Source organism: Promicromonospora iranensis, from assembly GCF_028994805.1.
GTDB classification, from domain to species: domain Bacteria; phylum Actinomycetota; class Actinomycetes; order Actinomycetales; family Cellulomonadaceae; genus Promicromonospora; species Promicromonospora iranensis.
Genome location: NZ_JAJQQP010000005.1, coordinates 111717 through 167579, shown reverse-complemented (window position 1 = coordinate 167579; position 55863 = coordinate 111717). Strand labels below are relative to the sequence as shown.

Below are 55863 nucleotides of genomic sequence, written 5' to 3'. Positions count from 1 at the left end.
CCGCCCCTGGCGGGTGCTCGTCACCTCAGCCCTCGTTCTGCTCGCGTCGTTCGCGGTCGCCGCCACCACCGTCAGCTCGCTGTCGCTCAACCGCTACGAGGCCCCGGGCTCCGAGTCCGCCGCCGCACGCGCCGCCCTGGCCGAGCGGTTCGGCACGGGCAGCCCCAACGTCGCCCTCCTGGTCTCGCCCGCCACCGGCACGGTCGACGACGACGCCGTGGCCGGCCTGGGCCAGGAACTCACCGACGCGGTGGCTCGCTTCCCCGGCGTCGGGGACGCCTGGTCGTACTGGAGCCCCGCCGCACCCGACACCCTTGCCGGCCAGGACCGGCGGCAGGCACTGGTCCTGGCCTGGGCGCCCGGTGATGCCGACCACGTGCGCGGCGAGGTGCTGCCCGCCCTGGAGACGGATGTCGTCGAGCGGTTCGACGGTGCCGAGGTGGCGGTCACGCTCGGGGGCGGCGACGAGATCTTCCGGATCGTCGCCGGCCAGGCCCGCACGGACTTCCTGCGGGCCGAGCTGATCGTGGTCCCCCTCGTCCTGGCGCTCCTGTGGCTGGTCTACCGGCGGTTCGTTCCCGCCCTGGCCACCCTCGCCGTCGGCCTGTTCGCGGCGGCCGGCAGCCTCGCGCTGATCCGCCTGGTGGTGACGTTCACGGAGGTCTCGACGTTCGCGGCCAACGTCTCGCTCGTGATGGGTATCGGCCTCGGTGTCGACTACAGCCTGTTCATGATCTACCGCTATCGCGAGGAGGTCGCAGCGGGCCATGGCACCACCGAGGCCGTGCGCCGGACCGTGGCCGGCGCCGGGCGCACCGTTCTGTTCAGCGGCCTGACCGTCGCCGCCGCGCTGGCCGTCCTGTTCGTCTTCCCGTTCCCGTTCCTGTCCTCCTTCGCCTACGCGGGGATAGCCGTGGTGCTCTGCGCGGTGCTGGGCGCGACGGTGGCGCTCCCCGCGATCCTCCACCTGGCCGGCCCCCGGATGCTGCGCCCGGCCCGTGCGGACCGCATCGAGGACGGCTTCTGGTACCGCGTGTCTGCCACGGTGATGCGCCGGCCGATCGTGACAGGAGGTGCAGGCCTCCTGGTGCTGCTCCTCCTCGGCGCTCCCACACTCGGGCTGACCTTCGGCTCACCCGATGACCGCGTCCTCAACGACAGCGGCCAGCCGGTACGCGCGATGTACGACACGATCCGCGCCGACTTCGCCGCGGAGGACGCCGACGCGCTCTTCGTCGTCGCGCCGGATGCGTCGGGTGCGGGCACTGGCAGCGCAGAGGCTGGCAGCCCAGAGTCCGGCACAAGGGCTGCGGCCGTCCCGGACCGGGCCCTTCACGACTACGCCGCGTCTCTGTCGCAGATCCCGGGTGTCGCTCGCGTCGACTCCGCCGCCGGTGCGTTCGCAGCCGGTGAGCGGATCGGCCCGGCGGGACCGTTCGGCGCGGACCGGTTCGGCTCCGGCGCCGCGACCCGGCTGTCCGTCCTGCCGACGAGCGATCGCCTCGCGAACGATCCCGTCGGCCTGGTCCGAGACGTTCGCGGTGCCGACGCACCGTTCGAGGTCCTGGTCGGCGGATACCCGGCGGAGCTCGCCGACTACCGCGACGGCATCGTCGACCGCCTGCCGCTCGTAGGCCTGCTCATCCTCGCCGTGACGTTCGTCGTCCTGTTCGTGATGACCGGGAGCGTGGTCGCACCGCTGACGGCGATGGTGCTCAACCTGCTCTCGCTCTCGGTCATGTTCGGCGTGGTGGTGTGGGGCTTCCAGGACGGGGCCCTGGCAGGGCTGCTCGGCTTCACGCCGACCGGTGTCGTGGAACCGAGCATCCTGCTGCTGATGTTCTGCATCGCCTACGGCCTGAGCATGGACTACGAGGTGTTCCTGCTGGCCCGCGTACAGGAGGAGTACGCCCGCACCGGCGACGTGGTGGGTTCGGTGCCGACGGGTATCGCCCGCTCGGCCCCCTTGGTCACCGCCGCAGCGCTCATCCTGGCCGCGTCGTTCGCGGTGTACGCGTCGAGCGAGGTGTCGTTCATGCAGCAGCTCGGCATCGGTATGGCACTCGCCGTGGCGGTCGACGCGACGCTGATCCGAGGGGTGCTCGTACCCGCCGCCCTGCGCCTCACCGGACGGGCGAGCTGGTGGGCTCCCGGCCCGTTGGGCGCCCTGCACGACCGGTTCGGGCCGCGCGAGCACCCCGTCACCCCCGCGGCCGGCCATTCACCTCCGCTGACACAGCCCGCCTCTGAACAGCCCACCGCTGAACACCTCACCTCTGAAAGGACTCTTCGATGACGCTCCTCCGCACAGCCCGCATCGTCGCCGCGATCCAGGCCACGGTGATGACCGTGTACTTCCTGGTGACCAACGCGGTCCGCGCCGACAACCCGTTCTTCGTACCCGACCTGCTCCTGACCGTGCTCCTGGTGGTCGCGGCCTCCCTCCCGGCGCGCTGGGCGGTACCCGCGCTCGTGTTCGCCTTCGGCCTGGCCGCCGGCGTATGGACCGTGTCGCTGTCGCACTACGCCGTCCGGGGCGAGCTCGTCGACGGACTGGACCACCTGCCTCTGATCGGTGCGTGCGTGGTCCAGTCCCTCTTCCTCATCCGCCACCTCGGCCGCGGCCCGGCCGACCCGGCCGGCGCGCCTGATCGCCCCGAGGAAGCCCTCATCACCACGGCGCTGACGCCAGACGAGTCCACGACCGCATGACACTCCCCGCGGGCGAGCCGCTCGCGCAGCGCCTGGTCGTCACGAGCTTCGGAGCCGGCGCGGCCATGCACCTCGTGCCCGGCACCGTGCCCCGCCCTGAGCCAGGACACGTGGTGGTCGAGATGCATGCCGCCGGGCTGGCCCGCGCCGACCTGCTGCAGCGGTCCGGACGGCCCCCGACCGCCGTTCGTGCCGGGACGGGACGTGGTCGGTGCGGTGGTCGCGGTGGGACCAGGGGTCCCGGTGAGCTGGTCCGGCCGACGCGTCGCGGCCCATCTCTCCGGTGGCGGGCACGCGACGCACGTCACGGTCCCCGAGTCGCGGCTCGTCGCCCTGCCCGACACCGTGTCAGCCGCCCGAGCGGTCTGCCTCCCGCTCAACTACCTCGCGGCGCACCAGCTGCTGCGCGCCGCTCGGGTCACGGCGGACAACGCCGTGTTCGTCGACGGCGCCTCGGGCGGCATCGGCACGGCGCTGCTGGACCTGTTGAACGACCGGGGCGCCGTCGCGATCGGCTCGTGCTCCCCGCCGAAGTACGACACCGTCGAACGCTACGGTGGCATCCCGGTGGACCGGCATGCCACCGACCTGGCCGGCCGGGTACGCGAGCGGGCCGAGCAGGTGGCACCGCAGGGCCTGCACGCCGCGTTCTCCGGGGGCGGCCTGCGCTCGCTGCGGGTTGGTCGTGCGGTCCTCGCCCCCGGCGGGCTGCTCGCGGCCTATGGCGGCGACGTCGGGCCGGTGCGCCACCCGCCACCAGCACGCGCCCGGCTGCTGCCGCGCCTGGCCGTCCTCGCCGCGTGGGGTACCACCCGCCGAACGAGAACGACCACGTACAGTGCGCAGCGGTCGGTCCGGCGCCACCCCGCGACTGCCCGCGACGACCTCGCTCACCTGCTCGAGCTGCTGGCGCGGGGCCGCATCGACCCCCTGGTCGCGACCGAACTGCCCCTGGGCCAGGCCGAGGAGGCGTATCGCCTGCTGGAGTCGGGAACCGCGGTCGGCAAGGTCGTGCTCGTGCCATGACCGAACGGACACGTCAAGGAACGGACGCCCCGGCGAACGGGCACCTGAGCAGACGCGGATTCCGGCCCTCGGAGGGCGGCGCGCGGTCGCCCGCGACCGCCTCAGGGCGTCCGCAGCTCCACGGCCGGTGCCGCCGGGGTGCCGTCGTGCAGCAGGCGCGCCTGCACCGCACCGGACTCCGCCAGCGCGCGCCAGTGCTCGCCGAGCCACTGCTCGGCGTCGTACTGCGCGGTGAAGACGGGCGTGACGGGCTCGTTCAGGCGACGCCCCTCGGCGTCGCCCAGGGCCCACTCCCACTGCGGACGGATCACTCGTACCTCCCACTGGCTGTCGAGCCGGCCGAGCGGGTCAGTGCGCGGTTGATCCGCGACGCCCACAGCGGCCCCTCGTAGACGAATGACGTGTAACCCTGGGTCAGGTCGGCTCCGGCGCGCAGGTAGGCGCGGACGTCGTCCGCTCTGGTGATACCGCCCACGCCGATGATGACAGGGCCCGTGCCGAGCCGTTCGCGCAGCCGGGCGACGACCTCGATACCCCGGCCCAGCAGCGGCGGGCCGGACAGCCCGCCGGGACCGCGGTCGTGGCCGATGGTCGTGTTGACGGCGACCACACCGTCGAGACCCAGCTCGAGCACGAGGTCGGCGACCGCGTCGATGTCGTCGTCCGCGAGGTCAGGGGCGATCTTCACGAGCAGCGGGATGCGCCGCCCACCGGCTGCCGTGCCAGTGGCCTCGTCGGCAGCCGCGCGCACGGCCTGCAGGATGGGGCGCAGCGACTCCGTCGCCTGCAGGTCGCGGAGGCCGGGTGTGTTCGGGGAGGACACGTTGACCACGAGGTAGTCCGCCCAGGGAGCCAGCAGCCGGGCCGACGTCGCGTAGTCCGCGGCGGCCTCCTCGGGCGGCGTCACCTTCGTCTTGCCGATGTTGGCGCCGACCACGATCGCGCGGCCCGCGGCGGTGCTCCGCAGCGCTCGCAGCCGGTCCGCGGCAGCCGCGGCGCCCTCGTTGTTGAAGCCCATCCGGTTGCGCACCCCGCGCACGTCCAGCTCGCGCCACATGCGCGGCTTCTCGTTGCCGGGCTGCGCATGGGCGGTGACCGTGCCGACCTCGATGAACCCGAAGCCGAGCATCGTCAGGCCACGGACGGCTCGCGCGTTCTTGTCGAACCCGCCAGCCAGGCCGAACGGCGCGGGTACCACACGACCGAAGAGACGCACGCTCCCTGGTCCCCCGGCACGCTGCCCGAGGTAGGGAGCCACGGCGCCCTGCACGACGTCGCGCAGCACCGGGACCCTGCCCACGCGCTCGATCAGCGAGAACGCGAGCTCATGCGCACGTTCCGGGTCCATGCGACGGAAGGCGACGTTGAACAACGACGAGTACGGCCAGCTCATGCAGTCCTCTCCTCGGACGTGCTGTGCGACGTCCGCCACAGCCACCACAACCCCACGAAAGGCAGGACAAGGGGCACGTAACCGTAGCCCTGGCCAAACCCGGACCAGACGGTCGACTCGCCGAACGCCTGCGCGTCGGCGAGCGACAACGCTCCGACGGTCACGACGCCGACGGCCTCGATCCCAACCGTGATCCACGCGGTCAGGCGCCAGGCAGGGGTGCCGATCGCCAGCGCGAACGTCGCCAGGACATAGACGACGGCGGCGAGGGTCGACAGCGTGTACGCCACCGGCGCCTCATCGAACTTCACGACCAGCTCATAGGACGAGCGGCCGAGGGCGGCGAACGCCAGGATCCCGTAGACGGTCACCAGGACCCGGCCGAAGCCTCGCCCTGTCCGCCGTCCGGCCGTCCGCTGCTCCATCATGCTCCCGTCCAGATCTGCCACATGCGCCACTCGAGGAACGCCACCGTCAGCGACGCGACGAGCAGCACCACCGAGCTCCACTTCGTGCGCTCGGCGAACGCCCACGCGGCAGCGATCGGCAGGATCACCAGGGTCGTGGCGTAGTAGCCCCAGAACAGCAGCGGATCGGCCGCACCGGCGCCGGTGGCGCCCTGCACGATGGCGACGACGCCCTGTACCAGGACGAAGGCCTCGACCACGGCGCCGCCCCACAGCTGGTTCAGGATGACCGCACGGTCACGAGCCACGAACCAGCCGGCCCACCCGGCCAGGACCACGCACAGCGCGACCACGAGGAGCAGGAGGGCAAGGATCACGTCCCGCAGACTACCGGTCAGCACCTGAGTGGCGGCAATCGGACCGTGCGTGACCTGCGCCTCCATCGCGGCCCCCGGGCCGCGTGGACGGCCCGGCAGACCCACGCCGGGACCGCCCGACGACCGCGCGTCAGGGGCGCGGGATACGATCGGCCTCGTGACCGACGTGACCCTCTCCAGCAAAAATCCCACCGCCGTCAAGGCCGAAGCGCTCGTGGTGGCGACCGCCCAGACGTCGGACGGCGTAGCCGTCGTGTCCGACCAGCTCCCCACGGATCTGCTGACGGAGCTCGAGTCGCTCGCGCCCCAGCTCGGGGTGACCGGTGCGCGCGACGAGGTCCGCAAGATCCCGGCCGGACCCAAGCTCGCCGCCGATGTCCTGATCCTGACCGGTCTCGGCGAACGCGCCGAGAACGGCACCTTCGCCACCGAGACCCTGCGTCGCGCCGCCGGCGCGGCGACCCGCGAGCTGGCGGGCCTCAAGTCCGCCGCGATCGCGCTGCCCGCGTCCGACGACGACGAGATCACCGCCGTCACCGAGGGCGCGCTGCTGGGTGCCTATGCCTTCAACCGCTACCGCACCTCGGGCAAGGACGCCGCCGGCAAGGACGGGGCGAGCAAGGACGGGGCGAAGGCCGCCAAGAACGGCAAGGACCCGGTTGCGACCATCGAGATCCTGACGCCGCTGCACAAGAACCCCAAGGCGAAGGTCGCCGCCGAGCGCGCCGCGATCGTCGCGGCGGCCGTCCACGCTGCCCGCGACCTGGTCAACACCGCGCCGAACGAGCTGTACCCCGCCACGTTCGCCGACGCGGCCAAGGCCGCCGCCAAGGACGTGCGGCACGTCAAGGTGACCGTCCTGGACGACAAGCAGCTCGCGTCCGGCGGCTACGGCGGGCTCACGGCCGTCGGCCAGGGCTCGTCGCGCGGACCGCGGCTCGTCAAGGTCGCCTACACGCCGGCCAAGCCGAACGGCAAGGTCGCGCTGGTCGGCAAGGGCATCACCTTCGACACCGGCGGCATCTCGATCAAGCCCGCCGCGGGCATGGAGGCCATGAAGTCCGACATGGCCGGCGCCGCCGCCGTCCTGTCCACGGTCGTCGCCGCCGCGAAGCTGAACCTGCCGCTCGCCGTCACCGGCTACCTCTGCCTCGCCGAGAACATGCCGGGCGGCAACGCCCAGCGTCCCGCCGACGTCATCACCATCTACGGCGGCAAGACCGTCGAGGTGCTGAACACCGACGCCGAGGGCCGCATCGTCATGGCCGACGGCCTGGTGTCCGCGGTCGAGGACGGCCACGACGTCGTGCTCGACATCGCGACCCTCACCGGCGCCCAGATGGTCGCTCTCGGCAACCGCACGTCCGCCGTCATGGGCACGGACGAGGTGCGCGACGAGGTCAAGGCCGCCGCCGACGCCACGGGCGAGCTGTTCTGGCCGATGCCCCTCCCGGAGGAGCTCATGTCGAACATCAAGTCCAAGGTGGCCGACGTCGCGAACTCGGGCCCGCGCTGGGGCGGCATGCTCAACGCCGGCCTGTTCCTGCGGACCTTCGTGGGCGACCACCCGTGGGCCCACCTGGACATCGCCGGCCCCGCCTTCAACGACGGCGGGGCGCACGGCTACACGCCCGGAGGCGGCACCGGTGTGGGTGTCCGCACCCTGCTGGGCTTCCTCGAGGGCCGCGCCACCGCGACCCCGGCGAAGTAGTCGCCAGACGACTACTTCGCCACAGGACTACTTCGCCTTGCGCTGAGCGCTGTTCCAGTCCCGCATCCGCTGGGGGTAGCCGGTGAACCGGACGTTGTACACCGGCACCCCCAGCTGGTTCGCGATGTCGAAGGCGGTGCGCTCGTCCGGCACCCGGCGGCGCGTCCACTCCCCCGTGGTCGCCACGAGCAGGATGGTGCTGGGGATGTCCGTGGTCGGCGGCTCCACGTAGGCCTCGACGCCGACCCGCGACCCGATGAACTCGTTGAGGTGCGCCAGGGTCTGACGCCGTGCGTCGTTGCCGCTCGGGCGTGGTCCGCTGCCGGACGACGAGGAGCGTCGCTGGAAGAAACGCGCGAGCGAGCTACGGGACTGGCGGGGCATGCACCGAGCGTACTAGCGAGACCCGCGCCGTCCTAGGCATCTCCACGCCATTCCAGGAAACCCACAGGTCCTGTTCACTCCTGCGCACAAGGCCATCGCCGGCCCGGCACCGGCTCCTCCGGCCCGGCGCGAGGCGGATACCCTCCCTTCACAGCCCGGGTTGCCCGTCAATGTCGCCACGGTCACACCCGGCGAGCCGGGTTCACAATTGGGGCCACGCCCGCTGAAGTGTCAAGATGGCATGCGGTGCTCACAATGTGTCCGCTGTCCGACCCGCGGTGCCAACACCCTGTCAACGAGGAGCCAGCACGTGCCTACGCATGACAATCCGGCCACGTTCGACGTCGTCGTGCTCGGCGGGGGCAGCGGCGGTTACGCCACCGCGCTCCGGGCGGCACAGCTGGGTCTGAGTGTGGCTCTCGTCGAGGAGGCCAAGCTCGGCGGCACCTGCCTCCACGTGGGCTGCGTGCCCACCAAGGCCCTCCTCCACGCCGCAGAGGTGGCCGACGCCGCCACGCACGGCGCGCAGTTCGGCGTCCGCTCGACGCTGGACGGCATCGACATGCCCGGCGTGCTCGCCTACAAGGACTCCGTGGTCGCCGGTCTGTACAAGGGTCTGCAGGGGCTGATCGCCTCCAGGAAGATCACCGTCGCCGAGGGGCACGGCACGCTCGTGAGCCCTGGCGTCGTCGAGGTCACCTCCTCGGACGGCACGACGACGCAGTACACCGGCACCCACGTGGTGCTCGCCACCGGTTCGTACGCCCGCAGCCTGCCGGGCCTGGAGCTCGGCGGCCGGGTCATCACGTCCGACGACGCGCTCCAGCTGGACACCGTGCCGAAGTCGGTAGTGGTGCTCGGTGGCGGCGTGATCGGCGTCGAGTTCGCGAGCGTCTGGAAGTCGTTCGGCGCCGACGTGCAGATCGTCGAGGCGCTGCCCCACCTCGTGCCGAACGAGGACGTCGCGCTCTCCAAGGCGCTGGAGCGGGCGTTCCGCAAGCGCGGCATCAAGTTCTCCCTGGGCGAGCGCTTCGCCCAGGTCAAGCAGTCGGAGGACGGCGTACAGGTCGAGCTCGAGTCGGGCACGACGTTCGACGCGGAGCTCCTGCTCGTCGCCGTCGGCCGTGGGCCGCGCACCGCCGACCTCGGCTACGAGGCCGCCGGCGTCCGCCTCGACCGCGGCTTCGTCCAGGCCGACGAGCTCCTCCGCACCGGTGTCGCCACTCCCGCGGGTGGCCAGGTCTGGGCTGTCGGCGACATCGTGCCCGGCCTCCAGCTGGCCCACCGCGGGTTCGCGCAGGGCATCTTCGTGGCCGAGCAGATCGCCGGCCTCGCGCCCGTGACGATCGACGAGACCACGATCCCGCGTGTCACCTACTGCGAGCCCGAGGTGGCGTCCGTCGGCGTCACCGAGGCGCGGGCCGCCGAGCTGTACGGCCCGGACCAGGTCGAGACCATCGAGTACAACCTCGCGGGCAACGGCAAGAGCAAGATCCTGGGTACCCAGGGCTTCGCGAAGCTCGTGCGCCGCAAGGACGGACCCGTGGTCGGCATGCACCTGATCGGCTCGCGTGTGGGCGAGCTGATCGGCGAGGGCCAGCTCATCGTCGGCTGGGAGGCGTTCCCCGAGGACGTCGCCTCGCTCGTCCACGCACATCCCACCCAGAACGAGGCACTCGGAGAGGCACACATGGCACTGGCCGGCAAGCCTCTGCACGCCCACAACTGACCAATAACGACAAAGGAGACCCCACAGGTCATGTCTGAGAACGTGCAGCTGCCGGCCCTCGGCGAATCCGTTACCGAGGGCACTGTCACCCGCTGGCTCAAGGCTGTCGGCGACGAGGTCGCCGTCGACGAGCCGCTGCTCGAGGTGTCGACCGACAAGGTCGACACCGAGATCCCGTCGCCCGTCGCCGGCGTCCTCGAGCAGATCCTCGTCCAGGAGGACGACACCGTCGAGGTCGGTGCCACTCTCGCCGTCATCGGCGACGGCTCCGGTTCCGGCGCCGCGCCCGCCGCCCCCGAGGCCGAGCAGGCCGCCGCCGAGTCCCCCGAGCCGGCGCCGGAGGCCGAGCCCACGGAGGACACCGAGGCCGCCCCTGCCGAGGCGCCCGCCGCCGAGTCTCCCGCTCCCGCGCCCGCCGCCGAGTCCCCGGCTCCGGCCGAGTCCCCGGCTCCGTCCGGTGACAGCACCGAGGTCCCGCTCCCCGCACTGGGCGAGTCGGTCACCGAGGGCACCGTGACGCGCTGGCTCAAGGAGGTCGGTGACGACGTCGCCGTCGACGAGCCGCTGCTCGAGGTGTCGACCGACAAGGTCGACACCGAGATCCCGTCGCCCGTCGCCGGCACCCTCCAGAAGATCCTGGTCCAGGAGGACGAGACGGCCGAGGTGGGAGCCGTCCTGGCGCTCGTCGGTTCGGGTGCTGCGACTCCGGCCGACGAGGCACCGGCTCCCGTCCCGGACCCGGCCGCGGACTCCCCCGAGCCCACCAAGGCTGCCGCCCCGGCTCCCGAGGCGCCGGCAGAGCCGGAGCCCACTCCGGCCCCGGCCGCCGAGGCACCCGCAGCTCCGGCTCAGGCTGCTCCGGCACCTGCCGCACCGGAGGCGCCTGCCGCACCGGAGGCTCCCGCCGCGCCCGCTCCCGCCGACGCTCCGGCGGCGGCATCGGGCGGTCGCACCATCGGGTCGTACCTGACGCCGCTCGTGCGCAAGCTCGCCGCGGAGAAGGGTGTCGACGTCAACGAGGTGCAGGGCACCGGCGTCGGTGGCCGCATCCGCAAGGAGGACGTGCTCGCGGCCGCCGAGGCCAAGGCCTCGGCAGGCTCGACCTCCGGCGGGAACGCGGAAGCAGCGCCCGCTGCGGCCAAGGCGCCGTCCGCTCCGGCAAAGCTCGAGGTGTCGCCGCTGCGGGGCACCACCGAGAAGATGTCGCGCCTGCGCAAGATCGTCGCCCAGCGCATGCTCGAGGCGGTGCAGTCGCAGGCCCAGCTGACCACGGTCATGGAGGTCGACGTCACCCGCGTCGCGCAGCTCCGCGCCAAGGCCAAGGAGTCGTTCGCCGCGCGCGAGGGCGCCAAGCTGACGTTCCTGCCGTTCTTCACGCAGGCCGCCGTCGAGGCGCTCAAGGCCTACCCGAAGATCAACGCGACGATCGACACCGAGAAGGGTGAGATCACCTACCACGGCTCGGAGAACGTCGGCATCGCTGTCGACACCGAGCGCGGCCTCGTGGTCCCGGTCATCAAGAACGCCGGTGACCTGAACCTGGCCGGCATCGCACGGCAGATCCAGGACCTGGGTGCCCGCACCCGGGCGAACAAGGTGACGCCGGACGAGCTGTCGGGCGGCACGTTCAACATCACCAACACGGGTTCGGGCGGGTCGCTCATCGACACCCCGATCGTCCCGCTGGGCCACGCCGCGATCCTGGGCACGGGCACCATCACGAAGCGCCCGGTCGTCGTGACCGACGCGGAGGGCAACGAGAGCATCGCCGTGCGCTCGATGTCGTACATCTTCCTGTCCTACGACCACCGCCTGGTCGACGGCGCGGATGCCGCCCGCTTCCTCACCGCCATCAAGAACCGGATCGAGGAGGGCGCGTTCGAGTCGGAGGTCGGTCTCTGACGCGAGAGCTCCCGTCGCGTAGCTAGCGGCGAGCAGTCGGCTGTGGCCGGTTCCGGGTTCGGAACCGGCCACAGCCGTCTTCCCGGCGGTGACTCCCCTGCCCGGCAGGCTAGATTCACAGCATGGACGTGGTGGTCGCGGGTTCGCACGGTCTCATCGGCTCCGCCCTGGTCGCGGACCTCGTCGCGCGCGGGGACAGCGTTCGACGGCTGGTACGCCGCGGCGCGGAACCGCCCGACGGCGCCGGTTCATTCGAGTCGCCCCGCCGTCCGAGCCCACCCGCCGGAGGCGACGCGCACCCTGCCGCCCCCACGGACGCCGTGCGCGACGTGCTGTGGGACCCGCGGACCGGCGAGCTCGACCCGGCAGCGCTGGACGGTGCGGACGCCGTCGTGAACCTGGCCGGCGCCGGGATCGGCGACCACCGCTGGACCCCTGCCTACAAGCAGACGCTCCTCGGCTCTCGGACCACCACGACGAGCCTGCTCGCCCGCACGGTCGCCCGCCTGGACAGTCCACCGGTGCTCGTCAACAGCTCGGGGATCGGGGCGTACGGCAGCCGCGGGGACGAGGTCCTCACCGAGGCGTCCGCGCGCGGGGACGACTTCCTCGCCGGCCTCGTCAAGGCCTGGGAGAACGCGACCACTCCCGCGTCAGAGGCCGGGGCGCGCGTCGTGTGGCTGCGCAGCGGCATCGTGCTGGCGCCCTCGGGCGGCGCGCTCGGCAAGCTGCTGCCCATCCTGCGTCTCGGTCTCGGCGGGCCGCTGGGCACCGGCCGCCAGTGGTGGAGCTGGATCACTCTCACCGACGAGCTGGCGGCGATCCGCCATGTCATCGGCACGGACGTCCGCGGCCCGGTCAACGCCGTCGCGCCCGAGCCGACGACGAACCGGGAGCTGACCCGAGCGCTCGCCCAGGCCCTGCACCGCCCCGCTGTCCTCCCCGTGCCCCGGTTCGCGCTGCGGATCGGCGTCGGCCAGTTCGCCGACGACCTCGTCGCCTCCCAGCGGGCCGTGCCCGGTGTGCTGGCCCGGACGGACTTCACGTGGGCGCACGCGAACCCTCAGGACGCGGCCCGCTGGGTGGTGGAGGAGACGAACGAGGTCAGCGCACCTCGCTGACGCGCCAGCCCTGCGGGGTCCACACGAGAGTCAGGTCGGCCGACTCCTTCGAGGCCGGCACCGCCGTCTCACCGCTGTCGGACACCTGCATGTGTGCGGTGATCGTGTACTCGATCCGGACCACCGCCTCGATGGGCTCCTTCTTGCCGCTTGCCTGCTTGCCCTCGGCGACGCCGTCCGACTCGGACCGCTCGGTCTGCGAGGCGGTGGTCGCGCTCTGCAGGGCGGACGCGGCGCCCGGCCCCACCGTCACGACCTCCATCGACTGGACATCGGCCGACGCGCCGACCACCTGGGCCCCGGTCTGCTCGAGCTCGTCGAGGATCTTCTTGTCGGCCCGGTAGGCCGGAGAGCCCTCCACGTTGACCGCGTCGATGTCCGACACGGCGCCCGCCAGCAGCGCCAGCCGGCGCGACGTCAGCTCTGCTGCGGCGCCCGCTGGGTCCTTGGCGTTCGCCACGGGGCTGATACCACCCATCCGCGGCCCGGAGGCCTCGGGCGACGGCGCGGCAGCCGCCGGCTCCTCGCCCCCGAAGACCTGGGGCATCGCCGTGACGCCCGCGGTGATCCCGGCGATCACGCCCGCCGCGATCATCGCGGTGGCGAACACCGAGACGGTGGTGGTCCGCGGCTCGGCATCCTCCGCGACGAGCTCGGACCGGGTCCGGCCGCCGAGCGGCATCGCCGCCCGACGCCGCGCCTGGGCCACCCAGGCGCGGCCGTCCACGACGGCGATCGATCCGGTCAGCGTCTTGGCCGCCGAGCGCCAGGCCGACGGCGTCTGCGCGCCGAGCGGCACGTGACCCGCGATGGGCACCGGGCCGCTGATCGCCGCCGAGATCAGCGCCGAGCCCTCGGGGAGGCGTACCGGCACCGGCTTCACGGCGTCGTGCGCGAGCGCCGCGAGGGTGCCCGGCTCCGGCCGGTCGCGCGGGTCCGTCGCGCGGGCCCGGGCCAGGACGGCACGCAGGGCCTCGTCCGCCGCGGAGTTCAGGCTCGGGCCGGGGAACCCCAGCACCGACTCCACGAGCGTGGCCAGCGACGTGACGTCGACCGGGTCGTCGCTGTGGTCCGGGAGCGTGACGCGGGGGCGGAGCATCGCGCTCCCGTCGGAGCGCAGCAGCACGTCCGTCGGCCGGACCCCACCGTGGACCAGGCCCACGCTATGCAGGGCCGCGAGCGCCTGCGCGATCGCGACGGTGACGCCTGCGGCCTCCGCGGGGGTCAGCGGGCCCCGGGATCCGACGGCTGTGGGCAGATCGACAGCTCCCGTACGCGACAGCCGTACGTCCAGGTTGTCCGGACCGTTCGGGGAGATGGCGATGAGCGGCACCAGATGGGGGTGGTCCAGTGTCGCGAGAGTGTCTAGACGGCGCACCAGGAGAGCGCGCGCTGCGGCCTCCGTGGGGACGGCCACGCGGACCAGTTCCGCAGATTCGATGTAGTGCACTCGTTCATGAGAACCCCGCTTTTCGAAGCCCGCCCTTTATCCACAGGATTTGCTGAATCCGGAACGCTGTGGGTGAACCACCCGAATGCAGACCGCCACGGACGGGTACGCGCATCGGGCTCACACGTCGATGAGCCGACCCTCCCGGGCGGACAACCGGGCGGCGTCCAGCACCTCCGCGGTGCGGACGGCGTCCGCCGGCTCGACCGGGACGTCGGCCTCGCCGGCGAGCCATTCGGCGACCGCCGTGTAGAAGTCCTCGTGCCCGCCGCGCGGCCGGGGCACCGCCGTCCGCTCCCGGCCGCGCACGAGCCAGCCGTGGGTGCCTTCGGGCTGCTCGCCGTCGAGCACGTCGAAGGGTGAGGCATCGGCCTCGAACGAGTTCACGAGGTAGGCACCGCCGTCTCCCAGCACGCGCGTGCGCGGCCCGGGTGCGCCGACGAGGGAGCCGGCCCACAGCCGGGAGACCACGCCCTTCGCGGGAGGTTCGGCCCCGAAGAGGACGTCGGCGCCGGCGGCCCGCCCGGGGACGACGCCGGGCTCGGTCCCGGGCGCCGCGTGGTGCAGCACGAGGAACACGTCGTCCTCGGTGGGTGTGGAGAGCGTGCGCGTCTCGGCATACACGGCGACGACGGGCCCGAACAGCTGGGTCGCCGAGTCCACGAGGTGCGGGCCGAGGTCGAGGAGGAGCCCGCCGCCGACCGTGTCGTTCTCCTTCCACCGCTGCTGCGGCTTGGGGCGCCAGCGCTCCCAGTGCCGCTCGAAGGTGTGCACCGTGCCGAGGTCGCCACGCTTGAGCAGGGCAGCGAGGGTCAGCTGCTCCGGGTCCCACCGGCGGTTGTGGAACACCGTGAACGGAGTGCCCGACGACGACGCGGCGCTCAGTACCCGGCGGGCCTCCGCCGCGGTGGTCGCTATCGGCTTGTCCAGCACGAAGGGCTTGCCGGCCACCGACACGGCGTTCGCGTGCTCGGCGTGCAGGGACGAGGGGCTCGCGATGACGACGAGGTCGTAGAGTCCTGGCTCGGCGAGCATCGACGGCAGGTCGGTGAACAAGCGGGCGCCCGGCCAGTCACCGGCTGCCTGCATGCGCCGTCCCGAGTCCCGCGCGACGACGGCGGTCACCATCATTCCCGCTGCTCGCGCCAGGCGGGCGTGAATTTGCCTGCCCGCACCCCCGTAGCCGACAATCCCGATCCGAAGAGCCATGGCCCCATCGTGCCCCGCGGGGCGCGGCAACGCGAGATCACTGGTCAGCGGGTTAACAGTCGTAACACGACTCTGGCAGACTGGGGCAAGAGGTACGTTTCGCACTTTCTTAGCGTGTCCGGCCACGTGTGTCCGGACCACACCGGGCGACAGAATGATGAGGGGCTCGTGTCCGCCACAGCCAAGAAGTCCAGCCAGACCCGCAAGACCCTGCAGCTCGTGCTCGTCGCGGTAGCGGCACTCGTGCTCGCCGGCAACTTCGTCATCAAGTCCCTCGGTGACGACGTGGCCCCCGCCGAGGGCGCCGAGGGCTCGGCGCTCGCGACGCTCGACTCGCTCACGGTGCAGGACGCTGCCACCAAGGACGGCTACGACCGCGAGGCCGACTTCGGCAGCGCCTGGCAGGACGCCGACGACAACGGCTGCGACACCCGCAACGACATGCTCCAGCGCGACCTCGAGGACATCGAGTTCTCCGCCGGCGACACGTGCGAGGTGGCGTCCGGGACCCTTGACGACCCGTACACGGGCGAGGCCATCGCGTTCGTGCGCGGCCCGAACTCCAGCGACGTGCAGATCGACCACGTCGTGGCCCTGATGAACGCCTGGACCACCGGCGCCGCGGACTGGGACAAGGAAAAGCGCGTGCAGATCGCGAACGACCCGCTCAACCTGGTGGCCTCCGACGGCCCCGCGAACATGGGCAAGGGTGCCAAGGACGCGTCCGAGTGGCTGCCCGAGAACCAGGCCTACCGCTGCGAGTACGTCGCCCGGCAGATCGCGGTCAAGGCCAAGTACGAGCTGTGGGTCACGCCCGCCGAGCACGACGCCATGGAGGAAGTCCTGACGAGCTGCCCGGCGGAGCCGCTCCCGGCGCCCTGACCCGGGCTGGGCCGGGCTCGGCGGGGCTGGGCCGCCACTGAGCGGCTGTTGCTGAGCAGGCAGAACCGGCTGCTGGCGACCGGGAAGATCGTGCTGCTGCGCTTCAAGCCCACCGACAACGACCGGCAGGGCGGGATCGGTGCCGTCGTCGCGGCCCACCTCGCGGAGCTCGGCAGCTGGACGCCGTCCCCAGCTCCCGAGTCCACGATGACGGCTCTCGGCCGCCTGCTGAACCCCACTCAGTGAAGCCAGTCCCCGGCCACGCCGTACGTCCCCGAGGGCTGGACGTAAGGTGACAGGCATGGACATCCGCCACCTCACCGGGCACATCGAGTACCACGAGGGCTGGGACCTGCAGCGCAGCACCCACGAGTCCGTCCGCACCGAGGACCTGGCCGACACGGTCTTCTTCCTCGAGCACGCCTCCGTCTACACGGCGGGCGCCCGCACCCACCGCGACGAGTACCCGACCGACGGCACCGAGGTCATCAAGGTCGACCGCGGCGGCAAGATCACCTGGCACGGGCCGGGCCAGATCGTGGCCTACCCGATCCTCAAGCTGGCCAAGCCGTTCGACGTCGTCGAGTACATCCGCACGCTGGAGCAGGCGGTGATGGACGTGTGCGCGGAGCTCGGCGTGGAGACCATGCGCGTCGAGGGCCGCTCCGGGGTATGGGTCGCCGCTGACTCCCCCGTCCAGCCGAACCCACGCCGGGAGCGCAAGGTCTGCGCCATCGGCGCGCGGGTCGCCAAGGGCGTCACCATGCACGGCCTCGCCCTGAACTGCGACGCGGACCTGGCGGCGTTCGAGCACATCGTGCCCTGCGGGATCGACGACGCCGACGTCACGTCGCTCACCGCCGAGCTCGGCCGCCAGGTCACCGTGGACGACGTCCGCCCCCACCTGGAGGCGGCACTGATCGAGCGGCTCGCTCCGCTCCTGGCCCGGACCGGCGCCGAACCTGCCGCCGTACCGTCCGAGAAGATCGCTGCGACCGCGTGACGAACGCCACTGCCGGGCCCGTGGGCGACCGCGCAAGCGCGGGCGCCCGAGGCATAGGCTGGGCGAACCCGCTGACCTGGGAGGGGAAACTGCGTGACCATCGCACCTGAAGGCCGACGCATGTTGCGCATCGAAGCGCGCAACTCGGCTACGCCCATCGAGAAGAAGCCCGACTGGATCAAGACTCGGGCGGTGATGGGTCCCGAGTACCGCGACATGAAATCTCTCGTCAAGGGCGAGGGCCTGCACACGGTGTGCGAGGAGGCCGGCTGTCCCAACATCTTCGAGTGCTGGGAGGACCGCGAGGCCACCTTCCTCATCGGGGGTGACCAGTGCACACGGCGCTGCGACTTCTGCCAGATCGACACCGGCAAGCCGGCCGACTTCGACAAGGACGAGCCCCGTCGCGTCGCGGAGTCCGTGCGGACGATGGGCCTGAAGTACTCGACGGTCACGGGCGTCGCCCGTGACGACCTGGCTGACGGCGGCGCCTGGCTCTACGCCGAGACGGTCCGCCAGATCCACGCGCTGAACCCGGGCACCGGCGTCGAGCTGCTGATCCCCGACTTCAACGCCATCCCCGAGCTGCTCGACATCGTCAACGAGTCCCGTCCCGAGGTGCTCGCGCACAACGTCGAGACCGTGCCGCGCATCTTCAAGCAGATCCGGCCCGCGTTCACGTACGAGCGGTCCCTCTCGGTGATCACCCGGGCCCGTGACGCCGGCCTCGTCACCAAGTCGAACCTGATCCTCGGCATGGGCGAGACCATCGACGAGGTCAAGCAGGCCCTCCAGGACCTGCACGACGCCGGTTGCGAGATCATCACGATCACGCAGTACCTCCGGCCCTCGCTGCGCCACCACCCGGTGGACCGCTGGGTGCGGCCCGAGGAGTTCGTCGACCTGTCCGAGACCGCGGAGCAGATCGGCTACCTCGGCGTCATGGCAGGGCCGCTGGTGCGTTCGTCGTACCGCGCGGGCCGCCTGTGGGGCCAGGCCATGACCAAGCACGGCCGCCCGATTCCCGAGGCGCTCTCGCACCTCGCACAGCCCACCACCTCCCGACAGGAGGCGGCGAGCCTGCTCGCTCGCTGATCTGGCACCCAGTCCACCCGCAGCGCACTAGAATTGACGACCATGGCCCGAACCTCGTCCGGGGGCGACGCGCGCAACGATGTAGCAGCGTCTGCCGCCAAGCAGAAGAAGCCCAAGAAGCGCCGTTGGTATCACCAGCTGTGGGACGTCTACAAGATGACCCGCAAGCAGAACCCGCTCGTCACGTGGTGGATGCTCGCCGCGTTCGTCGGGGTCGTCGCCGTGGCGCTGCTGATCGGTGTGCTCGCGGGTCCGTGGGTCTACGCGCTGGTCATCGGCGTCCCCTTCGGCGTGCTGGCAGCCATGTTCGTGCTGTCGCGCAGTGCCGAGAAGGCGGCGTACACGCAGATCGCCGGCCAGCCCGGCGCCGCGCGTGCCGCGCTCGGCACCGTCCGCGGTGGCTGGACCTTCGAGGACGAGCCCGTCGCGGTCGACGCACGCAACCAGGACTTCGTGTTCCGGGGCGTCGGCAAGGCCGGTGTGGTGCTCGTCTCCGAGGGGCCGCCGCACCGCGTGGGGCGGCTCCTCGAGCAGGAGCGCAAGAAGGTCAGCCGCATCCTGTCCAACGTGCCGGTCACGCTGATCCAGTGCGGCGACGGCGAGGGTCAGGTTCCGCTCACCAAGGTCGCGCGCAGCGTCACCAAGCTCAAGTCGACCCTGACCCGGGCCGAGGTCTCCGAGGTCAGCAAGCGCCTCAAGGCCATCGGTGGGATGAAGCTGCCGATCCCGAAGGGCATCGACCCGACCCGCGCCCGCCCGGACCGCAAGGGCATGCGCGGTCGCTGACCGGCCTCCGCCGCCGTCGGGCAGCGTGCCGGGCGGCCATGGCGAATCAGCACGGCGAATCATGGCGAGAGGGTGCCTTCCGCAGGGAAGGCACCCTCTTTGCTTTCCCTTCTCCGTCCGATGGACGGACGCTGCCAGGCCCGGCCCTGTGAGTTCTGGCACTCTAAGGACCGCTGCCGGAGCCTCGACCAGCACATCTCCCCGGGATTACACGGCCGAGAGGGCCGAGAAACATCCCGGCAACAATCAGTAACCCGAGAGAAACCACCTGCCCTTAGGTTCAAGGCGATCCGCGTGCGACCCTGCCCTGCTCGTCCGGCAAGGTCCGACGGACTCCCCCTGAACTTATCGAGCGAGCAAGGAGCGCAGATGTTCAAGAACGCCGAGGAGGCGATCGCCTTCACCCGCAACGAGGGGGTGGAGTTCGTCGACGTCCGGTTTATCGACCTGCCGGGTGTGACGCAGCACTTCAACATCCCGGTCGAGCAGTTCGACGAGGACGCCTTCAGCGAAGGCCTCATGTTCGACGGCTCGTCCATCCGCGGATTCCAGGCGATCCACGAGTCCGACATGAAGCTCGTGCCGGACATCACGACGGCGTTCATCGACCCGTTCCGCAAGGCCAAGACGCTGATCGTGAACTTCTCGATCGTGGACCCCTTCACGGGTGACGCCTACGCTCGCGACCCGCGCAACATCGCGGCCAAGGCCGAGGCGTACCTGAAGTCGACCGGCATCGCCGACACGGTCTTCTTCGGTGCCGAGGCCGAGTTCTACGTGTTCGACGACGTCCGCTTCAAGACGTCCGCCGAGGAGAGCTTCTACTCCATCGACTCCGTCGAGGCCGCGTGGAACACCGGCCGCGAGGAGGAGGGTGGCAACCTCGGGTACAAGACCCGCTTCAAGGGCGGCTACTTCCCGACGTCGCCGAGCGACCGCTTCGCCGACCTGCGTGACGACATGGTCAAGACGCTCGGCCAGGTCGGCCTCTCCGTCGAGCGCGCGCACCACGAGGTGGGCACCGCCGGCCAGCAGGAGATCAACTACAGGTTCAACTCCCTGCTGCACGCCGCCGACGACCTGATGAAGTTCAAGTACGTCATCAAGAACGTCGCGTTCGAGGCCGGCAAGTCGGCCACGTTCATGCCGAAGCCGGTCTTCGGTGACAACGGCTCGGGCATGCACTCGCACCAGTCGCTCTGGAAGAACGGCGAGCCGCTGTTCTACGACGAGAAGGGCTACGGCGGTCTGTCCGACCTCGCCCGCTGGTACATCGGTGGCCTGCTCAAGCACGCGCCGTCGCTGCTCGCCTTCACCAACCCGTCGGTGAACTCGTACCACCGCCTGGTCCCGGGCTTCGAGGCTCCTGTGAACCTCGTCTACTCGGCTCGCAACCGTTCCGCCTCGATCCGTATCCCGATCACGGGTACGTCGCCGAAGGCGAAGCGCATCGAGTTCCGCGCACCGGACCCGTCGTCGAACCCGTACCTGGCGTTCTCGGCGATGCTGATGGCCGGCCTGGACGGCATCAAGAACCGCATCGAGCCGCCGGCACCGGTCGACAAGGACCTGTACGAGCTGCCCCCGGAGGAGCACGCTCAGATCGCTCAGGTCCCGACGTCGCTCGGTGGCGTGCTGGACGCGCTCGAGGCCGACCACGAGTACCTGACCGCCGGTGACGTGTTCACCGAGGACCTGATCGAGACCTGGATCGCGTACAAGCGCGAGAACGAGATCGACCCGATCCGTCTGCGGCCGCACCCGCACGAGTTCGAGCTCTACTACGACATCTGACAGCCGGTCCCTCGGGACCTGCTGAGATGCGCTGAAACGGCGGCTGAACTGCATTTTCGTCTCGCGACGTGGTGCAGCGTCAGCCGCCGTTTCTCGTCCTCCCGTGTAACTCTCGTGTAACTTCCCAGGCGAGTCCCCCAGAGTGGTCCTCGGAGGTCCTCGTGCGGGTCTTCGATCCGGCCATACTCCCGGCTCGGGGTCCCTGATCCTCCGTCATCCGTTGGCGCGGGGCTCTCACGGACATCTGTTCCTCGCCGAAGGGTCGAGTGGGAGTGTGAGCAATGACGACGGCTGACAGTCCCAGCAAGGGCTTCCGGCACCAGGTAGGGCGTCCGTTCCGGGCACTCGGACGCGGCATCGCCCGAGTGGTGGAGGCTCTGGACCTCCTCAGCCTGATTGTTCACATCGTCCGCGGTGTTGTCTGGCTCTTCCGCAGCGTCGGGCGGGCGATCTCTGGCTGGTTCTGACCGTTCCCTCGAGCAACGAAAGACGGTCCTAACTACTGATCCGTGACCGTCTCCGTCATGTCTGCGCCCGCGTGGCGGTGGGGTGCGACGGTGGTACACGCACCCTGCGCGCCGGAGGCGCGCCGTGATCTCATAGAGGTCAATTCGGCAGCGCATCAGTGCGCGAGCATGACGAGGCCAGCGATGCATCGGTGGCACCGCAGCCGTGGGCGGCGCGTTCGACCGCTGCTGCCACGGGCTGCTTCTAGTGAAGGGTGAGGACATGAAGCGATCTGTTCGGCGGTTCCTCGTCTTCTTCATCGTTTCCGTGGTGTCGAGCGCAACGATGATCCTGCTCCTGCCACGTGCGCTCGGCCCGGACGCCGCGGTTCAGGGTTGGATCCCTACGACGTTGGGCGGGCTCAGCGCCGCAAGTGCGTTCGTCGCGTGGAGGGTCCGACCACAGTGGGACCAGGACCCGTCCAACCCTTCCCCGTAGTGGGTGTGTTCTCGGTGGCACCCTGCGGGCTGATTGCTGGGCAGGGTCCGGACCGACCACAGCCCTCGATCCTGCGGTCAGGGCTGGGCAGGCGTCCGGCGTCGGAAGTAGGCGACGGTCAGCACCGCGAGCAGCGGGCCCCACGCCAGCAGCGGCACGTAGCAAACCAGCAGGACCACCTTCTGCAGGACAGTCGGGAAGAAGTAGTCGAGGCCGCCGCTGGTCGTCCCGCTCAGGACGTTGAGGACGGCGAACGTCCAGATCCCGGTGAGTGCGGTCGCGCCGAGCGCCGCGGGGACCGTGGCGGCGAGCCGGTGGATCGGCCGTCCGCCGATCAGCGGCAGCCAGCCCGGCACCACCTCGCCCCACCGCTGGACCAGCCCGAGCGACAGCAGTGCCAGCGCCTCGGCGACGAGCGAGAGCCCGACGATCTGGACGCGTTCGGAGAACGGCAGCACGATCGCCGTGTTCGCGACCGGCAGCCCGGCCACCAGGGCGATCCGCCACAGGCCGGACGGCAGGGTGATCAAGGCCAGGAGGTGCGCCAGCCGGCGCGCGGCCGGCGTCACGTCCGGGGCGGTCCGGAGCAGGGAGTTCGTTGACAGGCTCATACCGTCGATCCTGCTGGGAACGGGTGCCCGCAGGATCACCCGCCCGCGTGAGCCTGCTCCCCCGGTCGGGTGACTACCGCCCGGGCAGAATGCCGGATCTCTGCTGGCTCGGGAGGCGCGAACGCCGCACGATGCAGTGATGACGACCTCCGCGACACCGGATCCGACGCCTCCGGTACCCACGGTCCGGGCACTCACGATGAACGTCTTCGGCCCCAGCAATCCCGGCTGGGACCAGCGGCATCCGCTGATCGGCGAGGCGATCCGCTCCCTCGCTCCCGACATCGTCGCGCTCCAGGAAGTGCCGGTCGACACTCCGGAGGTCCTGGAGCGTCTGATCGGCCCGGGCTACCACCTCACCCACTTCTCCCGTCCGTCGGACGACGGCGTCGCGGGCACCCTGGCCACCCGCTGGCCGCACCGGCTGGTCACCGAGATCGACCTCCGCGTCAGCGAACGTAGCCGGGAGACCCTGCCGTGGTGCGCCGCCGTCCTCGTCGAGCTGGACACGCCTGTCGGACGCATGCTCGTGACGCACCACAAGCCGAGCTGGCCGCTCCCGTTCGAGCGGGAACGGGAGGAGCAGGCGGTGCTCGTCGCGCGGGCGATCGAGGAGCACCTCGGCGACCGCGACCTGCACGCCCTGGTGCTCGGCGACTTCGACGCCACGCCCGACTCGGCGGGCATGCGGTTCTGGCGAGGGCGACAGCCCGTGGAGCAGCTGAGCGTGTCCTATCAGGACGCCTGGGAGTACGCCCACCCGGGCGAGCCGGGGCACACCTTCGATCTGGCCAACCCCCTGGTGCGCGACGGGGAGTTCACCACGGCGGCATCTCGGAGAATCGACTACGTCCTGGTCCGCGGCGGGCTGCGCGGCCCGACGTTGCGGGTGACCGACTGCCGGCGGGTGCTGGACCAGCCCGTCGGTGGGGTCTGGGCCAGCGACCACTACGGCGTCGTCGTCGATCTGGCGGCGCCGCCGACTGGCGTCCCAGTGCTGGGGTCGGTCAGTACGCCACGGTGAAGTGCCTGACGCCGCCAGGGTTCTCGACCTCGTCCAGCACGGCGACGGAAAGGTCCTCGGCCGAGATCTGAGATCGGCCCGCTTCGTCGACCAGCAGCGTCGTCGTGCCACGACGGTAGACGCCGGTACGCGTCCCCGGTTCGAGGACCGCCGGAGGGCTGAGATAGGTCCACGCCGCGGGATGGCCGTCGCACGCCTGGAGCTGAGCGAGGCTCGCGATCGCGCTGGATCGCCACTGCGCCGGGACGAACGTCTCGTCGTCGATGACCAGCCTCCCGGGCACGCCGGGACTGGCCAGCGGACCGGCGCCGCCGACGAGCAGCACGGCCGTTCCGGTCCCGACAGCGGCGTCGAGCAGAGCCGTTGTCATCTCGGGCACCGTCGCTTCCTCGCCCGGCCGTGGCCGCACGGCACTGACCGCCACGTCGGCGGTTCGGAGGACCTCCCGCACCCGTGCCGCGTCCCGCACATCGACGGAGACCGTCTCGACCTCGGCGTTGCCGTTCCCGGCGTCCCGGCGCGAGACCGCGACGACGTCGTGCCCCCGCGCCCACGCCTCGTCGACCACACGGCTGCCGACCATGCCGGTTGCCCCGAAGACCGCGATCCTCATCGCACGACCTCCAGCGGCTGGATCCCTGCCGATGCCGATGCCGACGGCGACGCCGACGCCACCCGAGCCGCCCGCTGCCCCCGGGGCGGGAGCTGCCCCGCGAGCACCGCCGCGAGCGCCAGTGCGAACCCGGCGACCTGGAGGCCCGACAGCTCCTCGCCGAGCATCCCGACACCGATCGCGGCCGCGACCAGCGGCGAGAGCGGGGCGAGGAACGCGACGGAGGTGACCGGCAGCCGTCCGATGCCGCGGAACCAGAGCACGTAGGCGATGAGGCCGCCCACCAGCCCGAGCCAGAGGTACCCGAGGGCGGCGCGGCCGTCGACGGCGGGCGGCGCACCCTCGGCGAGGAGGGTGACCGGGACGAGGAAGAGCCCGCCGGCTGTCAGCTGCCAGCCGGCGGCCGAGACCGGGCCGACGCCGTCGGGGCGTCCCCAGCGCTTGGTCAGGGTGACGCCGAGCGCCATCGAGACGGCGCCGGCGAGCCCGGCGAGGACGCCTACCGCGTCGAGCCTGGCGCCGGGACCCAGCACGACGAGGCCGACGCCGGCGACGCCCGCGGCACCCCACGCGACCCGGCGCAGGCTCAGGCGCTCACGGAGCACGGGCACGGCGAGGAGGGCGACGACCAGGGGGCTCACCGCGCCGAGCGTGGCGGCGACCCCGCCGGGCAGCCGCTCGGCGGAGATGAAGAGCATCGGGAAGAAGAGGCCGATGTTGAGGATGCCGAGCACTGCGCTCTTCCACCACCACGCACCGTGGGGCAGGGCGCGGCGGGCCGCCGGGCCGGTCCGGTCAGCACGTGCCCTGCTGAGCAGCGCGCCGATCGCCACGGCGACGAGGCCCGCGGGCAGCGCACGGGCGAGCCCCGCGAACAGCGGGTGTCCGGCCGGGAGCATCTCGGTGGTGACGTAGTAGGTGGTGCCCCAGACCATCGGGGCGAGGGCGGTGACGGCGGTGAGCGCCGCGACGGCGGTGAGGGCCGCCGTGCGGCCCTGACGGTGGCCTGGTCCGAGCGTCGTGGTGTTCATGCACGCCAGTCTTCGGCCGCGACCAGCTATGAGTCCAACACATCCTTTTCATGCGATCGATCGTGCTGCACGATGGATCGCATGGAGCTCCAGCAGATGCGGTACGTCATCGCCGTCGCCGAGACGTCGAACTTCACGCGGGCCGCCGAACGCTGCCACGTCGTGCAGTCGGCGCTGAGTCATCAGATCAAGCGCCTCGAGCACGAGCTCGGCGCCCCGCTCTTCGCCCGCACCAGCCGACAGGTCCGCCTGACGGCGGCCGGCGAGGCGTTCCTGCCCGCCGCCCGGCAGGCGCTCGAGGCGGCGGAGCGCGCCGCGGCGGACGCGGCGGCCACGGTCGGCGAGGTGCGTGGACGGCTCAGTGTCGGCGTCATCCCGACGGTCGCCGCCGTCGACGTACCGGCCGCCCTGCGTGACCTACGACGCCGGCACCCGCAGGTGCGCGTCTCCCTGCGCACCGGCCCGAGCGATCTGTTGACGCCCGACGTCGCGGCCGGGCGGCTCGACGTCGCTTTCCTGGGGCTGCCCAGCTCCGCGCGGCCGAGCGGCGTGCACCGCCACGAGCTGGCCAGGGACCGCCTCGTCGCCGTGCTCGCCCCCGACCATCCGCTGGCCGGCGCCGAGGGCCTCGACCTCGCGGACCTCGCGGCCGAACCGTTCGTCGACTTCCCGTACGGGTCTGCGGGCAGGGCTCAGACCGACCAGGCGTTCGCCCGGGCCGGCCTCCGCCGCGACGTGGCCTTCGAGGTGACCGACGCACCGCTCATGGCACAGGTGATCCGCCACGGGCTGGCGATCGGCTTCCTGCCGTCGACGTACCTCCGGCGGGCCCCCGAGCTCGGGGGCCTGGCCACGGCGACCGTGCAGGACGCGCCGAGCCGGATCGAGTACGTCGTCTGGGGCAAGCCGGGTCCTACGCCCGCGACCCGTGCGTTCCTGACGGCGATCGGCCTGCTCTCGTAGAGATGACGATCTCGGGCCGGTCTCACTCCGCGCCGTAGAACACCCGCTCCATCACGGCCCGCGCCCGCCGGGCCAGGCGCAGGTAGAGCTCCTCCAGCTCCGGGCCCGTGCCGACGTCGCCGAGCAGGCGCGCCAACCCCGTCAGGGCGTGGCTGTCGTGCGGCAGCATGTCGACGCCCTGACCGGTGGTGCGGCCCGACCACAGCACGATCGCCGAGCGCAGCCGGGACGCGAGCCGCCACGCCTCCAGCAGCACCTCGGCGTCGTCGTCGGTCAGCAGGTCGGCCTCCCGGGCCGCCTTGAGCGCGGCGACCGTGCCGGTGGTCCGCAGGCCGGGCACCTCGAACGCGTGCTGCAGCTGCAGCAGCTGGACCGTCCACTCGACGTCCGACACGCCGCCGCGACCCAGCTTCAGGTGCCGTGCCGGGTCCGCACCACGGGGCAGCCGCTCCGACTCCACACGTGCCTTGATGCGCCGCACCTCGCGCAGGACCGCTGCGTCGGGGCCACCCTCCGGGTAGCGCAGCGGGTCGATCAGCGCTGTGAACCGCGCGCCCAGCGACGCGCCGCCCTCCGCGCCGGGCCCCAGGTCGAGCTCCTGGCCGACGTCGGGCACGCCGCCACCCTCCGCACCACCAGCACCAGCACCAGCACCAGCACCAGCACCAGCAGCACCGCCGGCACCAGCAGCACCGCCGACCCCCGCTGTCGCCCCGCCGTCCAGCGACGCCGCGACCGCGCCCTCCTCCGGGCCGCCCGCCGCGACGACGCTCAGCGTCCCGGAGAGCGCACGCGCCCGCAGGAGCGCCTGCGCCTCCCAGGGCGAGGACCAGCGGCTGTAGTACTCCACGTAGGAGTTGAACGACCGCACGAGCGGCCCGTTGCGGCCCTCGGGCCGCAGGTCGGCGTCCACGGGCAGGCTCGGCTCCGGCCCCACGGCGGAGAGGATGCGCCGCAGCCCCTTCGCCACGGACAGCGCGTAGTCGTTGGCCACCTTGTCCGGGGCACCGCCCACGGCCTCGTACACGAACATGACGTCGGCGTCCGAGCCGTACCCGAGCTCCTGCCCCCCGAGCCGCCCCATCGCGACGATGAGCAGCCGGGCGGGCTCCTCCCCGCGCCCGACCCCGCGCTCGGCGCGGGCCTCGTGCTCGGCGATGCGCAGACCGCCCGCCAGGACGACGTCGGCGGCGTCCGAGATGGCCTTGGCGGCGGAGACCGGGCCCAGCGCCCCCAGCACCTCGGCGACGCCGGTGCGGGCCAGCTCGCGCCGCCGCAGTGCGCGGAGAGCGACCGTGGCGCCGTCCACCTCCTGCGCCCGCCCGAGCAGCGCGTCCGCCTCGGCCGCCAGCCGGCGCACCCCGCGCGGCGCGAGCGACTCGGACTCCGCGAGCCAGCGCACCGACTCCGGGGACCGCCCGATCGCGTCCGCGAGGTACCGCGACGAGGACAGCACCTGCGCCAGGCGTGACGCCGCCTCGGCGGAGTCGCGCAGCAGCCGCAGGTACCAGTGCGTGGAGCCCAGCGTGTCCGACAGCTTCCGGAACGCGAGGAGGCCCTCGTCCGGGTCGGCGCCCTCCGCGAACCAGCCGAGCAGCACCGGCAGCAGCTGACGCTGGATCGACGCACGCCGCGAGACGCCGTCGGTCAGCGCCTGGACGTGGCGCATCGCGCCGGCCGGGTCGCGGTAGCCGATGGCGGCGAACCGGGCCATCGCGGCCTGGGGGGCCAGCGACGCCTCGCCCGTCGACAGCAGCGCCGTCGCCGGCAGGAGCGGCCGGTAGTAGACGGCCTCGTGCAGGTCGCGGACCTCGCGCCGGACCGAACGCCACGTCTTGACGAGATCGTCCGCGCCGCCCCGGCCCAGCCCGCGGGCGATGCGCCGCAGGTCGGCCTCGGCGGTCGGCATGAGGTGGGTACGACGCAGCCGGAAGAGCTGGATCCGGTGCTCCAGCGCTCGCAGGAACCGGTAGCACTCCCCCATCCGGCGGGCGTGCTCGCGCCCGACGTAGCCGCCGCCGGAGAGCGCCGCCAGGGCGTCGAGAGTGGTCCGCGACCGGATGTCCTCGTCCGCACGCCCGTGCACGAGCTGCAACAGCTGGACGGTGAACTCGACGTCACGCAGGCCGCCCTTGCCGAGCTTGACCTGACGGTCGGCCTCGGCCACCGGCACGTTGTCCTCGACGCGCTTGCGCATCGCGCGGGCGTCCTCCACGAAGTTGGGCCGTTCCACGGCCTGCCACACCAGCGGCCCGACGGCGGCGACGTACTCCTCCCCCAGCGCCAGGTCCCCGGCGACGGGACGCGCCTTGAGCAGCGCCTGGAACTCCCACGTCACGGCCCACCGCTCGTAGTACGCGACATGGCTGGCCAGCGTGCGCACGAGCGGGCCCTGCTTGCCCTCCGGCCGCAGCGCCGCGTCGACCTGCCACAGCGCCGGCTCCGCGGACGGGCCGGAGCACACCTGCGCCAGCCTCCCCGCGAGCCGGGCGGCGACCCGCAGGGCGTGGTCCTCGTCGCACGCCGGTGCGCCGTCGGGGAGGAGTCCGGGCTCGGCGACGTAGATGACGTCGACGTCCGAGATGTAGTTCAGCTCCCGGCCACCGGTCTTGCCCATGCCCAGCACCGCCAGACGCACGCCGACGGCGTGGTCGTCCTCGTCGGCGCGTGCGATGGCCAGTGCGCCCTCCAGCGCGGCGGCGGCCAGGTCCGCGAGCGCGGCCGCGACCGCCGGCAGCACCGTCGTGGGATCCGGGGCGGTGACGTCGGTGGCGGCGATCCGCAGCAGCCGCGCGCGGTACGCCCGGCGCAGCCTGTCGGTGCAGGAATGCGTCCCGTCCTCGGCCGGCTCCGTCCGGTCGGCGGGCACGTGGGTACCCGCGACCGGGTCGTGCGCCTCGGGGTCCGCGTCGACGGCCCGCAGCAGCTCGGCGCGCACGAGCTCGGCCGGCACGTCGGTGCCCGGCTCGCAGTCACAGATCAGGTCCAGGAGGGCGGGGTGGCGCACGAGCTCGTCGCCGAGCGCGGAGGACGAGCCCAGCACGCGCAGCAGCCGGTCGCGTGCGGACGGGCGGGGAGCCGTGTCGTCGTCCGCGTCGGCGCGGGACCCCGCCGGTGCCGCGCCGGAGACGGCGAGGACCGGGCGCAGGCGGTCCGGGGCCGCGGCCGCGAGACGGACGAGCTGCAGCAGCGCGAGGTCGGGATCGGCGACCGCGGCGAGCGAGCGCAGCAGCGCCGTGTCGGCGGGCGCCAGCTCGACGGCGCGTCGGTCGGGCCCGGCCGTGTGGTCCGCGCTCCGGGCGCCCTTCGGCCTGCTGTCCAGGACCGACACCAGGTCGGGGTCCTGCCACAGCGAGGCCGACCGGGTGAGGTCGGCGAACCCGGCCCGGATCAGGTGGGTCGTGAGGGTCTCGGGTCGGCGGCTCTGCACCCCCTGACCCTACGACGGGAGCGCCCTCTGCCGAAGCAGAACCGTGGCGAACCTCGCCACGGTTCTCCGCCGGCGATGTGGGTCAGAGCTGCAGGAACCGCTTGATCTCGAACGGCGTGACCTGCGCGCTGTACGCCTCCCACTCCTCGCGCTTGTTGCGCAGGAAGTAGTCGAAGACGTGCTCGCCGAGGGTCTCGGCAACGAGCTCGGACTTCTCCATGAACTGGATGGCCTCGTCGAGGTCGCGCGGCAGGGGCGCGATGCCCAGGGCACGGCGCTCGGCAGCCGTGAGCTCCCAGACGTCGTCCTCGGTGTGGTCGAGGAGGTCGTAGCCCTCCTCGATGCCCTTGAGGCCTGCGGCCAGGAGCACGGCGAACGCGAGGTAGGGGTTCGCGGCCGAGTCCAGCGCACGGTACTCGATGCGCGCCGAGTTGCCCTTGCCCGGCTTGTACATCGGCACCCGGACCAGCGCGGACCGGTTGTTGTGACCCCAGCTGACGTAGCTCGGGGCCTCCTGCCCGCCCCAGAGCCGCTTGTAGCTGTTGACGTACTGGTTGGTCACGGCGGTGATCTCGCCCGCGTGCACCATGAGGCCGGCGATGAACTGGCGCGCCGTCTTCGACAGCTCGAACTGGGCGCCCGGCTCGTGGAACGCGTTGCGGTCGTCCTCGAACAGCGACACGTGGGTGTGCATGCCGGAACCCGGCTGGTCGGCCAGCGGCTTGGGCATGAAGGACGCGAACACGCCCTGCTCCAGCGCCACCTCCTTGACGACCGTGCGGAACGTCATGAGGTTGTCGGCGGTGGTCAGCGCGTCGGCGTAGCGCAGGTCGATCTCGTTCTGCCCCGGACCGGCCTCGTGGTGGGAGAACTCGACCGAGATGCCCATCGACTCGAGCATCGTGATCGCCGCGCGGCGGAAGTCGTGCGTCGACCCCCGCGCCAGGTGGTCGAAGTACCCGCCCTGGTCGACCGGCTCGAGCGTCGAGTCGGCCTTGGTCAGCTGGTTGAAGAGGTAGAACTCGACCTCGGGGTGCGTGTAGAACGTGAACCCGCGGTCGCTCGCCTTGGCGAGGGTGCGCTTGAGGACGTTGCGGGAGTCCGCGAGCGAGGGCTCACCCTCTGGCGTCAGGATGTCGCAGAACATCCGGCCCGTGCCGTGCCGCTCGCCCCGCCACGGAAGCACCTGGAAGGTCGTCGGGTCCGGCTTCGCGACCATGTCCGCCTCGAAGACCCGGGTGAGCCCCTCGATGGCACTGCCGTCGAAGCCGATGCCCTCGCTGAACGCCGACTCCAGCTCTGCGGGCGCCACAGCGACCGACTTCAGCACACCGAGCACGTCGGTGAACCAGAGCCGGATGAAGCGGATGTCGCGCTCCTCGACCGTGCGGAGCACGAACTCCTGCTGCCTGTCCATGGGCCCATCTTGCACTAAACCTGTTACAGGCGCGTGTACCGGGCATGGACGACCGGCCGTAGGCTTTCCTGCGGCACCGATGCCGCCCGAACCACAGGAGGACCATGTCCGCCCACACGTCGCCCACTCAGGGCCCCAAGAGGGTCCGCGTGCACCACCTGGCGGAGGCCAAGGCGCGGGGTGAGAAGCTCGCGATGCTCACCGCGTACGACGCCGTGACGGCAGCGATCTTCGACGCGGCGGGCATGGACATCCTGCTCGTGGGCGACTCCATCGGGAACGTCATGCACGGCCACGCCACCACGATCCCGGTGACCGTCGGCGACATGATCCCCGCCGCTCGTGCCGTCGCGCGGGCCGCGAAGCGCGCCTTCGTGGTGATCGACCTGCCGTTCGGCTCCTACGAGGCCGGTCCGCAGCAGGCTCTGGAGACCGCCGTGCGGGTCTTCAAGGAGACGGGCGCCGACGCGGTCAAGCTCGAGGGCGGCGTCCGCTCGGCGCCGCAGATCCGCGCGCTGACCGACGCCGGCATCCCCGTCGTCGCGCACCTCGGGTACACGCCGCAGTCGGAGAACCTGCTCGGCGGACCACGCGTGCAGGGCCGCGGCGACTCGGCGGTGGAGAGCCTCGCGGCCGACGCGCAGGCGGTCGAGGAGGCCGGCGCCGTCGCCGTCGTCCTGGAGATGGTGCCCGTCGACGTCGCCGCGCGGATCACCGAGATCGTGCGCATCCCGACCATCGGCATCGGGGCAGGCCCGCACTGCGACGGCCAGGTCCTCGTGTGGACCGACATGGCGGGCATGACCAGCTGGTCGCCCCGCTTCGCGCGGCGCTACGCCGAGCTCGGCGTAGCGCTGCAGCAGGCCGCGGAGGACTACGTCAGCGAGGTCAAGGACTCGTCGTTCCCGGACGCGGAGCACTCGTTCGACAAGTAGCCCGCACGTCTGGCTCCTCCACGGGAACGGGCTACTTCTTGCGCCAGTCCTCGTCGTCCTCCTCCCAGGACTCGTTGCGCGCCTTCGCACTCTCCAGGGCTTGCTGCGCCTCGGCGCGCGTGCCGTACGGGCCCATCAGATGGGTCCAGGACGAACGGCGCCCCTCCTCGACCTCGCCCGTCTCGGTGTTGTACCAGTACTGCTCCTCAGTGGTCATGAGACGATCCTGACATGAGTGACCTGGCGTTCGGCATAGACATCGGAGGTTCGGGGATCAAGGGTGCGCCCGTCGACCTCGTGGCCGGCGAGTACGCGGACAAGCGGACCCGCATCCCGACCCCTCGACCGTCCACCCCGCAGGCGGTGGCGGACGTGCTCGCCCAGCTCGTCGACAGCTACCATCTGGCCGACGACGTACCGATCGGCGTCGCCTTCCCCGCCCCGATGCAGCACGGCGTGGTGCGCTCCATGGCGAACCTCGACCAGTCCTGGACCGGGGTGGACCTGCCGGCGCTCGTCCGCCGGGCGACCGGCCGCCACGCCGTCGCGGTGAACGACGCCGACGCCGCGGGCGTGGGCGAGGTGCGCTACGGAGCAGCCCGCGACACCGACGGCGTGGTGCTGGTGGCGACCCTGGGCACGGGGATCGGCTCGGCACTGGTGGTCGACGGCGTCCTGGTACCGAACACCGAGCTGGGGCACCTCGAGATCGACGGGCACGACGCCGAGACCCGCGCCGCCGACTCCGCGCGTGAGCGCGAGGACCTGTCCTGGGAGGAATGGGCCGAGCGCCTGCAGCGCTACTTCGGCGTGGTGGAGGACCTGCTGTCGCCCGACCTCATCGTCGTGGGTGGCGGAGTGAGCAAGCACCACGAGAAGTACCTGCCCCACCTGCACCTGCGCGCGCCGATCATTCCCGCGCAGCTGCGGAACGCGGCAGGGATCGTGGGCGCCGCAGCACTGGCCGCGGGGCGCTGAGCCGACTTCTGCGCCCGGCCTCCGGGCCGGGCGTGGTCGTCGCCGGAACCGGGTCAGGCCTCCCGCGCCGCGGCGGGCTGAGCAGGCTGCGCGAAGAGCACATCGACCCCGAGCATCTCGATGACGCTCCGCACCACCGGAGGCGGCTCCGGAAGCGTGACGGTCAGCCCGTCCTGCGTTCCGTAGGTGTACATCTGCATGAGGAACGCGACGCCGGTCGAGTCCATGAACGTCACCCTGGAGGTGTCGATCACGACCGACTTGGCCCTCTCGAGGGCATTGGCTATCGCAGCACTCGACTCGCCTCGTAGGGAGACATCGATCTCTCCCCACATACTCACGACACTCGTGCGGGACTGTTCTTCGAACATGATCCCGCCCGTGCGCCCCCTGTTATCGAATTCCGTGTTGCTCACTTGCATCGCCCCTGTTCATTGCTCCCCGACACGGCCGCCGGAACGGGTCGCCCGACCCCCCGGGCAACTCTGGGAGATTGCAACGCCTTCGTCGCGATCACGGGAAGCCTACATCCGTGAAGATCGCAAGTGGAACAGTCTCCGAGGCTTACATTTCCCCCTCAGGACTGGTATAACCCACCTTTTCTCCATCCAAACTGGAACAATCCTCCCGGGCAGACCGGACATATGGGCGCCGAGTTGGACAATCGTCCAAGAAAAAGATTCACAAGATTCAATTCTCTGACGATCGGTTCGGGCCATCCGGACCTTCCTGGGCCCCCGGATTGCGAACAGTCGGTGCGCTTTCCTTCTCCCATGCGTCGAGCTGCATAGTGAGCGCCTTGGCGAGCTCGAACACCTGCTGCGGAGGAATGCGCACACGCGACACCACCCGGCCCGGAACCGTTATCGAGGTGACTTCTCCCGACTCGGGGTCGGAGACCGGGCTCGGCGGCTGCTTCACGGCGATGAAGTCCAGGATGAACGACGTCGGCGTGTGCCACACGGAGGCGAAGTCGGCCGGTACGCCAGTCTCCATCTCGTCAGGCACGTCGATCTGGAACTCCTGGGGCAGCTCGTCGGACGACACTGAGGCTCCTCGATTGGCCGGGCGGTTCCCCGACCGTACCGTGGGCCCTCTGGGTGCGACAGTGGAAACGGACTCCGAGGACATATGTGTCGGGTGCGGTCCTCCTGTCGCGCAGGACTCCCTCACCACCGAAAAGATGCCGCCACATCGGCGTCCCAGCACTAGACTCTCCCGTTCGCTCCCACGCACATCCCAGCGGACTCCTGGAGGGTCACCCATGCCTGCCGACGCGCCCGAGCTCACCCAGGAGCGGGAGTTCCTCGCCGAGGCCCGGACCCAGCTCGCCCGGATGCGGGACCGGGTGGCCGCGCTCGACGGACGCTACGCCGGCGACCGGGTCAGCGCCGATGCCCTGGAGGCAGCGCTGGCGCGCCGGATGGAACAGCTCACCGACGACCCCGAGATCCCGCTCTTCTTCGGCCGCATCACGCTCGGCGGTGACGCGGAGACCTTCCACATCGGCCGGCGGCACGTCTCGGACCCCGACGGCGAGCCGATGGTGGTGGACTGGCGCGCTCCGGTGAGCACACCGTTCTACCGGGCCACGCCGAAGGAGCCCTTGGGCATCACCGCCCGACGCCGGTACGGGTTCGCGCGCGGCCACCTGACCGCCTTCGAGGACGAGTCGCTGACCCGCCCGGAGCCGGGCGACGAGGGCGCCGTCGAGGCCGCCGGCCACTCGGACATCCTCGAGGCAGAGATCGAGCGCCCGCGCACCGGGCCGATGCGCGACATCGTCGCGACCATCCAGCCGGAGCAGGACGTCATCGTGCGCATGCCGCTCGAACGCACGCTCGTCGTCCAGGGCGCGCCCGGTACGGGCAAGACGGCGGTCGGCCTGCACCGCGCGGCCTACCTCCTGTACGCGCACCGCGACCAGCTCACGCGCCGGGGCGTGCTCGTCGTCGGGCCGAACAAAAGCTTCCTGCGGTACATCCGCGACGTGCTGCCCGCGCTCGGCGAGATCCACGCCACCCAGGCGACCATCGAGGAGATCGTGGGCGAGCACGCCCCCGTCCGCGCCACCGAGCCTGCCGACGTCGCCACGCTCAAGGGCGACGCCCGGATGGCCGAGGTGCTGCGGCGCGCCGTCTGGTCACACATCGGGACCCCGCAGGACACGCTGGTCCTGCCGCGCGGGTCGTTCCGCTGGCGGGTCCCGGCGCACGAGGCCCATGAGGCGATCGAGCAGATCAGGGCACGGGACGTGCGGTACGCGCTGGGCGCCGCCCAGCTGCGGCACGCCCTCGCCCACCGGGTCCTCGTCCAGATCGAGGAGAGCGGGGACGCTCTCGACGACCGGGCCTGGGACGTCCTGGCCCGGACCAAGCCCGTCCGGGACTACGCGGCGGCGGTCTGGCCGGCGGTCGAGCCGCGCAGGCTGCTCTTCCGCCTGCTCTCCGACCCGGAGCTCCTCGCCGCGTGCGCCGAGGGGATCCTGTCCGAGAGCGAGCAGCACCTGCTGACGTGGGCGCGTCCGCCCCGCACGCCGGGCTCGGCACGCTGGACGACGGCGGACCTCGTGCTGCTCGACGAGATCGTCGACCTGCTCGACCGGACGGAGTCGGTCGCGCACATCGTCGTCGACGAGGCGCAGGACCTGTCCGCGATGATGCTGCGTGCCCTCGGGCGCCGCGCCGCGACCGGCTCCCTCACCGTGCTCGGCGACCTCGCCCAGGCCACCACGCCCTGGGCGGCACGCGACTGGGCGGACGTGCTGGGCCACCTCGCCAAGCCCGACGGACACGTGGAGCAGCTCACCGCCGGGTTCCGCGTGCCCGCGGACGTCATCGAGCTCGCCGCGCGGCTCCTGCCCAGCATCGCGCCGGGCCTGGAGCCGCCGACGGCGGTCCGCCGCGCCCGCGGGCGCCTCACGATCACCTCCGCACCGCTCGACGACGTCCTGGCCGGCGTCACAGGCCTCGAGGGTTCGGTCGGCCTGATCGTGCCCGACGGCGCCCTGGCGGGCATCCGGGCGGCGCTCACCGCGGCCGGGCTCACCTTCGCCGTCGTCGGCGAGCAGGACGACGAGCACCCAGCCGCTGACGGGGTCGACGGCACGGACGGGGGCGACGAGGGCTCGGCGGCGGACGACGCCTCCGAGTTCGACGCGCACCTGGACCTGGTGCCCGCGTCGCTGGCGAAGGGTCTCGAGTTCGACCACGTGGTGCTGCACGACCCCGTCGCGATCGTGGCGGCCGAGCCGAACCATGCCACCGGCCTGCGCAGGCTCTACGTCTGCCTCACCCGGGCGGTCACGTCCCTGGCCGTCCGGCACGACGGCGACCTGCCGCCGGAGCTGGGACTCGACATCGAGGCGGGCAGGGGCCTGGTCCCCAGCGCCTGAGCCGGCCGCGGGACCGCCCACCGACGAGGAGTCCGACGGCAGGCCGACCAAGAGGACGGATCGAGCGTGGCAGGGAGCACCCGGCGAACCGCGGACCGTGGCCGGACGCGTCAGGCGCGGCGTGCGAGCATGCTGAACGCGTTGGGCAGCCGCCCGTCCCAGACCGCGGCCGCGAAACCGTCCGGGCGCCAGAACGGCTCGGGGTGCTCCTCCAGGTGCTCGATCTCGAAGCCCGCTCGCCGACAGGCCATGACGATCTCCGCGAGCGTGTGCTGACGTTCGACCGCACCGTTGGCGGGGAACGAGTCGTTGACGTGCGAGGGCGCGAAGTAGCCGCGGTCGGGGCGGACCCGGATCTCGTCGGGGTGCCAGTCCCACAGCGGCACGAGGGGGTGCGCCTCGTACACGTAGAACCAGCCGCCCGCGCGAAGCAGCCGGTGCACCTCCGCGAAGAACGCCGGCAGGTCGGCGAGCCAGATCAGCGCGCCCTTCCCCGTGTAGACCAGGTCGGCGCACGCGGCGTCGAGCCCGCTCGCGGGCATGGCCGCCCGCGTGTAGCGGCAGGGCATGCCCAGCTCGTCGGCCCGGCGCTGCGCGCTCGAGACCGCCGCCTCGCTGTAGTCGAGCCCCAGCACCGACCGTGCGCCGAGGCGCGTGAGCGCGATGTCGTCGAGGCCGTGCCCGCTCATCGGGTGCACGACGTCGGCACCGGCGACGATCTCGCTCAGCGCCTCGACCTCGGCCGGCAGGAGCACGACGGTCCGGGCCAGCTCGAGATGCTCGGCGTACTCGTCCTCGTACTTGCGCGAAGCGACGGCCCAAGCGGCCCGTGTCTCGTCCCCTGTGACGTCCATCCCGCCACCCTGTCAGCGTCACCGTGACCGGCACAGTTGTTTTCCGGGCCCTGCTTCCGGTGGTTTCCGAGCCTGTCCCCGAGCTCAGTCCTCGACGGGTTCCCCGGTCGGGTCGTCCATGGCGGGTGCGTCCAGCTCCCGCCCGCCGACCGGCTCCGCGCTCCAGGTGACGAGCCGCCAGCCGGTCTCGGGGTCGCCGTCGATCTCCACCAGACCGGTGTTGGCCAGTGCCGTCCGCTCGGCGTGGTCGACGTCCACGCCCGCCACGCGCGCCGACACCCACACCCGGATCGCCGCGCCGTGGGAGACCAGGACCACGCTGTCGTCGCCGCGCGCGGCGATCCTTGCGACCGCCGCGTCGTAGCGTCCGAGGAAAGCGCGGCCGTCGAGGCCGCCGGGCATGACCCGGCCGACGTCGCCACGCGCCCAGGCGAACGCGGTGCCGAGGTAGCGCTGGTGCGCCTCGTGCGCTCCGGCCATCTCGAGCTCGCCCGCCTCGATCTCCTCCAGGCCGTCCACGACGAGCGGTTCGATCCCCCGGGCGCGAGCGAGGGGCGCGGCGGTGAACGACGTCCGGACGAGTGGTGAGACGGCGATCGCGTCGACCTGCCGGTCGCGCAGCGCGTGCGGCACGGCAGCGGCCTGACGCTCGCCGAGCGCGGTCAGCCCCGGGCCCGGGCCCGCCGTGTCGAGGAGCCCTCTCACGTTCGAGGGCGTCTGTCCGTGGCGCAGCAGCAGAAGTCGCATGGGTGCATTCTCCCCGACCGGCAAGCCCTGCCTGCCGCAATTGCCTTGGACCAGTACCGGCTCAGGGGTGTTACCCGCTGTATCCGTTCCGTTACTCTTGGGTTCGCTATGAGCCTGACATGTCGCCTTCGTCCCCTGCTCGCCGATCCTCGGCGCGGTTCCACGCGGGCCGCGCACGGGTCTCCTTCCCTCTGAAAGGCCCCCGCCTCCATGGATCCCCAGTCCAGCACGGTCACGTCCCAGCCTCGCCGTGGCCGTCACCGCGCCGCCCACCGCCCCCTGCTGACCAGCGTCGCCCAGGCGGCCACCAGCCAGGCCGGCGTGATCACCGGTCGCGGTGCCGTGATCGCCGCGGCAGGTTCCGGCGTCCTGCTGTCCCTGATCGCTCCGTCCGCGCACGCAGCGCCGGCCTCCGAGGTCAGCACCACGCTGGCCGGCACGGCCGTCAAGGGCAAGCTCAACTCGACCGATCTCAACGCACTGGCCAGCCAGGCCCGCCAGACGGTCGCCGCGGCGAACGTCGTCACGGTCACGCCGACCGCTGAGCTGAACGTCGAGAAGTCGGCGGTCTCCGTCGTCTCGGCCGCCGAGAACGCGGAGTACCAGGAGGCGCGTGCCGCCGAGATCGCGGCCGAGGAGGCCGCGCAGCGCCGGGCGTCGGTGGTCTCCGTCGCGATGCGCTACATCGGTGTCCCGTATGTATGGGGCGGGACGACCCCGGCAGGGTTCGACTGCTCCGGGTTCACCTCCTACGTCTTCGCCCAGGTCGGGATCGACCTGCCCCGCACGTCCTCCGCGCAGCGCTACGCCGGGACCGCCGTCTCCTGGGCCGAGGCGCAGCCCGGTGACCTGATCTGGACTCCCGGGCACATCGCGATCTACGCCGGCGGCGGCATGCAGATCGAGGCCCCGGTCCCCGGCAAGAGCGTCCGGTACACGAGCATCTGGCAGTCCGGGCCGACGTTCATCCGCGTCGGCTGAGCCATCGCGGGTGAGGGGCGCAGCGCCGCGCCCCTCACCCGCGATCCAGGATCGGGCCGAGACTCCGCCGGAGCGCCGCCTGCCGCCGACTGACCATGTAGCTGGTGCCAGCACGGGCTTTGGCTGGCACCCGCTACATGGTCATTTCTTCGACGTGGTTATTTCTTGCGGCTCGACGTCTGCGGCTCGAGCTCGCCGCCTCCGGCTGCCCCGCCCTCTTGTCGCCGTCGAGCTGGGCAGTCATCGCGTCGTTGACCGGGCTGACGCCGCGCGCCGGCGACGCTTCCCAGGTCCGTCACCGGGTTCCGTCGTCCAGCCGGACCGGGCGTACTGTCATAGGGGCGAGACTCAACCGAGGGGGCGATGCGGCATCCGTGCCGCATCGGTACAAGACGGTGACACTCCGGACACTCTCGCGGAGGCTATCGTTGCGCTGCGACGGATCCCAGGCCGAAGCTGCGATACCGGCTGTTGGCCGGACGTATCAGTACGCAGCGCCATATCGCTCCCGCACAGACGTTCTACACCCAGATCCGCAAGTACAACCGGCTGGCCGGCCAAGCCCGACCGCAGGCAAGCCGTCAGCAGAGGAGCAAAGAGTGACCCTCAGTACCGAAGCAACCAATTTCGGATGGCTGCTCGACAACTTCGTGCGCACCGTCCCGGGCAGCCGGCACACGCTCGTGGTGTCGGCGGACGGCCTGCTCATGGCCATGTCCGACCAGCTCGACCGCACCAGCGGCGACCAGCTCGCCGCGATCGTCTCGGGCATGTCCAGCCTCACCCGCGGCGCCTCCCGCCAGCTCAACGGTGGCAACGTCCGCCAGACCATCATCGAGATGGACAAGGGATTCCTGTTCCTGATGAGCGTCTCGAACGGATCGGTGCTCGGCGTCGTCGCCGAGGCCACCTGCGACATCGGCCTCGTCGGCTACGAGATGGCCCTCCTGGTCTCCCGCACCGAGGCCACGCTCACCCCGCAGCTGATCTCGGAGATGCGCGGCAGCCTCCCGACCGACCGCCAGCCCCGGGGCGCGGTGTCCCTCTGATCTGAACGGCTCTCTGGCCAGGCGCCGCGCCCGATGTCCGTGGGCGCGGCGCCTCCTGCTTGCCGTCAGAGCCACCCGGCGAGCCCGAGGGCGAGGCCCAGCGCCGCGCACACGCCAAGGGTCCGCAGGACCGACCAGCGCAGGAGGAACAGCAGGAGGGCCGCGACGACGGCGATCCCGAGCGCGGCCGGTTGGAGGGTCGTGAGCTCGGGGACGCCGACGTGCAGCGGGCCGGCGGTCCACGTGCTCGTGGTGGCGAAGAGCGTGTGGGTGGTGAAGTAGAGCGCGAGGTTGGCGATGACGCCCACGACTGCCGCGGTGATGGCGGTGAGGGCGGCGCTCAGGGTCCGGTTGCCACGGAGCCGCTCGACGTAGGGGGCGCCGAGAAAGATGAACAGGAACGACGGCACGAAGGTGACCCAGGTGGTCAGCAGCGCGCCGAGCAGCGCGGCGACCCAGGGGTCGAGCTCACCCGGGTTGCGGTAGGCGCCGAGGAACGCGACGAACTGGACGACCATGATCAACGGCCCGGGCGTGGTCTCGGCCAGAGCGAGGCCCCTGGTCATCTCGCCGGGTGTGACCCAGGCGTAGGTCTCCACCGCACGTTGCGCGACGTAGGCGAGGACCGCGTAGGCACCGCCGAACGTCACGAGGGCGCTGCCCGAGAAGAAGAGCCCCTGCTGGGTGAACACGCTCCCGACGCCGGTCAGCAGCGCGACCACCACGACCGGGAGCGTCCACACCAGGATGCCCAGGACGAGCACACGCAGCGCTCTGCGGCCCGACGGTCGCTCGGCGTGCAGGGCGTCGTCCGGGATGAGCGGGGGCGGGCCGTCGTCCGGCTCGGGGCCGCTCGAGGCGACGATCCAGCGCGGCACGTACCGGTGCACGAGCCAGCCGATCCCGCCGGCACCGGCGACGACCAGCGGGAACGGGACCGCGAAGAGGGCGAGCGCCAGGAACGCCGCGATCGCGAGAGCCACGAGCGCCGGGCTGTTCAGGGCGCGGCGGCCGACGCGGAGCACCGCCTGGACCACGATGGCCAGCACCGCCGGCGCGAGGCCGGCGAACACCGCGGAGACGACGGTGGTGTCGCCGAACGCGACATACACCGCCGACAGCACGAGGAGCGTGAGCATCCCGGGCAGGACGAAGAGTGCCCCGGCGGCCAGACCTCCGCGGAGCCCGTTGAGCAGCCAGCCCGTGTAGACGGCGAGCTGCTGCGCCTCGGGGCCGGGGAGGAGCATGCAGTAGTTCAGGGCGTGCAGGAACCGGCCCTGCCCGATCCAGCGCTTCTCGTCGACGAGGGTGCGTTGCATGACGGCGATCTGCCCGGCAGGGCCGCCGAATGTCTGCCAGGAGATCGCGAACCAGGCACGTACGGCCGTGCGGAACGGGATCAGGTCCTGCTGCGATGCCGGTGGCGTCGCGGCCGCGGGCGTGCCCGCGTCTTCGGGCGTGCCCGCGTCTTCGGTGCTCATGGTTCTCCGGGACGGTCCGCTCTACACCGCGGGCTCGGGGTCGGCGATCGGGTCGACGTCGTAGGCAGGCAGGCCGTCGATGCTCGTCAGGTTCTTGCGACGCCGGTACTCCTGCTGCCCCGCCTCCCCCTTGCGCTCGAAGTACGGTCCGATCAGGTCCCGCTCACCCTCGTACGACATCAGAGGAACGCTCCAGCCGCAGCTGTCGGAGACGCGTTCGACGTCGACCACGATGACGGCGCGTGCACCGGGAATGTCGGTGAACTGGCTGGCGAGAGCCGGATACTCGTCGTCGTACCGGGTGACGACGCGTCCGGTGCCGTGGAACCGGACGATGTTCGGCGCACCGTCGAACGCGCAGAACATCACGGTGATCCGACCGTTCTCGCGGAGGTGCGCCACCGTCTCGCTCCCGCTCCCGGTGCCGTCGAGCCACGCGAACGTGTGGTCGTCGAGCACGGAGAAGGTACCGGGAATGCCGCGCGGCGAGACGTTGACGCGCCCGTCGGCGGCGAGCGGCGCCGTGGCCACGAAGAAGACAGGTTGCCGCTCGACGAACTGGCGCAGCCGGCCGTCGATCCGCTCGTGGATTTTCATGCTCGCATGCTGCCAGAACGTCGTCGACGGCCGTGGCTCGCCCAGCACCTGGACGTGCCGCTGCGACGGCAGCCGACCATGCTCGATGACGGAAGCGCCCGCCCCACCGCGGTAGCTGCCGAAGTGACCCCAACACACTGCACGCCACCGTCGGCGTGTCGCGTGCAGTGTGTAGGTCTGGTCAACTCCGTTGCCCGTCGATCAGAATCTTCGCCGCGCGAACTACCCGGGAATCGACGGAAGCAGCGCACCGATGACTTTCCCGCGCCATCCCGGTCTCACCGCTGGAGACCGACTGACGGAAGGCATGGAGCCATGCGGAAACTGGTCTACGGCATGAACCTGTCCCTGGACGGCTACATCGCCGCTCCCGGCGACGACATCGGCTGGGGCGTGCCGAGCGACGAGCTGTTCCAGTGGTGGCTCGACCAGGAGCGGGCGATCGGGCTGCTCCTGTACGGGCGCAAGCTGTGGAAGAACATGAGGTCCCACTGGCCGACCGGCGATCAACAGCCGGGCGCCACCCCGGCGCAGATCGAGTTCGCGCGGAACTGGCGGGACACGCCGAAGGTGGTGTTCTCGTCGACGATCGACACGGTCGACTGGAACACCCGCCTGGTCGACGGCGACGCGATCTCGGAGATCACGCGGCTCAAGGCCGAGGACGGCGGGCCGATGAGGGTCGGTGGCGCGACGCTCGCCGGGGCGGCCATGCGGGCCGGGTTGATCGACGAGTACGAGGTCGTCACCCACCCGGTCCTGGTGGGTGGCGGCACGCCGTTCTTCACCGCGCTGGACAGCTGGGTGAACCTGAACCTGGTGGAGACGCGGACGTTTCCCGGCGGGGTGGTCCTGAACAGGTACGAGGTGAGGCGCTGAGCACGACTCTCGACGTGACGCATGCATCAGTTCGATCCGCAAGAATCCACCGAGGAGGGGTTCTCGGCTTGAGCGAAGCGCTGCTGGGACCCCCCTATGCTCGCGACATGGCCACGGTTGCTGAGATCGCGTCGGAGATTCAACGACAGGTTCCCGATGTCTGGTCAGGATCACTTGCGGTCTATGGCGACGTCTTCGGCGGACGGGTCGACAACATTCACATTCTCGTCGCCGCGTACGGCGACGACGCCGGATGCCTGACGTTCGACTTCGCCGAAGGTGAGCGGCTGTTGGTGTGGGATCCGGAGGGCGTGGCCATATCGGATCGGCAGTTCCGGATCCGGCAGGCCAGCCGCATCCGCTGGGAGTGGTACTCCTACGGGCGGTCACACACGCCCGACAACCAGTACGTCATCGAGCACGTGCGCACCGGTGGTGATGTCCGGGCCAGCACAGATGTCCCCCGGGCAACGCTCCAGCTCGCGCCGACCACAACGAAGCCGGCCGTAGAACTGCTCCGTTGACATTTCACATTGCTCAGGGTGTGCACACGGGTCGTTGGTCCGGATGGTGCCCGACGACGCGAGACAGCGCTCATGGTTACCCCATGGGTACAGGCGCGCCCTGTCCTCCTGAGAGCCCACCGGCCTACGGCGCTGTGTGCGCTAGCACGGCTGTGGCCACCTCTGCGTGTGCCCGGCTAGGGAGCTCCGCGCCGACCCCGTCGACGACCAACAGGGTTGCGCCGGGGATCTCTTCGGCCAGCGCTTTCGCATTGCCCACCGGGAAGAACGGGTCGGCCGCGCCGTGCACGACCAGCGTGGGTGCGGTGATCTCCCGGAGCCGCTCGCGCCAGCGTGGTGAGCAGTCCAGTTTCGAGAACACCGTGCTCAGCAGGCTGTTGCGCGCCGACGCCGGGTGCGGACCGGAGCGATCGAGAACATGTGCCGCGTGGGCACGGGCCTCGGCCGCGTCGAAGTGCGGCGAGCCGGAGAACACGCGAGCCGCGGTCACCGCACCGTCCAGGATCGACGAGCGGTCGGTCCAGTCAACCGGTTGGGCGCTGCCGAAGTGGGCGAAGATCGCCGGGGAGTGCTCAGGCAGGTCGTCGTCGACCGGCCCCGGTGCGACCGGACGTGTGCCCACCAGTACGAGCGAAGCGACCCGTGACGGATGGTCCAGGGCCAAGAGTTGCGCGATGAAGCCTCCGGTCGCCATTCCTACGATGTGCGCACGAGAGATGCCGAGGCCGTCGAGCACGCCGACGGCGTCGGCGACGAGGTCGCGCAGAGCATATCCGGGGGAGTCGGGATCGACGGTGGTCGATCGACCGGCGTCCCGCAGGTCGTAGCGGATGACGAACCGGCCGGTGAGCTGCTCCACGAACTCGTCGTCCCAGGTGGCGATGGTGGTGCCGATCAGCAGAAGGGGGATGTCAGTCGGCAAGCCGGCCGTGTCGACGCACAGCTCGACGTCGCCGACCGGAAGTAGGGTCTCCATGCCTAGGAGACCGCAGGACGTGGCAGAACTCATCGGGCATGCGCGGCGCGGCGTGTACCGATGACTCAGGGCCGTGGTCGTCGTCGACCTTGTGGATGTGCGGCGCGAGGAGCGGACCATGGCAGTGATCGACGACGTTCGGCCCCTGGGCTCGGAGCTGGAACGCTCGTACACGGTGTACGTACGCGACAGGTTGAAGTTTCGCGTCAAGCAGATCGTATACGTGGCGTTCTCGTTCGACGGGCGCGTGATGGGCTTCGCGTTCCCGAAGGAGGAGCGGGCGGCGCTGGTGGCGAGCGAGACGCAGAAGTTTCAGCTGCCGTCGGCGTCGGACATGCGCTTCAACTGGATCCATGCCGACCTTGCGGCACTCGACCGGGCCGAGGCTCGCGAGCTGGTCGTGGACGCATGGCGCATGGTCGTTCCCCAGAAGGTCTCCCGGGCCTACGACCTGGCGCATCCCGACGGCCCGGACTGACGCCGCAACTTCGGGCCGACAGCCACTAGGCCGTGTCCGGTGTATCGCAGCGTCAGAGCGCGATGGCTACGATCGCCAGCCGCTCGAGATGCGTCGTAGCAGGTCAGAGCGTTAAAGGCGGACGAGTCGGTCTGTACGCCGGGTTCTCCCGAGGTGTGTGCAGGTATGTCTCGCGGTGTCCGACGAACTAGTTGGGCACAACCTCACCAGTAGGCTCGTCCTGATCCTCGCCCAAGGCGCGCTGGCTCCCGGATGACCGCGTCCGATCGGAGAGGGTGGCAGCCCGTTCGAGCCGGCCGAGTCTGGGGGCGCCTCGTCAGCGCACGAGGCGCCCCAAGCCTTGGGTAGGCCCGGCAATAGCCCGTCAACGACGGGTGACGATCAACGCACCAATGAGGCGGCTACGGTGCGCCCATGAGTTACGACATCCTCGCGTTCGATCCAGCAGCGGTCACCGATGCCGACTTCCCTGCGTGGTGGGAGGAGCAGTCGCAGTGGTCCGAGGACCACTCGTACGACGACCCAGAAGTGACGACGGCGAATCTGCGGTCCTTCTACAACGAGCTGATCCAGACCTACCCGCCGATGAACGGTCCGGGCGCGCCGGCGTACGAGACCTGGCACAACGACATCGAGCTCGTAAGCCAGATGTCGGACTACAGCATCGGCACCTCGCTGGTCTACGGGGCGTTCTCCTGGAGCCAAGCACGGACGGCGCGAGCCACCTTCACAGCGCTGGCTGCCAAGCACGGAGTGGCTGTCGCCACGGTCAGCGACGACGGGTCACTCCTGCGGCCGTGATGGGAGCCCGCCCGGAGATCGTGTGCCTGTGCGGCTCGACTCGGTTCACTGAGGAGTTCCGCACAGTGAATCGTGACTTGACTCTCGCTGGGGCGATCGTCATCGCACCCGCTGAGTTCGAGCGCGCCACCGACCAGATCACCGACGAGCAGAAGGCTGCACTCGGCACGCTGCACCTCGCGAAGATCGACCTTGCCGACCGCGTCCTGGTGGTCAACCCAGGCGGGTACATCGGGGAGTCCACACGGCGCGAGATCCGCTACGCACACCAGACCGGAAAGCCGGTGGAATACACCGACGCCCTCGACGGCGTCATCAACACCTGATCACGCTCGTCTGCGCAGAGTCCCTTGTCGCCAAGTTTTCGACCGCCAGTCTCAATCGCCAACACAAACCCGGACTACACCGAATCTGACTGGTACCCGCCCGTCCCTGCCCGGCAGGCTCAGGTGTCGTAGAGGCCGTCCCAGGGCTCATGGAAGCCCAGCTGATCCGGATAGAGCTCGGCCCAGTCGTCAGCGCCCGCGCCCTCGCCGTGACGCTCGAGGACCAGACCGAGCAAGACCCCGTCGTGCGTGGTCTGAAAGGGACGGATCGCGATGCTGCCGAACTGGCGCCCTGGAAGCGCGTCGAGCCGACCCGCAAGCCATTCCTCCAGCCCTGCTGCGGGGGTGACACCGTCCTGCTCCTCGCGGACGGTGCGGCCGGTGAGAATTTCGGACTCGACATAGTGCCCGTCGTGGTCGAACCGGTGCAGCACGGCGAAGGCAAGCTTGTGATCCTGCCAGTCGCCCCACGTAGCGTTGTACCCGTCGCGGAATGCGTAGGTGAGGGACGCGAAGAACTGCCCGCCGTCGTACCGGCCGATCGTGGCAGTCCGGTAGTCGGGCTCGTGGGCGATGGGGATCAGGTCGGGAACCGGCATGACCGGCATCTTGCCAGCACCTACTGACACGCCGAGCAGGTCAGAGCGTTAAAAGCGGACGAGCCGGTCTGTACGCCGGGTTCTGTTCCCACGCCGGGTTACCCCCGCGCGGGCGACGGCCATCCATCTAGGCCCTGCGTTGCCGCAGGGCTCGAGCGGTCTACCCGACTGTGCTTCTCGTGAAGAGAATCGGGCGGGCAGCCCTCAAACACAGTCTGTCTGACCTTGCTCCAGGTGGGGTTTACCTAGCCGCTACCGTCACCGGCAGCGCTGGTGGTCTCTTACACCACCGTTTCACCCTTACCCCCGACCGTGAGACCGAGGGCGGTCTGTTTTCTGTGGCACTGTCCCGCGGGTCACCCCGGGTGGCTGTTAACCACCACCTTGCCCTGTGGAGCCCGGACGTTCCTCGGCGGGCGCCCGAAGGTGCCCGACGCGACCGTCCGACCGACTCGTCCGCAGGTAGAAGCGTACCGCCAAGTATTCGGACCGCTTGTCAGACCTCGACGTGTCAGACCTCGACGCGATAGCTCAGCGTCAGCTCGTCCCCGGACATCCCCCGGATCCCCCAGTTCTCCCTCGGGCTCTCCAGGATCACGATCTCCAGGTCGTCCACGGGCAGGCCGAGGCGCGGTGCGACGTCGTCGTACAGCGCCGCGATCAGCGCGCGCTTGGCCTCCCGGCTGCGGCCGGTGAAGCAGACGATCTCCACGACGAGGTAGGCGTCCGAGCGCGGGGCGACCAGGTCGCCGTCGTCCAGGAGAAGGAAGCGGTGGAAGCGCTTGTCCGCCGGGAGCTGCCAGGTGCGCACGAGCGCCTCGTGCAGCGCGTCGGAGATCTCCGCACGCCGTTCGCCCCATACCGACCGGTTTCCGTACACCTTGACCTGGACCATGGACGGCCACCCTAGTCAGCACCGCCGGGCCGCCACCTTAGGCTGAGCGGGTGATGTTGCTCCTCCCGCCCTCCGAGGGCAAGACCCCCGCGCCCGAGGGCGCGGCCCCTCTCGACCTGAACGCCCTGGTGCACCCGGAGCTCACGGCGCGGCGCGAGCAGGTCCTCGCGCACCTCGCGCGGGTCAGTGCGCGGCCGGACGCGACCGCTGTCCTCGGCGTCAGCGACGGGCTCGCCGACGAGGTGGCGCGCAACACAGCGCTCCGCGAGGCGCCGTCGGGCCGTGCGGCCCAGGTCTACACGGGAGTCCTGTACGCGGCGGCCGGCCTGGCCACGCTGCCCGACGCCGCCGCGCGGCGCGCCCAGGCGAGCGTCCTCACCTTCTCGGGACTGTGGGGCGTCGTCGCACCCGGTGACCGCATCCCCGCCTACCGCCTCAGCATGGGCGTGACCCTGCCCGACGTCGGACGCCTCGCCGCGTTCTGGAAGCCCGCACTCGCGGAGGTGCTCGACGCACGGGCCGCGGGCGACGTCGTCGTGGACTGCCGGTCCGCGACCTACGTCGCCGCCTGGAAGCCGCGGACGACGGGCGCCGGGGCCGCCGAGTGGGTGGAGGTGCGCGTGCTCCGCGAGACCGACGGCAGGCGAACGGTGGTCTCGCACAACGCGAAGCACACGCGCGGTGTGCTGACCGGGCACCTCCTGCGCCGCGAGCCCGAGGCCCGGACCAGCGAGGACGTGCTCAAGGCCGCTCAGGAGCTGGTGGGTTCGGTGGTCCTCACCGAGATCGGCTCGGGCAAGGACCAGACCCTCATCGAGGCGAACCTGCTGGACGGGAAGCCGCGCGGTCCGCGGACGCTGGAGCTCGTCCTCGCCTGACACGCCCCCTCGAAGGAGGGAGCCGGCCCCAAACCCTGGCGCCCGCGCCCACCGACCGGTTGGATGGCCGGTCATGAGGACAAGCAGCCTGACGGGCGCCCGCATCGCAGTGGCCGCGGCGTTCTTCGCGCAAGGCTTCGTCTTCATCAGCCTCACCACCCGGTTGCCCCGGTTCCTGGAGCGCTGGGGTCTCGACGAGGTGACCCTGTCCCTGCTGCTGCTCATGATGGTGCTGCTCGCCGGCGTCGGGTCGCTGGTCGCCGAGCGTGCCGCCCGGCGCTTCGGCAGCGCCGCCACGCTCCGCCTCGGACTCGCGCTCATGGTCGCGGCCGTCCCGGCCCTGACGCTGGCCCCCGCCATCGGCTTCTTCGTGGGCGGCGTGGCGGTCTACGGCGTGGCGCTCGGCCTGGTCGACGCCACCACCAACATGCAGGCCGTCGACCTGGAGCACCGGTACGGCCGGCCCATCCTGCCGTCGTCGCACGGCTACTGGACCACCGGTGGCATCAGCGCCGCCGTCGTCGTGCTCGCGACCGGCCACCTCTCCCCCGCCGTCGGCGCGTTCGTCGTGCTGGTTCCCCTCGTGGTCGCGTTCGCGCCGTTCCTGCCGCACGCCGCGCCCACGCCGGTCCGCGCACCCGGCGTGCCCACGGCCGGCATCGCGATGGGCCCGACGGCGACACCCGCGGACGCTGCCGCTCCGGCCGGGGCGCCGGTCCCGTGGCGGCCGATCTGGCTGGTCGGCACCGGGCTGGTCGTGTTCTACATGGTCGACACCACCGCTGCGACCTGGGGTCCCGTCTACCTGGCCCGGTCGTTCGACGCTCCCAGCAACCTGGTGGCGCTCGCGACGTTCCCCTATCTCGTCACGTCGATCGTGGTGCGCCTCGCGGGGGGCCACCTCGTGACCCGCTTCGGCGTGGCGGCGGTGCTCCGGGTCGGCGCCGTCCTGGCCAGCGGGGCACTGGCGCTGGTCGCGCTCGCGCCGACCTGGCAGGTGGCGGTGGCCGGCTTCACGGTCCTCGGCGCGGCGGTCGCCCTGGTGGCGCCGCTCAGCTTCTCGGCGGCGGGACGCATCGCCGCGGGCACGGCAGGGACCTCGAGCGATCCGCTGGTCGGCAGCGCGGAGGCGGTCGGAGTCGAGCCCGACCGCGGCCGCACCGACGCCGTGATCGCGCGCTTCAACCAGTTCAACTACGTGGGCGCGCTGCTCGGCGCCGTGCTCACAGGGCTGGTCGGGGCGGACAACCTGCGGCTCGGGTTCGCCCTGCCCGCCGTCCTCGTGCTGGCGCTGGTGCCGCTCGCGCCGGCCTTCGCCCGCGGGACGCTCAGCCGTCGGTAGAGCGGCTCAGCCGTCGGTCGGGACCCCGACCGCCGTCACCTCGGTCGTGCCGTCCTCCCACAGACGCACCACCGACAGCGACGCGGGCGGTACCCGCAGCCGCGCCCAGTGCGAGGCGGGCGCCCCCAGCGCCTGCCCGACGGCGGTACGGATCTGCACCGCGTGGCCCACGGCCACCACCGTGCGGTCGACGCCGCCGGCCAGCAGGTCGGTCAGGCCGTCCCAGACCCGGGCGCCGAGCTGCGTGTACGACTCGCCGCCCGGCGGCACGAAGGTTCCCGTGGCGTGCCACTGGGCCAGCTCACCGGGCCAGCCCTGCTCGATCTCCGCCGCGGTGAGCCCGTCCCACTCGCCCAGCCGGCACTCGGCGAAGCGAGGCTCGTTCGCGACGTGCAGCCCGAGACGTCGTCCGACGGCGACCGCCGTCTCCTGGGTGCGCACCATCGGCGACGCGACGAGCACCGTCGGGCGGGGCAGGTCGGGCCAGAGGCCGCCGCTGCGCATGCCGCCGGTGGAACCCGCTCCGGTGCGGGCCGCGCGCCCGATGCGGAACGCGGCATCGGCAGCCTGCGCCGCCTGCAGCCGACCGCGCGCCGTCAGCGACGGACCGGGGCCGTCCGAACCGGAGTGGCCCCCTGCTTCCGTCAGGGGTGTCGCCCCGTGCCGGACGAGCACCACGGTGAGCGGGAGGGCGCCGTCGGACCGGGTGGTCACGGCCGACAGGCGCCGGTGCGTGTCGAACCCTGGCGCCTCGCTCATCCGGCGGCAGCGCCGGTCTTCGCGCCGGCGACCCGCACGAGGATCCGGCCGCACTCCTCGCAGCGCACCACCGCGTCCGGCGCCGCACTCCTGATCGTCGCCAGGTCGGCCGGCGGGAGGTCCATCCGACAGCCCTCGCAGCGGTTTCCGTTGAGCACGGCCGCGCCGGTGCCACCGAGCTGCGCCCGGATCTTCTCGTAGAGCTTGACGAGGGCGGTGTCGAGCCCGTCGACGGCCTTGGCCCGCTCGCCCGCGATCTCCTGGACCTGCGCGTCGATCTCGGCCCAGCCGGCGTCGCGCTCGGCCTCGACCTTCGCCTTCTCGGCCGCGAGCTCGTCGTTGGCGGCCTCGACCTTGGTCAGCGTGTCCTCGTGCGCCTCGAGCCGCTCCATGACGTCGAGCTCGATCTCCTCGAGCGCGGCCTGGCGGGTGGCGAGGGAGCCGATCTCGTCGGTGAGCGCGACGGCGTCCTTGGCACTGACCCCACCCGACTCGAGCCGCTTCTGGTCACGATCGGCGCGGTTCCGCACCTGCTCGACGTCCGACTCCGCCTTGGTGAGCTCGCGCCTCAGGTCGGCCACCCGGGTACGCGACTCGACGAGCGAGGCACGCAGGTCAGCGATCCGGGCGTCGAGCTCGGTCAGCCTCGTGAGCGCGGGAAGGTTCTTGCGCTGGTGGGCGAGCTGCTGGACACGCGTGTCGAGCGCCTGGACGTCCAGCAGCCTGCGCTGGTCCTCGGGTGGTGCAGTAGCCACGGGGGCGTCCTCTCGGTCAGGTTCTGGGGGCTGTCCAACGCTACCTCGCGCCTGCCCGCACGGAATCCACACCGGCATCCACACCGGCATCCGCTCCGGCATCCACTCCGGGACCCACTCGGGGCGTGCTCAGCGGGACGGGACCTGCCCCGTCCAGGGGTCGGTCACGAGCTCGCTGACGCGGGCCTCCACCGCCAGGCCGTCGGCCGCGAGCGCCGCGGCGAGGTCCTCGACGGCGTAGCGCAGCCAGGGCCACTCGCTCGCGTAGTGGGCGGTGTCGACGAGGAACGGGGTGCCCGAGCGTCCGGGCCCACCGGCGGCGCGGGCCTCGAACTCGGCCCGTTCGCGCAGCTCGGAGGCGGGGTGGTGGCGCAGGTCGGAGGTGACGTAGACGTCGGCGGCAGCCGCACGGACGGCGTCGAAGTAGCCGTCGCCGGAGCCGCCGAGGACGGCGGCGGTGGTCACCGTGGCGTCGGGGTCGCCGGAGTAGCGGATGCCCTGTGCGGTCGCGGGCAGTGCCGCGGCGACGCGGCGGGCGAAGTCGGCGAGCGTGGTGGGTTCGGCGAGGCGCCCGACGCGGCCGATGCCGCGGTCGGTGCCGTAGTCGGCGCCCTGGCCGTGGCCGTCCGTCTCGCCGGCGGCGCTCACCTCGAGGGGCCGCCGGTCGGTGATGCCGACGAGGTCGGCGAGGGCGTCGGCCACGCCGCGCGGGGCGGCGTCGGCGTTGGTGTGCGCGACGTGCAGGGCGCACCCGCCGGTCAGCAGCCGGTGCACGACCGAGCCCTTGAAGGTGGTGGCGGCCACGGAGCTGACTCCGCGGAGGAACAGCGGGTGGTGCGTGACCAGCAGGTCGGCGCCCCAGTCCAGGGCCTGATCGACGACGGCGGTCACGGGGTCCACCGCGAACAGCACCGTGCGCACCGGAGCGGCCGGGTCGCCGGCCACCAGTCCGACGGCGTCCCAGCCCTCCGCGGTCGACGGCGGGTAGAGGCCGTCGAGGGCGTGGACGACCTGCGCCAGGGTGGGGGTCGCGCTGCTGGACGGGTCGGGTGCGGGGACGTCGCTGCTGCTCACGCATCGCAGCGTAGTACGCGGTGCCTGATCTGCTCTTTCACCGAGCGAAGGGTGAATGACCTTGCTACGGTCCTTCACTTGTGGGGGACACCGTCGAGCACCGCTTCGGCGGGCCTATGACCAAGCGCGCCAGGATGATCGCTTCCTTCCGTGAGCGCGTCGACATACGAGATCTTGTGCCGTCCCGGGCCGACTACGACCTCCGGCCCCGCACCCTTCGCTCGGACCTCCTGGCGGGCATCACCGTGGGCGTCGTGGCCCTGCCGCTCGCGCTGGCGTTCGGGGTCAGCTCCGGTGTCGGACCGGCGGCGGGGCTCGTGACCGCGGTGGTCGCCGGCATCGTCGCCGCGGTGTTCGGGGGCTCGCACGTGCAGGTCAGCGGGCCGACCGGCGCCATGGCGGTGGTGCTGGCACCGATCGTGGCGCAGCACGGTGTGGGCTCGGTGGCGCTCGTGACGCTGCTGGGCGGCGCCATCGTGCTGGTCTGCGGACTCCTCCGGCTGGGCCGTGTGGTCACCTACGTCCCCTGGCCCGTGGTCGAGGGCTTCACCCTCGGCATCGCGGCGATCATCTTTCTGCAGCAGGTGCCCGCGGCTTTCGGCATCGCCGCAGACACGGGGCACAACACCCTGGTCACGGCCGTACGGTCGGTCGGGGCTGCACTCTGGCCGTCGGGGGCGATCGTCGACGGGAGCGTGGTCGACGGCGTCGTGCACGGCAGCGGGACGCCGCTCTGGGTCTGGACGCTGGCCGTGGTGGCCGTCGTCGCCGCGGTGATGCTCGTGCTGCCGCGCGTGGCGAGCGCCCTTCCGGCGTCGCTCGTCGCCGTCGCCCTGGTGACCGTGCTCGCCGAGGTGCTGGACGCGCCGGTGCCCCGCATCGGCGAGCTGCCCAGCTCGCTCGCCTTCCCCGTCCTGCCCGACGCGACGCCGGACGCCGTTCGCGACCTCGTCGGCGCGGCCGTCGCGATCGCGGCGCTGGCCGCCATCGAGTCGCTGCTGTCCGCGCGGGTCGCGGCCGGCATGGTCGCGGGCCGTCCCGGCGGGCGTGCGGGCGGGCGGGCCGGCGGCCCGGCCGACGGTCCGGTGCCCGACTCGGGGCCGTACCACCCCGACCGGGAGCTCGTGGGGCAAGGGCTCGCGTCGCTGGCGAGCGGCGTGTTCGGCGGCATCCCCGCGACGGGTGCCATCGCGCGCACCGCGGTGAACGTGCGCTCGGGAGCTCGCACGCGCCTGTCCGCCGTCGTGCACGCGCTGGTGATCCTCGCCGTGATCTACCTGGCTACGGGGCCGGTGGGGCGCATCCCCCTCGCCGCGCTGGCGGGCGTGCTCATGGTGACGTCGTTCCGCATGATCGGCGCCTCGACCATCCGCTCGGTGCTCACCTCCACGCGGCCCGACGCGCTCACGTTCGTGGTCACCGCCGTCATCACCGTGGCGTTCGACCTCATCGACGCCGTCCAGATCGGTCTGCTCATCGCGGCGTTCTTCGCGCTCCGGGCCGTGGCAGGGGCGACGTCGGTGCACCGTGAGCCGCTGCCCGGCGTCGCGCACGAGGGCGACGAGCGGATCGCGCTGTTCCGGCTGGACGGCGCGATGTTCTTCGGGGCGTCCGACCGGATCCTCGGCGAGGTCACCGCGCTGACGGACGCCGGGTCCGGCGGTGTTCCCGACAGCAGGCGCGACGACCTGCACGAGCCCGTCGAGGTCGTGATCCTGCGCCTCTCCCACGTGCAGCTCGTCGACGCGACCGGGGCGCGCGCTCTCGCGGACCTGGTGCAGGAGCTCGAGCGGCGTGGCGTCATGGTGCTGGTCAAGGGCATCCAGCCGAAGCACCGCAGGCTCCTGGAAGCCGTGGGACTGCACCGCGTGCTGCGGCACGAGAGCCACCTGTTCGCCGACCTGCCGGCGGCGGTCGAGCACGCCCGTTCGCACGTCCGGCAGGCGCAGACGGCATAGGCTCGTCCCGTGACCGAGTCAGCCCCCCGCATGAACGTAGAGTCCTTCAACCTGGACCACCGCGCCGTCGCCGCACCGTACGTGCGCCTCGCCGACCGCAAGCAGCTCGCGGGCGGGAGCGTGATCGTCAAGTACGACGTGCGGTTCACGCAGCCCAACGTCGCGCACCTGGAGATGCCGACGGTGCACTCCCTGGAGCACCTGTTCGCCGAGCACTCGCGCAACCACTCCGACGCCGTCCTGGACTTCTCCCCCATGGGCTGCCAGACCGGCTTCTACCTGATGCTGCAGGGCGATCCCACCTACGAGGACGTGCTCGGTCTCGTCGAGGCGACCATGCGCGACATCGTCAGCGCGACCGAGGTGCCCGCCGCGAACGAGGTGCAGTGCGGCTGGGGCGCGAACCACACGCTGGCCGGCGCCCAGGAGGCCGCCTCCGTGTTCCTGTCGGCGCGCGGTGTCTGGTCGCAGGTGTTCGCGGACGATGCCCACGATGAGGCGTCGGCGAGCGACGCGGCAGCCCGGGACGCCGCCGCCCGTGCGGCCGCGGCCCGCGACGCAGCCGCCGACCGGTGAGCACCGGGACGCCCGCCGCGGTCGTGCTCGTCGCGATGGACGACGAGGCCGCGCCGTTCCTCGATATGGCGTCCGAGGTGGGCGAGCCGGAGCACGTGGGCCGTGCCGCACACCGCCACATCACGCTCGCCGGCCGGCCGGTCGTGCTGGTGCGCACCGGGATCGGCTTCGTCAACGCGACGGCCGCCGGTGCGAGCGCGATCCTCCGCCACGGCGCGGACGTGCCGCTGATCAGCGCGGGCAGCGCCGGCGGGCTCGCCAAGGACATCGCCGTGGGCGACGTCGTGCTGGGCGTCCGCCTCGTGAACGCCGACGCCGACGCTCGCGCCTTCGGGTACGTGCTCGGCCAGGTCCCCGGCATGCCCGAGGCGTACGACGCCGCCCCGGGACTCGCCGACGCCGTCCGGCGGGCCGCAGCGGCTGTCGAAGCGCTCGAGGTCGTGGGCCCGGAGGTCCGGACGCTGCGCGAGGGCACCATCGGCTCCGGCGAGAAGTTCGCCACCACCGACCTGGCGCTGCAACTGCGTGCCGACTTCCCCGACATGCTCGCCATCGACATGGAGTCGGCGGCGCTCGCGCAGCTGTGCCACAACTTCGGCACCGCCTTCGTGTCGGTGCGGGCCGTCTCCGACCTGTGCGCGCCCGACGACACCGAGTTCCTCACGCACGTGGACGACGCGGCGCTGCGCTCGGCGCAGGTCGTCACGGCGGCGATCGGGCTGCTGGACGACTGACCCGCGCGGCCCCTATCCGGCTGCTGCCCGTCGGGCGGTTGGTTCGGTGGGTGTCGCGAGTGCCTCTGCCGTGGGTGCCTGCCGGGCTGGTTCCTGTGCTGCGCAGGTGCGCAGCTGCTCGACCGCGCACGCGACGAGGGCGGCCCGGCGCCGGTCCTGACGGGCGTGGGCGATGATGCGACGCGACACCGCGGGCCGCACCAGGGGCCGGGCGACGACCCCTTCGACGAGCTCCGGGACCGCGAGCCGCGGCAGGACCGCGACACCGACGCCCGCCG

At 71.5% G+C, this 55863-nt stretch carries 54 protein-coding genes, 1 other RNA gene and 2 pseudogenes (2 of these 57 running past the window's edge); 30 read left to right on the top strand and 27 right to left on the bottom strand.

The genetic code is table 11. The annotated features are described in order from the left end of the window. The 3 genes from LUM46_RS10000 to LUM46_RS09990 all read left to right on the top strand — a co-directional run. Positions 1-2296: the 3' portion of an MMPL family transporter gene (locus tag LUM46_RS10000; protein WP_274993691.1), read on the top strand. The gene continues 23 nt to the left of window position 1, outside the view; the window shows 2296 of its 2319 coding nt (coding positions 24-2319); its start codon lies off the left edge, out of view; its stop codon occupies positions 2294-2296. Further along, positions 2293-2712 carry a hypothetical protein gene (locus LUM46_RS09995; protein ID WP_274993690.1) on the top strand — a complete coding sequence of 140 codons (420 nt, stop codon included), beginning with the start codon at positions 2293-2295 and terminating at the stop codon, positions 2710-2712. Before LUM46_RS10000 ends, LUM46_RS09995 begins: the two co-directional genes overlap by 4 nt. A 126-nt stretch (positions 2713-2838) precedes the next feature. Further along, positions 2839-3738, top strand: a complete 900-nt coding sequence (locus tag LUM46_RS09990; protein WP_374726976.1) for a zinc-binding dehydrogenase — start codon at positions 2839-2841, stop codon at positions 3736-3738. 101 nt (positions 3739-3839) lie between these two features. Here LUM46_RS09990 and LUM46_RS09985 read toward each other — a convergent pair whose 3' ends face one another. From LUM46_RS09985 to LUM46_RS09970, 4 genes are read right to left on the bottom strand one after another with little or no spacing between them, the layout of a single operon-like run. Then, a complete protein-coding gene (locus LUM46_RS09985; RefSeq protein ID WP_274993688.1) occupies positions 3840-4049 on the bottom strand; it encodes a hypothetical protein in 210 nt (69 codons plus the stop codon). Beyond that, positions 4046-5131 (bottom strand): quinone-dependent dihydroorotate dehydrogenase, encoded by a 1086-nt coding sequence (locus tag LUM46_RS09980; protein ID WP_274993687.1) that lies wholly within the window; start codon positions 5129-5131, stop codon positions 4046-4048. The genes LUM46_RS09985 and LUM46_RS09980 overlap by 4 nt, the downstream gene beginning before the upstream one ends. Next, complete coding sequence (locus LUM46_RS09975) at positions 5128-5580, bottom strand: hypothetical protein (RefSeq protein WP_310243118.1); 453 nt, start codon at positions 5578-5580, stop codon at positions 5128-5130. Before LUM46_RS09975 ends, LUM46_RS09980 begins: the two co-directional genes overlap by 4 nt. Further along, positions 5556-5915 carry a hypothetical protein gene (locus LUM46_RS09970; protein WP_274993686.1) on the bottom strand — a complete coding sequence of 120 codons (360 nt, stop codon included), beginning with the start codon at positions 5913-5915 and terminating at the stop codon, positions 5556-5558. Before LUM46_RS09970 ends, LUM46_RS09975 begins: the two co-directional genes overlap by 25 nt. 157 nt (positions 5916-6072) lie before the next feature. On the opposite strand from LUM46_RS09970, the gene LUM46_RS09965 reads away from it, so the two are divergent. Beyond that, positions 6073-7626, top strand: coding sequence for a leucyl aminopeptidase (locus LUM46_RS09965; protein ID WP_274993685.1), 1554 nt, complete (start codon positions 6073-6075; stop codon positions 7624-7626). A gap of 27 nt (positions 7627-7653) precedes the next feature. Here the strand turns inward: LUM46_RS09965 and LUM46_RS09960 are convergent, their stop codons facing one another. After that, positions 7654-8010: an oxidoreductase gene (locus LUM46_RS09960; protein ID WP_274993684.1), complete on the bottom strand. Its 357-nt coding sequence runs from the start codon at positions 8008-8010 to the stop codon at positions 7654-7656. A gap of 310 nt (positions 8011-8320) precedes the next feature. On the opposite strand from LUM46_RS09960, the gene lpdA reads away from it, so the two are divergent. From lpdA to LUM46_RS09945, 3 genes are all read left to right on the top strand, one after another. Then, positions 8321-9739 carry a dihydrolipoyl dehydrogenase gene (lpdA, locus tag LUM46_RS09955; protein WP_274993683.1) on the top strand — a complete coding sequence of 473 codons (1419 nt, stop codon included), beginning with the start codon at positions 8321-8323 and terminating at the stop codon, positions 9737-9739. 30 nt (positions 9740-9769) lie between these two features. Then, positions 9770-11641 carry a 2-oxoglutarate dehydrogenase, E2 component, dihydrolipoamide succinyltransferase gene (gene sucB / locus LUM46_RS09950; RefSeq protein WP_274993682.1) on the top strand — a complete coding sequence of 624 codons (1872 nt, stop codon included), beginning with the start codon at positions 9770-9772 and terminating at the stop codon, positions 11639-11641. 122 nt (positions 11642-11763) lie between these two features. Further along, on the top strand, positions 11764-12762 hold the full coding sequence (locus LUM46_RS09945) for a TIGR01777 family oxidoreductase (protein ID WP_274993681.1): 999 nt from the start codon (positions 11764-11766) through the stop codon (positions 12760-12762). On the opposite strand, the gene LUM46_RS09940 is transcribed toward LUM46_RS09945, so the two are convergent. Together LUM46_RS09940 and LUM46_RS09935 are read right to left on the bottom strand one after the other, a co-directional pair. Then, positions 12746-14212 (bottom strand): serine/threonine-protein kinase, encoded by a 1467-nt coding sequence (locus LUM46_RS09940; protein ID WP_274993679.1) that lies wholly within the window; start codon positions 14210-14212, stop codon positions 12746-12748. The genes LUM46_RS09945 and LUM46_RS09940 overlap by 17 nt on opposite strands. A 120-nt stretch (positions 14213-14332) precedes the next feature. Then, positions 14333-15421 carry a Gfo/Idh/MocA family oxidoreductase gene (locus LUM46_RS09935; protein WP_274993678.1) on the bottom strand — a complete coding sequence of 363 codons (1089 nt, stop codon included), beginning with the start codon at positions 15419-15421 and terminating at the stop codon, positions 14333-14335. Positions 15422-15589: 168 nt separating this feature from the next. Between LUM46_RS09935 and LUM46_RS09930 the strand changes: the two genes are divergently transcribed. The 6 genes from LUM46_RS09930 (at position 15590) to glnA (LUM46_RS09905) (ending at position 20981) form a co-directional block, all read left to right on the top strand. After that, entirely contained in the window at positions 15590-16303 is a 714-nt protein-coding gene (locus LUM46_RS09930; protein WP_274993677.1) for an HNH endonuclease family protein, read from the top strand. A 48-nt stretch (positions 16304-16351) separates the two neighbouring features. Beyond that, positions 16352-16549, top strand: a complete 198-nt coding sequence (locus LUM46_RS09925) for a hypothetical protein (RefSeq protein ID WP_274993676.1) — start codon at positions 16352-16354, stop codon at positions 16547-16549. A 55-nt stretch (positions 16550-16604) separates the two neighbouring features. Continuing rightward, entirely contained in the window at positions 16605-17306 is a 702-nt protein-coding gene (gene lipB / locus LUM46_RS09920) for a lipoyl(octanoyl) transferase LipB (RefSeq protein WP_274993675.1), read from the top strand. 93 nt (positions 17307-17399) lie between these two features. Beyond that, complete coding sequence (gene lipA, locus LUM46_RS09915) at positions 17400-18401, top strand: lipoyl synthase (protein WP_274993674.1); 1002 nt, start codon at positions 17400-17402, stop codon at positions 18399-18401. A 42-nt stretch (positions 18402-18443) separates the two neighbouring features. Then, positions 18444-19187, top strand: coding sequence for a DUF4191 domain-containing protein (locus LUM46_RS09910; RefSeq protein WP_274993673.1), 744 nt, complete (start codon positions 18444-18446; stop codon positions 19185-19187). 369 nt (positions 19188-19556) lie between these two features. Further along, positions 19557-20981, top strand: a complete 1425-nt coding sequence (gene glnA, locus LUM46_RS09905) for a type I glutamate--ammonia ligase (protein ID WP_274993672.1) — start codon at positions 19557-19559, stop codon at positions 20979-20981. A gap of 1022 nt (positions 20982-22003) precedes the next feature. Here glnA (LUM46_RS09905) and LUM46_RS09900 read toward each other — a convergent pair. Beyond that, entirely contained in the window at positions 22004-22537 is a 534-nt protein-coding gene (locus LUM46_RS09900) for a hypothetical protein (protein WP_274993671.1), read from the bottom strand. 139 nt (positions 22538-22676) lie between these two features. Between LUM46_RS09900 and LUM46_RS09895 the strand changes: the two genes are divergently transcribed. Further along, complete coding sequence (locus LUM46_RS09895; RefSeq protein ID WP_274993670.1) at positions 22677-23561, top strand: endonuclease/exonuclease/phosphatase family protein; 885 nt, start codon at positions 22677-22679, stop codon at positions 23559-23561. On the opposite strand, the gene LUM46_RS09890 is transcribed toward LUM46_RS09895, so the two are convergent. Next, the gene (locus LUM46_RS09890; protein ID WP_274993669.1) at positions 23545-24174 is read right to left on the bottom strand and encodes an NAD(P)-dependent oxidoreductase; all 630 of its coding nucleotides are present in this window, start codon (positions 24172-24174) and stop codon (positions 23545-23547) included. The genes LUM46_RS09895 and LUM46_RS09890 overlap by 17 nt on opposite strands. Then, positions 24171-25205, bottom strand: coding sequence for an EamA family transporter (locus LUM46_RS09885; protein WP_274993667.1), 1035 nt, complete (start codon positions 25203-25205; stop codon positions 24171-24173). Before LUM46_RS09885 ends, LUM46_RS09890 begins: the two co-directional genes overlap by 4 nt. A gap of 81 nt (positions 25206-25286) precedes the next feature. On the opposite strand from LUM46_RS09885, the gene LUM46_RS09880 reads away from it, so the two are divergent. Then, the gene (locus LUM46_RS09880; RefSeq protein ID WP_274993666.1) at positions 25287-26168 is read left to right on the top strand and encodes a LysR family transcriptional regulator; all 882 of its coding nucleotides are present in this window, start codon (positions 25287-25289) and stop codon (positions 26166-26168) included. A gap of 22 nt (positions 26169-26190) precedes the next feature. Here the strand turns inward: LUM46_RS09880 and LUM46_RS09875 are convergent, their stop codons facing one another. Together LUM46_RS09875 and glnA (LUM46_RS09870) are read right to left on the bottom strand one after the other, a co-directional pair. Beyond that, positions 26191-29598, bottom strand: a complete 3408-nt coding sequence (locus LUM46_RS09875) for a bifunctional [glutamine synthetase] adenylyltransferase/[glutamine synthetase]-adenylyl-L-tyrosine phosphorylase (RefSeq protein ID WP_274993664.1) — start codon at positions 29596-29598, stop codon at positions 26191-26193. An 82-nt stretch (positions 29599-29680) separates the two neighbouring features. Beyond that, positions 29681-31015: a type I glutamate--ammonia ligase gene (gene glnA, locus LUM46_RS09870; protein WP_274993663.1), complete on the bottom strand. Its 1335-nt coding sequence runs from the start codon at positions 31013-31015 to the stop codon at positions 29681-29683. Between the two features lie 104 nt (positions 31016-31119). On the opposite strand from glnA (LUM46_RS09870), the gene panB reads away from it, so the two are divergent. Further along, positions 31120-31950 (top strand): 3-methyl-2-oxobutanoate hydroxymethyltransferase, encoded by an 831-nt coding sequence (panB, locus tag LUM46_RS09865; RefSeq protein WP_274993662.1) that lies wholly within the window; start codon positions 31120-31122, stop codon positions 31948-31950. 31 nt (positions 31951-31981) lie between these two features. Here panB and LUM46_RS09860 read toward each other — a convergent pair whose 3' ends face one another. After that, positions 31982-32167, bottom strand: coding sequence for an SPOR domain-containing protein (locus tag LUM46_RS09860; RefSeq protein ID WP_274993661.1), 186 nt, complete (start codon positions 32165-32167; stop codon positions 31982-31984). A 14-nt stretch (positions 32168-32181) separates the two neighbouring features. Between LUM46_RS09860 and ppgK the strand changes: the two genes are divergently transcribed. Beyond that, on the top strand, positions 32182-32928 hold the full coding sequence (gene ppgK, locus LUM46_RS09855; RefSeq protein WP_274993660.1) for a polyphosphate--glucose phosphotransferase: 747 nt from the start codon (positions 32182-32184) through the stop codon (positions 32926-32928). Between the two features lie 53 nt (positions 32929-32981). On the opposite strand, the gene LUM46_RS09850 is transcribed toward ppgK, so the two are convergent. Both LUM46_RS09850 and LUM46_RS09845 read right to left on the bottom strand, forming a co-directional pair. Further along, positions 32982-33299 carry an STAS domain-containing protein gene (locus LUM46_RS09850; protein WP_274993940.1) on the bottom strand — a complete coding sequence of 106 codons (318 nt, stop codon included), beginning with the start codon at positions 33297-33299 and terminating at the stop codon, positions 32982-32984. Positions 33300-33618: 319 nt separating this feature from the next. Then, complete coding sequence (locus LUM46_RS09845; RefSeq protein WP_274993658.1) at positions 33619-33975, bottom strand: DUF3467 domain-containing protein; 357 nt, start codon at positions 33973-33975, stop codon at positions 33619-33621. 217 nt (positions 33976-34192) lie between these two features. Between LUM46_RS09845 and LUM46_RS09840 the strand changes: the two genes are divergently transcribed. Next, the gene (locus LUM46_RS09840; RefSeq protein ID WP_274993657.1) at positions 34193-36322 is read left to right on the top strand and encodes a HelD family protein; all 2130 of its coding nucleotides are present in this window, start codon (positions 34193-34195) and stop codon (positions 36320-36322) included. A gap of 110 nt (positions 36323-36432) precedes the next feature. Here the strand turns inward: LUM46_RS09840 and LUM46_RS09835 are convergent, their stop codons facing one another. Both LUM46_RS09835 and LUM46_RS09830 read right to left on the bottom strand, forming a co-directional pair. Next, on the bottom strand, positions 36433-37176 hold the full coding sequence (locus LUM46_RS09835; protein WP_274993656.1) for a class I SAM-dependent methyltransferase: 744 nt from the start codon (positions 37174-37176) through the stop codon (positions 36433-36435). 84 nt (positions 37177-37260) lie between these two features. Then, the gene (locus LUM46_RS09830) at positions 37261-37923 is read right to left on the bottom strand and encodes a histidine phosphatase family protein (protein ID WP_274993655.1); all 663 of its coding nucleotides are present in this window, start codon (positions 37921-37923) and stop codon (positions 37261-37263) included. Positions 37924-38133: 210 nt separating this feature from the next. Between LUM46_RS09830 and LUM46_RS09825 the strand changes: the two genes are divergently transcribed. Beyond that, positions 38134-38904, top strand: a complete 771-nt coding sequence (locus LUM46_RS09825) for a C40 family peptidase (protein WP_274993654.1) — start codon at positions 38134-38136, stop codon at positions 38902-38904. A gap of 599 nt (positions 38905-39503) precedes the next feature. Further along, the gene (locus tag LUM46_RS09820; protein ID WP_274993653.1) at positions 39504-39953 is read left to right on the top strand and encodes a roadblock/LC7 domain-containing protein; all 450 of its coding nucleotides are present in this window, start codon (positions 39504-39506) and stop codon (positions 39951-39953) included. 65 nt (positions 39954-40018) lie between these two features. On the opposite strand, the gene chrA is transcribed toward LUM46_RS09820, so the two are convergent. After that, complete coding sequence (chrA, locus tag LUM46_RS09815; RefSeq protein WP_274993652.1) at positions 40019-41434, bottom strand: chromate efflux transporter; 1416 nt, start codon at positions 41432-41434, stop codon at positions 40019-40021. Positions 41435-41455: 21 nt separating this feature from the next. Further along, on the bottom strand, positions 41456-42031 hold the full coding sequence (locus LUM46_RS09810; RefSeq protein WP_274993651.1) for a pyridoxamine 5'-phosphate oxidase family protein: 576 nt from the start codon (positions 42029-42031) through the stop codon (positions 41456-41458). Positions 42032-42346: 315 nt separating this feature from the next. Between LUM46_RS09810 and LUM46_RS09805 the strand changes: the two genes are divergently transcribed. Further along, on the top strand, positions 42347-42910 hold the full coding sequence (locus tag LUM46_RS09805; protein WP_274993650.1) for a dihydrofolate reductase family protein: 564 nt from the start codon (positions 42347-42349) through the stop codon (positions 42908-42910). Positions 42911-42978: 68 nt separating this feature from the next. Next, positions 42979-43434, top strand: coding sequence for a hypothetical protein (locus LUM46_RS09800; RefSeq protein ID WP_274993649.1), 456 nt, complete (start codon positions 42979-42981; stop codon positions 43432-43434). A gap of 124 nt (positions 43435-43558) precedes the next feature. Here the strand turns inward: LUM46_RS09800 and LUM46_RS09795 are convergent, their stop codons facing one another. Next, positions 43559-44293 (bottom strand): alpha/beta fold hydrolase, encoded by a 735-nt coding sequence (locus LUM46_RS09795; protein ID WP_274993648.1) that lies wholly within the window; start codon positions 44291-44293, stop codon positions 43559-43561. A 190-nt stretch (positions 44294-44483) separates the two neighbouring features. Between LUM46_RS09795 and LUM46_RS09790 the strand changes: the two genes are divergently transcribed. The 3 genes from LUM46_RS09790 (at position 44484) to LUM46_RS09780 (ending at position 46015) form a co-directional block, all read left to right on the top strand. Then, a complete protein-coding gene (locus LUM46_RS09790; protein WP_274993647.1) occupies positions 44484-44888 on the top strand; it encodes a hypothetical protein in 405 nt (134 codons plus the stop codon). A 414-nt stretch (positions 44889-45302) separates the two neighbouring features. Then, the gene (locus LUM46_RS09785; RefSeq protein WP_274993645.1) at positions 45303-45689 is read left to right on the top strand and encodes a hypothetical protein; all 387 of its coding nucleotides are present in this window, start codon (positions 45303-45305) and stop codon (positions 45687-45689) included. A gap of 77 nt (positions 45690-45766) precedes the next feature. Continuing rightward, on the top strand, positions 45767-46015 hold the full coding sequence (locus tag LUM46_RS09780; RefSeq protein ID WP_374726975.1) for a hypothetical protein: 249 nt from the start codon (positions 45767-45769) through the stop codon (positions 46013-46015). Positions 46016-46134: 119 nt separating this feature from the next. On the opposite strand, the gene LUM46_RS09775 is transcribed toward LUM46_RS09780, so the two are convergent. The 3 genes from LUM46_RS09775 to LUM46_RS09765 form a co-directional block, all read right to left on the bottom strand. After that, positions 46135-46614, bottom strand: coding sequence for a hypothetical protein (locus tag LUM46_RS09775; protein ID WP_274993644.1), 480 nt, complete (start codon positions 46612-46614; stop codon positions 46135-46137). Between the two features lie 55 nt (positions 46615-46669). Then, positions 46670-47069, bottom strand: an RNA gene (gene rnpB, locus LUM46_RS09770) — RNase P RNA component class A. A gap of 56 nt (positions 47070-47125) precedes the next feature. Next, a complete protein-coding gene (locus tag LUM46_RS09765) occupies positions 47126-47509 on the bottom strand; it encodes a tautomerase family protein (protein WP_274993643.1) in 384 nt (127 codons plus the stop codon). Between the two features lie 50 nt (positions 47510-47559). Between LUM46_RS09765 and LUM46_RS09760 the strand changes: the two genes are divergently transcribed. Then, positions 47560-48387 carry a YaaA family protein gene (locus LUM46_RS09760; RefSeq protein WP_274993642.1) on the top strand — a complete coding sequence of 276 codons (828 nt, stop codon included), beginning with the start codon at positions 47560-47562 and terminating at the stop codon, positions 48385-48387. 55 nt (positions 48388-48442) lie between these two features. Then, a pseudogene (locus tag LUM46_RS09755) lies at positions 48443-49729 on the top strand (MFS transporter); the annotation flags it as partial. 6 nt (positions 49730-49735) lie between these two features. Here the strand turns inward: LUM46_RS09755 and LUM46_RS09750 are convergent. The 3 genes from LUM46_RS09750 to LUM46_RS09740 form a co-directional block, all read right to left on the bottom strand. After that, the gene (locus tag LUM46_RS09750) at positions 49736-50488 is read right to left on the bottom strand and encodes a histidine phosphatase family protein (RefSeq protein ID WP_274993641.1); all 753 of its coding nucleotides are present in this window, start codon (positions 50486-50488) and stop codon (positions 49736-49738) included. Beyond that, a complete protein-coding gene (locus LUM46_RS09745) occupies positions 50485-51243 on the bottom strand; it encodes a zinc ribbon domain-containing protein (protein WP_274993640.1) in 759 nt (252 codons plus the stop codon). The genes LUM46_RS09750 and LUM46_RS09745 overlap by 4 nt, the downstream gene beginning before the upstream one ends. 129 nt (positions 51244-51372) lie before the next feature. Beyond that, a complete protein-coding gene (locus LUM46_RS09740; protein ID WP_274993639.1) occupies positions 51373-52317 on the bottom strand; it encodes a Nif3-like dinuclear metal center hexameric protein in 945 nt (314 codons plus the stop codon). Positions 52318-52451: 134 nt separating this feature from the next. Between LUM46_RS09740 and LUM46_RS09735 the strand changes: the two genes are divergently transcribed. From LUM46_RS09735 to mtnN, 3 genes and pseudogenes are all read left to right on the top strand, one after another. Further along, a complete protein-coding gene (locus tag LUM46_RS09735; RefSeq protein WP_274993638.1) occupies positions 52452-54275 on the top strand; it encodes a SulP family inorganic anion transporter in 1824 nt (607 codons plus the stop codon). Positions 54276-54305: 30 nt separating this feature from the next. Further along, a pseudogene (locus tag LUM46_RS09730) lies at positions 54306-54755 on the top strand (S-ribosylhomocysteine lyase); the annotation flags it as partial. A 92-nt stretch (positions 54756-54847) separates the two neighbouring features. Next, positions 54848-55585, top strand: a complete 738-nt coding sequence (mtnN, locus tag LUM46_RS09725; protein WP_274993637.1) for a 5'-methylthioadenosine/S-adenosylhomocysteine nucleosidase — start codon at positions 54848-54850, stop codon at positions 55583-55585. 12 nt (positions 55586-55597) lie between these two features. On the opposite strand, the gene LUM46_RS09720 is transcribed toward mtnN, so the two are convergent. Next, positions 55598-55863 carry the 3' end of a LysR family transcriptional regulator gene (locus LUM46_RS09720; RefSeq protein ID WP_274993636.1) on the bottom strand. It continues 706 nt past the right edge of the window, so the window shows 266 of its 972 coding nt (coding positions 707-972); its start codon lies off the right edge, out of view; it ends in the stop codon at positions 55598-55600.

What these genes read in the sequence shown, in the direction of transcription:
- LUM46_RS09995 (WP_274993690.1), top strand. Translation starts at nt 2,293, where the DNA reads ATGACGCTCCTCCGCACAGCCCGCATCGTCGCCGCGATCCAGGCCACG.
- LUM46_RS09990 (WP_374726976.1), top strand. Translation starts at nt 2,839, where the DNA reads ATGCCGCCGGGCTGGCCCGCGCCGACCTGCTGCAGCGGTCCGGACGGC.
- LUM46_RS09980 (WP_274993687.1), bottom strand. Translation starts at nt 5,131, where the DNA reads ATGAGCTGGCCGTACTCGTCGTTGTTCAACGTCGCCTTCCGTCGCATG.
- LUM46_RS09960 (WP_274993684.1), bottom strand. Translation starts at nt 8,010, where the DNA reads ATGCCCCGCCAGTCCCGTAGCTCGCTCGCGCGTTTCTTCCAGCGACGC.
- sucB (WP_274993682.1), top strand. Translation starts at nt 9,770, where the DNA reads ATGTCTGAGAACGTGCAGCTGCCGGCCCTCGGCGAATCCGTTACCGAG.
- LUM46_RS09945 (WP_274993681.1), top strand. Translation starts at nt 11,764, where the DNA reads ATGGACGTGGTGGTCGCGGGTTCGCACGGTCTCATCGGCTCCGCCCTG.
- LUM46_RS09935 (WP_274993678.1), bottom strand. Translation starts at nt 15,421, where the DNA reads ATGGCTCTTCGGATCGGGATTGTCGGCTACGGGGGTGCGGGCAGGCAA.
- lipB (WP_274993675.1), top strand. Translation starts at nt 16,605, where the DNA reads ATGGACATCCGCCACCTCACCGGGCACATCGAGTACCACGAGGGCTGG.
- LUM46_RS09910 (WP_274993673.1), top strand. Translation starts at nt 18,444, where the DNA reads ATGGCCCGAACCTCGTCCGGGGGCGACGCGCGCAACGATGTAGCAGCG.
- glnA (WP_274993672.1), top strand. Translation starts at nt 19,557, where the DNA reads ATGTTCAAGAACGCCGAGGAGGCGATCGCCTTCACCCGCAACGAGGGG.
- LUM46_RS09900 (WP_274993671.1), bottom strand. Translation starts at nt 22,537, where the DNA reads ATGAGCCTGTCAACGAACTCCCTGCTCCGGACCGCCCCGGACGTGACG.
- LUM46_RS09895 (WP_274993670.1), top strand. Translation starts at nt 22,677, where the DNA reads ATGACGACCTCCGCGACACCGGATCCGACGCCTCCGGTACCCACGGTC.
- LUM46_RS09890 (WP_274993669.1), bottom strand. Translation starts at nt 24,174, where the DNA reads ATGAGGATCGCGGTCTTCGGGGCAACCGGCATGGTCGGCAGCCGTGTG.
- LUM46_RS09885 (WP_274993667.1), bottom strand. Translation starts at nt 25,205, where the DNA reads ATGAACACCACGACGCTCGGACCAGGCCACCGTCAGGGCCGCACGGCG.
- LUM46_RS09880 (WP_274993666.1), top strand. Translation starts at nt 25,287, where the DNA reads ATGGAGCTCCAGCAGATGCGGTACGTCATCGCCGTCGCCGAGACGTCG.
- glnA (WP_274993663.1), bottom strand. Translation starts at nt 31,015, where the DNA reads ATGGACAGGCAGCAGGAGTTCGTGCTCCGCACGGTCGAGGAGCGCGAC.
- panB (WP_274993662.1), top strand. Translation starts at nt 31,120, where the DNA reads ATGTCCGCCCACACGTCGCCCACTCAGGGCCCCAAGAGGGTCCGCGTG.
- LUM46_RS09860 (WP_274993661.1), bottom strand. Translation starts at nt 32,167, where the DNA reads ATGACCACTGAGGAGCAGTACTGGTACAACACCGAGACGGGCGAGGTC.
- ppgK (WP_274993660.1), top strand. Translation starts at nt 32,182, where the DNA reads ATGAGTGACCTGGCGTTCGGCATAGACATCGGAGGTTCGGGGATCAAG.
- LUM46_RS09850 (WP_274993940.1), bottom strand. Translation starts at nt 33,299, where the DNA reads ATGTTCGAAGAACAGTCCCGCACGAGTGTCGTGAGTATGTGGGGAGAG.
- LUM46_RS09840 (WP_274993657.1), top strand. Translation starts at nt 34,193, where the DNA reads ATGCCTGCCGACGCGCCCGAGCTCACCCAGGAGCGGGAGTTCCTCGCC.
- LUM46_RS09835 (WP_274993656.1), bottom strand. Translation starts at nt 37,176, where the DNA reads ATGGACGTCACAGGGGACGAGACACGGGCCGCTTGGGCCGTCGCTTCG.
- LUM46_RS09830 (WP_274993655.1), bottom strand. Translation starts at nt 37,923, where the DNA reads ATGCGACTTCTGCTGCTGCGCCACGGACAGACGCCCTCGAACGTGAGA.
- LUM46_RS09825 (WP_274993654.1), top strand. Translation starts at nt 38,134, where the DNA reads ATGGATCCCCAGTCCAGCACGGTCACGTCCCAGCCTCGCCGTGGCCGT.
- chrA (WP_274993652.1), bottom strand. Translation starts at nt 41,434, where the DNA reads ATGAGCACCGAAGACGCGGGCACGCCCGAAGACGCGGGCACGCCCGCG.
- LUM46_RS09810 (WP_274993651.1), bottom strand. Translation starts at nt 42,031, where the DNA reads ATGAAAATCCACGAGCGGATCGACGGCCGGCTGCGCCAGTTCGTCGAG.
- LUM46_RS09805 (WP_274993650.1), top strand. Translation starts at nt 42,347, where the DNA reads ATGCGGAAACTGGTCTACGGCATGAACCTGTCCCTGGACGGCTACATC.
- LUM46_RS09785 (WP_274993645.1), top strand. Translation starts at nt 45,303, where the DNA reads ATGAGTTACGACATCCTCGCGTTCGATCCAGCAGCGGTCACCGATGCC.
- LUM46_RS09775 (WP_274993644.1), bottom strand. Translation starts at nt 46,614, where the DNA reads ATGCCGGTTCCCGACCTGATCCCCATCGCCCACGAGCCCGACTACCGG.
- LUM46_RS09765 (WP_274993643.1), bottom strand. Translation starts at nt 47,509, where the DNA reads ATGGTCCAGGTCAAGGTGTACGGAAACCGGTCGGTATGGGGCGAACGG.
- LUM46_RS09750 (WP_274993641.1), bottom strand. Translation starts at nt 50,488, where the DNA reads ATGAGCGAGGCGCCAGGGTTCGACACGCACCGGCGCCTGTCGGCCGTG.
- LUM46_RS09735 (WP_274993638.1), top strand. Translation starts at nt 52,452, where the DNA reads ATGATCGCTTCCTTCCGTGAGCGCGTCGACATACGAGATCTTGTGCCG.